The sequence below is a fragment of the Occultella aeris genome, assembly GCF_902703175.1.
In the GTDB taxonomy this organism is placed as follows: domain Bacteria; phylum Actinomycetota; class Actinomycetes; order Actinomycetales; family Beutenbergiaceae; genus Occultella; species Occultella aeris.
Genome location: NZ_CACRYJ010000022.1, coordinates 57,672 through 105,297, shown reverse-complemented (window position 1 = coordinate 105,297; position 47,626 = coordinate 57,672). Strand labels below are relative to the sequence as shown.

The window sequence follows — 47,626 nt, the reverse complement described above, 5'->3', positions numbered from 1 at the left end:
TTGTGGGCGTGGATGCCGAGGCGGCCGTCGGTGCGCTCGCGCACCCCGGAGACCGAGGCGCACACCCCGACCCGCAGCAGGGCCCCCCGAGTGTGGCAGGGGGCCCCGCCGGCCGCGCCCGCCGCGCACCCCCGCGGCGCCCCGGCCGACGGCGGACCAACAGATCTGCACACGAGTCTCACCACCCCTGCGCACGTCGGCGCGGTATCTGGCCGCAGGCCATGGTTACCGTGGAGGATGACTGCTGTGACCATGGCTCCGACCCCGGCGCCTCTCGACGCTCGCGGGAGGCGCGGGCTGACCGCCCCGCTGCTCGCGGCCCTCGCCTCGGCGGCGGTCCTGGTGGCCACGGCGTGGTTCTTCGTCACGACCCGGCTCGGGCAGCTGATCGACGACGCCGCCCTCTCCGGTGCGGACGCCGGCCCGCTCACCCTCACCCAGGCGATCCTGCCCGTCCTCGACCTGGTGTCCGTGCCGTTCGTCGCTGGGGCGGTGGTCGCCGCCGTGGTGATCGCGGTGGCGCAGCGCCGCTGGTCGATCGCCGGCGCCGCGGTGCTCCTGCTGGTCGGCGCGAACGTGACCACCCAGGTCGTCAAGGCGATCCTGCCCCGGCCGGACCTCGACGCCACGCTGGCCCTGGCCAACTCGCTCCCCTCCGGGCACACCACGGTGGCCGCATCGGTGGCCGCGACGGCGCTGCTGATCGCCCCGCAGCGGTGGCGCGGACCCGTCGCCATCGGCGGTGCCGTCTATGCGGTCGCGACCGGCCTGGCCACGATGGCCATCGAATGGCACCGCGCGTCCGACGTGGTCGCCGCGTTCGCCGTCGCCGCGTTCTGGTACTTCATCATCGAGGCGGCCCGCTCCGTGCGGCGCCGCTCGCTGCCCCGCGGCTACCGCGGTGCGCCAGGGGCGAACGCGGTCACGCTGCTCAGCGTCGTGGCCGTCGCGACGGGACTGCTCGGCGTCGTGATCGGTGTGTTCACGGCCCTCAACGTGCCGGTCTACGAGCGTTCCGGCGAAGTGATCGCCTACGTCGGCGCCTGCTCCTCAGTGATCGCGGCGTCAGCGGTGGCGACCCTCGCGATGCTCGCGATGCGCCCTCACCACCGGGCGTCGTCGTACTCCGCCGGCTCGTAGTCCCGCGACTCCTGGTTCTGCTCGCCCTCGGCGCGCTCCTGCGCGGCCCCGGCCTGCTGCTCCTCCAGCTGCTCCAGGGTGCTCTGGTCGGGCGCCGACTCGGGTTCGCCCTCGGTCTCGCCGTCCTCGCCCTCGTCCCCGTCGTCGCCCTCGCCCGGTTCCGGGTCCGAGTTCTCCTCGATGCGCTCCTGTGCCTCCATCAGCCGATCGCCCGCCTCGGACGCCTCGCTGCCGGCCTGCTCGGAGAAGCAGTACTCGGCCTCGTCGATCACGGCCAGGGCAGCGTCGTAGTGGGCCTGCGCGCCGGGGACGTCGCCGAGCGCGTCGCCCTGTGCCTCGATGCTGAGCACGAGATTCACCCGCACCTGACAGGCGCGGTCGGGGCCGGCCAGGCCGAGGGCCCGCTCGAACTGGGCCTGGGCGCCGGGCAGGTCCCCGAGCCGGAACAGCACGTCGCCCTGGTTGAACGGCGACACCTCGCGCTCGAACAGGTTCGCGAAGCCGGCGAGGGTGAACAGCCGCTGGCTGCGCTCGTACTCCATCGGGTCCGCGACGCCCGCCTCGTACGCCGACACCGCGGTGGCGTTCAGGATCGGGGTGCCGAGCAGCTTGCCGGCGATCAACAGTGCCACGGCCGCCGGTCCGACGGACCAGCGCAGGAGCCGGCGACGGCGGAGCCTGCGTTGGTCGTTGACGGCGGCGGTGTCGGTACTGCCGGGGTGCGCGGAGTCGGAGCGTGGTCGGGTTCCGGCGCCGGGCTGCGTGCCCTCGTGGTTCGGAGGGGTCGACGGCGGAGCAGCGGTCGGGATCGTCATCGGAGAGCTCCGTTCGTGGTGCGGTCCCGGTCGCCGCGGGTCACCGCGTTCTCCGGCTCGCCGTTCGTCGTGGTGCGGTCCCCGGCGGTGGCGCGGTCCAGTCCGGCTCCGGTCGCGCTGCGGCTCTGATCGCCGCTCGTCGCGCTCCGGTCCCGTCCGGCGCCGCGCCGCCGGGCCGGGCCGATCGCGAGCAGTTCGGGGACGAGCAGCGCGCCCTCCCAGAGCACCAGCGCGAGCAGCGGCAGCGCGAGCAGCCAGCCCAGGTCGGCGCGCCCGGCCAGCTCCTCATCGGTCACCTCGAGGCCACCGGTCTCGACGTCGACGAGGTCCGCCAGGCCGCCCGGCGCGGTCCGGTGCGCATAGTCCACGCCCAGCTCGCCGGCGATCGCCGTGAGTGCGGCCTCGTCGATCCGGGAGATCGCGTCCGTGCTCGGGGACTCACTGTTGTCCTGGATGTACCGCTCGTCGCTCTCGTAGCCGGTATTCTCCAGCATCCGCCCGCCCTCCGCCGTGCCGTACCCGAGCACCGCGCCGTCGTCGACCAGGTCCGCGAGCGAGGCGAACGAGGCGTCCGGCGGGGAGTCCGTGGTGGTCTCACCGTCGGTCATCAGGAACACCACGCGGTTCCGGTCCGGCTCCTGCTCCTGCGCGGCGGTGAGCCGCTCGGCCATCACCTCGACCGCCGTCAGCGGGGAACTGCCCGCCGAGTAGAACGCGATCTCCGGCCGGACCACCTCGACGGCCGTGCGCAGCGCCGTCGTGTCATCGGTCAGCGGCAGCTCGACCCGACCGATCTGGTCGAACGTGAGCAGCGTGAACCGGGCGCCCGGCAGGGCGTCGGCGATCGCGACCACATCCTCGGCGACCCCCTCCAGCCGGGGCCGGCCGCCGTCGTGATCCTCGGCGACGATCGAGCTCGTGGTGTCAACCACGAAGAACACGTCGACGTTGGTGTTGGCGGCCCGCGCGTCCGGGTCGGGGATGCCGGGCCGCAGCGCCATCACGGCGAGCAGCGCGGCGATCCCGGCCCGGCGCAGCCAGGCCCGGCGTCGGCGCGGATCCTGCCGGCCGGCCCAGACGGCGAAGCCGGCGGTCGCCGCGGCGAACACGGCGATCAGCCACCAAGGGGCCAACGGCAGGAACGTCATAGCCCGGCCTTCCAGGCGAGACCCATCAACGCGACCAGGCCGGCTCCGCCGAGCGCCAGGAACACCCCGGGAGCCGCGTACTCCAGCACCTGGGGTGCGCCGGTGAACGCGGCTGCCTCGGTGTCGGCGATCGTGTCCACGAGCGCCGCGATCTCCTCCGGCTCCTCGATCAGATAGCTCGACCCGCCGGTCAGCTCCGCGGTCTCGGCCAGTTCCACGCTCTCGTCGCTCTCGCCCCAGGACGTCACGTTCAGCGCGTACAACCGGATGTCGCGGTCGGCCACGAGCCGGGCCGCCTCCGGCAGGGTCACGAGCGGGTTGCCGGACACATAGTTGTCCGTGGCCATGATGATCGAGCGGGACCGGTGGGTGTCGACCGCGTCGAACCGGAGCGCGCAGGAGACCAGGCCGTCCCCGATCAGCGAGGAGCCGCCCTCGCCGTAGTAGGTGCCTTGGAGCTGGCTGTAGTCGTTCTCCGCGAACCCTTGCGAGAGCATCGTCAGCTGCTCGGTGACGTAGGCGTAGTCCGTCGTGAGCGGGAACACGGTCACGGCGGAGCTGTCCCAGATCGTCATGCCGATCCGCTCGCCCTCGAACTGCGGCACCAGCTCGGCGAACGTGGCCAGCAGCTCCTGGTTGAAGGAGTCCATCGACCCGGACACGTCGAGGCAGAGCATGATGTCGCGGGTGTGCAGTTCCGGCTCGGTCGCAGACGCCCCGATCGGGCGGGCCAGCAGCACCGTGCCCGCCACGGCGAGCCCCGCGACGGCGACCGTCATCGCGGTCAGCAGCTGCCGCCGTCGGGCAGCGAGCGCGCGGTAGCGCGGCAACGAGGTGAGCCGCTCCGAGTGCGCCACCCGGACGGCGTCGGTGGAGGTGCGGGCCGCCGTGCGGCGCCACCACCACCACGCGCCGGCCGCGATCGCGACCAGGAGCACCGGGATCAGCCAGCCCCACAGGATCGAGACGGTCATCGCCACCCTCCCACCACGCCGGTGGCAAGGGCGACCGCGCCCGGCACGTCGGCCGCGCTGCCGCGGCCGTCGGTCGCGTCCGCGCCGGCCCCGGGAGCGGAGAACTCGACCGGGTACAGCCGCTCGATCGCGGCCGGAAGCGCCCCGGGATGGTGCCGCTTCAGGTCCGCCAGGGACATCGTGTGTGCGGGCACCCCGGAGGCGGCGAACGCGAACGCGCGCACGATGGTGCTGAGGCGCTGGTAGGCGTCCCGTTCGGGCAGGCGGCCGGCGGCGTGTTCGGCCCCGACGGCGTGCAGCTGCGCCAGGTGCGCCTGCTTCAGTTCCGCGAGACTGCGGCCGTGCGTGGGCGCCGGCTGCGCCGTCGCCGGCACCGCCCGGGTGCTCCAGAACAGGTAGGCGAACCAGCCGAGCACGGCCGCCCCGAGCAGTGCGCCGAGCACCGGCCAGAGGGCGCCGTACTGCCACGGGCCGTAGAGGTCGTCAGCCACGGGCGGCCCGCTGCTTCTCGAGGAGCCGGAACACGGCGGGGATGACTTCGGCGTCGGAGCCGATCCGCTCCGCTGCGATCCCGACCCGGCGCAGCAGCGCGTCCCGGCCGCCGCGGGCGGCGGCGAGGGCGGCGGCGTGCTCGCGGCGCAGTTGCGGGTCGTCGCGCAGCGCGGCCGGCAGCCTCTGGAGTGCGTCGACGTCGAGCAGGTCCCGCCCGGCGAACCGGTCGTCGGTGAGCTCCGCGTCGGAGATGGTCAGCCAGAGCACCTCGTGCTGCACCCGGAGCCGGCGCAGCACCTCCTCGTGGGCCGGGCCGAGGTCCACCTCGTCGGTGACGATCAGGACGATCATCCGCCGGGTGATGGTCCGCCGGACGGAGTCCAGCAGAGCGAGCAGGTCCTGGGCGGCGCCGTCGGGGCGGATCCGCCCGTGGATGCGCTGGAGCAGGGTCTCCAGGTGCCCGGAGGTGCCGCGCAGTGGGAGGTAGGTGACGCCGTCGGCGTCCCCGCAGGCCAGGCCGACCAGGTCGCCGTGCTGGGTGGCGACGTGGCCCATCACACCGGTGCTGAGCACGGCCACGTCGCGCTTGCTGCCGCCGCCGGCGGCGGTGGCGGACATGGTCCGGCCGGTGTCCACGACGAGCAGCACGTTGTGCTTCTTGACCGCCACGTACCGCTTCAGCAGCACGTGCGCACTGCGGGCGGTGGCCTTCCAGTCGATGTCCTTGACGTCGTCGCCGCGCTGGTACTCGCGCAGGTCGTCGAAGTCCATGGAGCGGCCCTTGTGCACGGACGCGTACTCGCCGGCCAGCAGCCCACGCACCTTCTCGTGGGCGTGGATCGACATCTTGGTCCGGACCTCGACCAACAGGGAGGACATCGAGGCTCCGCTACGGCGTGGGAGTGGCCGCGAAGACCGCGTCCACCACCTGCTCGGTGCTGACCCGGTCCGAGACTGCCTCGAAGTTCAGGATGATCCGGTGCCGGAGCACCTGGTGCCGCAGCCGCTGCACGTCCTCGGGGATCACGTAGGTCCGCCCGGCCACGACCGCGAGGGCCCGGGCCACCTGCTGGAACGTGATCGACGCCCGAGGGCTCGCGCCGCAGGTGAGGTACCGGCCGAGGCGCTCACCGAGGGCCCGCGACGGCGGCCGCGTGGCCTGCACGAGGGCCACGATGTAGGACTTGATCGCCGGGTCGAGGTAGACGCCCTTGACCACGCCCTGCAGGTAACGCACCTCGTCCAGGCTCACCTGGGAGCCGGCCGGCAGCTCCTGGTCGAACACCTCGCGCTCGATCCGGTCGAGGATCTCGATCTCCTCGGCGTGGCTGGGGTAGGTGAGGATCTCCTTGAGCAGGAACCGGTCGAGCTGGGCCTCGGGCAGCTCGTAGGTGCCTTCCTGCTCGATCGGGTTCTGGGTGGCGAGCACCACGAACGGCTTCGGGAGCTCGTGGATGACGCCGCCGATCGACGTCTGCCGCTCCTGCATCGCCTCGAGCATCGCGGACTGCGTCTTCGCCGAGGACCGGTTGATCTCGTCGAGCAGCACGAAGTTCGCGTGCACCGGGCCGAGCTGGGTGCTGAACGCGCCGGTGGCCGGCTCGTACACCTGGGTGCCGACGATGTCGGCCGGGAGCAGGTCCGGGGTGCACTGGATCCGGGTGAACGAGCCGTGGACCGCGTCGGCGAGCGTCGCCGCCGCGGTCGTCTTGGCCAGGCCGGGCACCGACTCCAGGAGCACGTGCCCACCGGTCATCAGTGCCACCACGAGGCTCAGCTGGAGGTTGCCCTGCCCGACCACCCGGCTCCGGAACGAGGTGCCGATGCGCTCGACGATTGCCTGGGCGCGGGCGACGTCGGACGGCTCGAGTCGGCGGGCGGCTGCGGGCGCAGGGGCTTGCTGGGACATGGTGCTCCGGTGGGTGCGAGAGGCGGTGGAGGGTGGGACGCCGGTCGAGGCGACCCGGTCGGGACACGGTCGCGTGGGCGACCCGGAGTCCGATCCCGTGGCACCGACCCTAGCCGCGGTCGAGGGCCGGAACCGGCCAGGGGCCTGGGGAGAGGTACCCTCGTCCCAGCGGCGGTACCACGCTCGCCCCAGGGTGAGCAGCGCCGGAGGCTCGGGTGCGTGATGTGACGATCCGGCCGGCGCAACGGCCCCCAGCAGGCCCGACAGGGCCGGTGCCGGGACAGGATCCGCGACGATCCGCCGAAAGACGATGTACCGTCGAGCCGCAGTGTCCCCCTAAACGCGCCGCCGTGTCCGGTCGGCGCGAACTGAGAAGGAAGGTCCGCGTGACCACACCCCATCGCAGGCTGGTCATCGTCGAGTCCCCGGCGAAGGCTCGCACCATCGCCGGCTACCTGGGCTCCGACTTCGACGTCGAGGCGAGCGTGGGGCACATCCGGGACCTGGCGCAGCCCTCCGAGCTGCCCGCCGAGATGAAGAAGGGGCCCTACAAGAAGTTCGCGATCGACGTGGACAACGGGTTCGACCCCTACTACGTCGTGGACGCGGACAAGAAGAAGAAGGTCGCCGAGCTCAAGAAGCTCCTCAAGAACGCCGACGAGCTCTACCTCGCCACCGATGAGGACCGCGAGGGCGAGGCCATCGCGTGGCACCTGCTCGAGGTGCTCGAGCCCAAGGTGCCGGTCAAGCGGATGGTGTTCCACGAGATCACCCGGGAGGCCATCCAGCGGGCGCTGGAGAACACCCGGGACCTGGACACCCGCCTCGTCGACGCCCAGGAGACCCGCCGCCTCCTGGACCGGTTGTACGGCTACGAGGTCTCCCCGGTGCTGTGGCGCAAGGTCCGCCAGGGCCTGAGCGCGGGCCGGGTGCAGTCCGTCGCCACCCGCCTGGTGGTGGAGCGCGAGCGCGAGCGGATGGCGTTCCGCAGCGCGGAGTACTGGGACATCAAGGGCACGTTCGCGGGCGGCCGCGGGCAGACCGCCGGCACCTCGTTCGGGGCCCGGCTGGTGGCCGTCGACGGCGCCCGCGTGGCCACCGGCAAGGACTTCGGTGACGACGGGGTGCTTCGTACCCGCGCCGCCGTCCAGCTCACCGAGGCCGACGCGCGCGGCCTGGTCACCGCACTCGAGGGCTGCCAGGTCCAGGTGCGTTCCGTCGAGGAGAAGCCGTACACCCGCCGGCCCGCGGCCCCGTTCACGACCTCCACGCTGCAGCAGGAGGCCTCCCGCAAGCTCCGGATGAACTCCCGGCAGGCGATGCGCACCGCGCAGACCCTGTACGAGAACGGGTACATCACCTACATGCGTACCGACTCCTCGGCGCTGTCCGGTCAGGCCATCGCGGCCGCACGCAAGCAGGCCACCGAGTTGTACGGCGCCGACTACATCCCGGCCAAGCCCCGCATGTACGCCACGACGTCGAAGGGCGCGCAGGAGGCCCACGAGGCGATCCGCCCCGCCGGTGACTCGTTCCGGACCCCCGCCCAGGTGGCCCGCGAACTCGCCGGCGACCAGTTCCGCCTGTACGAGCTGATCTGGAAGCGCACCGTCGCCTCGCAGATGGCGGATGCCAAGGGATCGACGGCGTCCATCCGGCTGGGCACGACCGCAACCGATGGTCGCGACGCCGAGTTCGCGGCGTCCGGCACGGTCATCACCTTCCGCGGCTTCCTCGCCGCTTACGAGGAGGGTCGCGACGTCGAGCGCTACGAGGAGCGCGAGGCCAAGGACGCGCGGCTGCCGGACCTGCAGGTCGGCGACGATGTGACCACCGAGGAGCTGGTGGCCGACGGTCACGAGACGTCCCCGCCGCCCCGGTACACCGAGGCGAGCCTGGTCAAGGCCCTGGAGGAGCGGGGGATCGGCCGCCCGTCGACCTACGCGGCCACCATCGGCGTAATCACCGACCGTGGCTACGTGCTGCGACGGGGTCAGGCCCTGGTGCCGAGCTGGCTCGCGTTCTCCGTGGTGCGTCTGCTCGAGGAACACTTCCCGCGGCTGGTCGACTATGACTTCACCGCCGCGATGGAGTCCGACCTGGACCGGATCGCCGCGGGCGAGGCGGACCGGGTGGACTGGCTGGCCGGGTTCTACTTCGGGCGCGACGGCGTCGAAGGGCTGAAGCACCAGGTCGAGGACCTCGGCGAGATCGACGCCCGGGAGATCAACTCGATCAGCGTCGGCGAGGACATCGTGTTGCGGGTCGGCCGGTACGGTCCCTACATCGAAGCACCCCCGCTGGAGGAGGGTGGCGAGGCCCGGCGCGCGAGCGTCCCGGAGGACATCGCCCCGGACGAGCTCACGCTCGAGAAGGCGAAGGAACTCTTCGAGGCCGGTGGCGACGGCGACCGCGAACTCGGTGCCGACCCCGAGACCGGGCACCAGATCGTGGCCCGGTCCGGCCGGTACGGACCGTACGTGACCGAGATCCTGCCCGAGCCGGACGAGGCCGAGGCGCCGAAGAAGGGCGCGAAGAAGGCCGTCAAGCCGAAGCCGCGCACGTCCTCGCTGTTCAAGGACATGGACCTGAACACGGTGGACCTGGACTCCGCGCTGAAGCTGCTGTCCCTGCCGCGGGTGGTCGGTGAGGACCCGGAGTCCGGGGACGAGATCACCGCCCAGAACGGCCGGTACGGGCCGTACCTGAAGAAGGGGACCGACTCCCGTTCGCTGGCGTCGGAGGACCAGATCTTCGACGTCACCCTCGAGCAGGCGCTGGAGATCTACGCCCAGCCCAAGCGCGGTCGCGGGGCCACCTCGGCCCCGCCGCTCAAGGAGTTCGGCGAGGACCCGGTCTCGGGCAAGCCGGTGGTGGTCAAGGACGGCCGGTTCGGCGCGTACGTCACCGACGGCACCACGAACGCGACGCTGCGCAAGGACGACCCGGTCGAGAACCTGACCGCCGAGCGTGCCTACGAGCTGATCGCCGAGAAGCGTGCGAAGGGTCCGGCCAAGAAGCCGGCCCGGGCCACCGCCGCCCGCAAGCCGGCCGCGAAGAAGCCGGCCGCGAAGAAGGCGACGGCGAAGAAGTAGCCCCGCCACCGGCGAGGTCCCGGAACCGACCGGGCCCTCGCCGTCGGGCAGTCGTGTTCAGCCCGACGGCCTCGCTGCCGGCCGCGGCCGCGGCACCCTAAGGTGTCTGCGTGACCACCCTCGGCCCTGCCTTCGAAACTGCCCAAGACCCCGCTGCCGCCCCCGCCCTGCGCTGGGGCATCCTCGCCCCCGGGGGCATCGCCCGGAAGTTCGCCGCGGAGATCCCCGCGAACACCGCGTCGTCGGTGGTCGCGGTCGGCTCGCGGGACGCCGGGCGAGCTCGCGCGTTCGCCGGCGAGTACGGGATACCGACGGCGTACGGCAGCTATGCCGAGCTCGTCGCCGACGCGCAGGTCGAGGCGGTCTACATCGCTTCCCCGCACTCGGAGCACCTCGAGCACGCCCTGCTCGCGCTCGGGGCCGGCAAGCACGTGCTGGTGGAGAAGTCGATCACCCGAAGCGCCGGCGAGGCCCGGACCCTGTTCGCGGCCGCCGCCGACCGCGGCCTGTTCGCCATGGAGGCGATGTGGACCCGGTTCCTGCCGCACATGATCGCCGTGCACGGGGTGCTCGACTCCGGTGAGATCGGCGAGGTGGTCAGCGTGAGCGCCGAACACGGGCAGGACATGCGCGCCCTCGGTGACGAACACCGGATGCGCAACCCCGCGCTGGCCGGCGGTTCGATGCTCGACCTGACCGTCTACCCGATCTCATTCGCGCACGACATCCTCGGCCCCCCGGAGCAGGTCACCGCCGTCGGCACCCTGACCTCGACCGGCGTGGACGACACGGAGGCCATCACGCTGCGGACGGCCTCCGGGGCGGTGGCGCTGCTGCACGCGACGATGCGCTCGGCAACCGCGAACGCCGCGACCATCAACGGCACCGAGGGGAGGATCGAGCTTGCCGGGACGTTCTACGCACCCACGACCGTCACGGTCCGCCCACGGCACGGTGAGGCCCGCAGCTTCACGCCCGAGGTGAGTGCCGGGTTCGCCTACCAGGCCGCCGAGGTGGCCCGCCGGGTGCACGCCGGCGAGACGTTCTCCCCGCGGCACGACCCGGAGGGGACCATCGCGGTGATGGCCACCATGGACGAGGCCCGCCGCCAGCTCGGGGCGGTCCTTCCCGGTGAGTGAGGGCGGTCCGGCGCCCCTGCAGGTGCTCGTCGGCGCGGACATCGGCGGTACTTCGAGCAAGGTCGCCGTCGGGCTCGCCGGCGGGCCGGTGCTGAGTTACGCGACCGGGCCCGGCGGCAACATCCGCAGCTCGCCGGGATCGGTACGCGCGAACCTGGCGCAGACCCTGCGGGCGGCGCTTGCGGATGCCCGGGTTCTCGAGGCAGGGCTGGGGTCGGCTGGGTCGGCTGGCCCGATCGGAGTGCACGAGCCCGGCGCGGGCGACGGTGCCGCTGGCGCGGCCCTGGGAGCGGCGGCCGGCATCGAGGTCTCCGGCCTGATCGGCATGGCCGGCGCGGGCACGGGCGCCGCCCCGGTGCCGGAGGCGCTGGAGGCCGCGCGCGGCGCCTGGTCGGACGTGGGACTGCCCGGCGAACCGCGCCTGCGTGGAGACCTGGCGATCGCCTACGCGGCTGCGGCGCAGGTCCCCGACGGGCTGCTGCTGCTCTCCGGCACCGGCGCGGTGGCGGCCCGGGTGCGGGTGCCCGACGCGCGTCCGGGCGGGGACCCGTGGGCCGGGCTCGAGGTCACCGCCCGGTGTGACGGCATGGGCTGGATCCTCGGCGACGGTGGGTCCGCCGTGTGGATCGGGCTGGCCGGACTACGGGCCGCCGCCGCGCACCTGGACGGGCGCGGCCCGAGCACAGCCCTCACCGGCGCGGTACTGGACTGGGCCGGGGTTGCCGACGGCGTCGAGGCGCGCCAGGGACTGATCGTCGCCGTGCACTCTATGGCCGCGTCCCAGTACGGCGGCGTCGCGCCACTGGTGGCGAACGTGGCCGCGGCCGGGGACGAGGTGGCCGGCACCATCATCGAGGAGGCTGTCGCGGCGCTGGTAGGCACCGCGCAGATGGTCGCGGACCCCAGCCCCGCGGAGATCGTGCTCGCCGGCTCGCTGCTCACGACCGCCGGCCCGGTCCGGGACGGGGTCCGTGCCGCGTTGGCCACCATGTTCCCGGCGGCACCGCTGCGCACCGCCGAGGTGCCCGTCGTCGGGGCGCTCCGGCTCGCTGCCGCCGAGGCGGGCTGGCCGGTCGGAGGGCCGGCCGACCTCGCCGCGGGCGTTAGGGCCGTCGCGCAGTAGGGGTCGAGTGGTGGGTCGACGACTACTCACGCGTCCACGCGTCGGCGATCCGCTCGATCTCCGGCACGAGTGCGGCGGCCTCGGGCAGCGCCTCGATCGCGGCTGCCAGTTCCTGCGCGCGCGCCCCGTACCGGTCATCGGCCAACACCCGCGTCACTGCCTGCGCCAACTGGCCGACGCCCGCGGGGGGATCCGCGACCCGGATGCCGGCGCCCATCATTGCGACCCGATCGGCGTTCATGCGCTGGTCGATCGCGAACAACGGCATGAGCACCTGCGGAACGCCCGCGGCGAGCGCCGACATGGTCGTGCCGAAGCCGCCGTGTCCCACCACGGCCGCCGCGAACGGCATCACGTCGTCCTGCGGCCAGTACGTCTCGACCCGGGCATTCCTGGGCCAGGGCGGCGGGACGAGCGCCCCCGAGGCGAGACCCGTGGTCATCAACACCCGGACGGGTTGATCGGCCAACGCGGCCAGGGCCGCTTCGTGGAGTCCGGAGAGGTGGTCCAGACCGGCCGCGACGGTACCGAACGTCACATAGACCAGGGGATCCGTCGGCTCACCCCATGCCGCAGGCAGGCGTCCGGCGCCCCGCGTCGTGTCGGCTCGGTACCGGGTGAGCGGGCGGTTCAGGCCGGCCTCGTCAGGGATGGCTTCTGAGTCGTCGAGGATCGCAGGAACCGCGGAGAAGGCGGGCGCGGACCGCATCGCTGCCAGGAGTCGACCCTCGGGGAGGCCGACCAGTGCGTCCAGTTCGGCCAACGGCTGGGTGACCTGGCCGATCGCCCAGCTCGTCATCGAGCTGAGTCCGACCGAGACCTCGATGTGCGGGATGCCACTCGCCTCAGCGGCAGCGAGCGATCCCAGCTCCATCGGCTCGCGCAGGATCACGTCCGGCCGCCACTCCGCGACCGTGCGGCGCACGCCGGGCAGGGCATGCTGGGCGTCGAGACGGCCGAAGATCTCCCGCGTCACAGTTTCGTTGGCCCTATCGAAGCCCAGCCTGGGCAGGGTCGCCATCACGGGGCCGATCAGCTCCGGGGGCACGTCCGCGAACGGGGCGTGCGTCAGGCCGGCCCGGGCGACCGCTCGGGCGTAGGACGCCGGCGCGGCCACGAGTACGTCGTGCCCGGCATCGACGCAGGCGCGAGCCACCTGCGCGAGGGGACCGAAGTGGCCATCGCCGGCGGTCGTGGAGCACAACACGCGCATGCCGAATCGTCGCATCCGGTGGCCCGTGACACACGGTGAATGGCAGCGCAGGTGGTCGGTAGGTGCACGTGGTCCGCTCCGTCGGTGGGCGTCGTTAGGCTGCAGGACGTGACCGGACTCTTCATCTCCTTCGAGGGCGGCGACGGCGCTGGCAAATCGACCCAGCTGGGCCTGCTCGCCGACTCCCTGGCAGCCGGCGGTGTCCGGGAGGTGGTGCGTACCCGTGAGCCCGGCGGCACCGAGCTCGGGCGCACGCTGCGGGACCTGCTGTTGCACGGGTCGGACCTGGACCCGCGCACCGAGGCCCTGCTGTTCGCCGCGGACCGGGCCCACCACGTCGCGTCCCTGATCCGCCCGGCACTGGCGCGTGGGGCCGCCGTGCTCACCGACCGGTACCTGGACTCCTCCGTGGCGTACCAGGCGGGTGGCCGGACGCTGCCGGCGGACGACGTCGAACGGCTCTCCCTCTGGGCCACCCAGGAGTTGTTGCCGGACCTCACGGTGCTGCTCGACCTGGACCCGGCGCGGCTGGGCGAGCGGCTGACGGACGCCCCGGACCGGCTCGAGAGCGCAGGGTCGGAGTTCCACGCCCGGACCCGGCAGGCGTTCCTCGACCGGGCCGCTGCCGAGCCGGACCGTTGGCTGGTGTTGGACGCGACGCGCCCCCGGGCCGACCTCGCGGCGCAGATCCGCAGTCGCGTGGACGCCCTGCTCACCGCCGCGACCGCCACGCAGGAGAGCATGGACGACCCATCCGGATCCTCCGACGAGAGGTCGGTGCACAAGTGAGCGTCTGGGATGCCCTGGTCGGCCAGCCGGAGGCCGTCGCCGTGCTCAGCGAGGCCGTGCGCCGCCCGGAGGCGATGACGCACGCCTGGCTGATCACCGGCCCGCCCGGCTCCGGCCGGTCCGTGGCCGCCCGTGCCTTCGCGGCCGCGTTGCAGGACCCCGCCGACGTCGACGGCACCTCGCACGAGACCCAGACGGCGCTCGCCGGCACCCATGCGGACGTCACCGTGCTGGCCACCGAGAAGGTGGTCATCAGCATCGACGAGGCGCGGAACCTCATCGGCCTGGCGCAGCGTTCGCCGTCGCAGGGCCGATGGCGCGTGATCATCGTGGAGGACGCGGACCGGATGGTCGAGCGGACCTCGAACGTGCTGCTCAAGGCCATCGAGGAGCCGCCGCCACGGACGGTCTGGATCCTCTGCGCGCCGAGCCCGCAGGACGTGCTGGTCACGATCCGGTCCCGGTGCCGTCTGGTGAACCTGCGGGTTCCGCCGGCCCAGGACGTGGCGGACCTGCTCGTCGAGAAGGACGGCGTGGACCCGGATCTGGCGATGGAGTGCGCCCTCGCCGCGCAGAGCCACATCGGGATGGCCCGTCGGCTGGCCGCGAACCCGAATGCCCGCGAGTACCGGGCGAAGGTGCTGGCCATCCCGGCGACGATCCGCGGCGTCGGGGACGCGATCCTGGCTGCCGGCACCCTCGTGGACGAGGCCACCGAGGAGAGCAAGGTCGCGACCGCGGAGCGCGACGCCGCGGAGAAGACCGAACTGCTCCGCAACCTCGGGGCCGAGGAGGGTGGCACGATCCCACCCGCGCTGCGGGCCCAGGTCCGCCAGCTGGAGGAGGAGCAGAAGCGCAGGGCCCGCCGGGCGCTCATCGATGTCCTCGACCGGGCGATGGTGGACCTGCTCTCGTTCTACCGGGACGTCCTCGTGGTCCAGCTCGACAGCGACCAGGTCCTGATGAACCGCGCCGCCGAGTCGGCAGTCCGGGAGATGGCAGCCGGGTCCGCACCCGAGCAGTCACTGCAGCGGATGCAGTCCGTCGGGGTGGCGCGCACCCGGATCGCGGCCGGTGCCGCACCGCTGCTCGCGATCGAGGCGATGACGGTCGCGCTGCGACCACAGAACTGAACCGACCGCGACACCCCGCTCTGAACCGACCGCGAACGCGATGTCCCTGCCCGCGGAACCTCCGCCGTCGGGCAGTTCTGCCCCCGGCCCGGCGTCGAGACGTCAGTTTGCTTATATAGGCTGCCCTCGTGCGCATCCCATCCCGCCGATCGTCCGTCGTCGCTGCCGTGTTCGCCGGCATCGCCCTGCTCGCCGGGTGCGCCGCGCCGGCACCACTCGTTCAGCCGCCGGCCGCGGGTGGGGGTACGGCGCCCGAGGGACTCGAGGAGTTCTACTCCCAGCAGCCCGAGTGGAGCGAGTGCGACCCGAACTACCGATGCGCGGACGTCGAGATGCCCCTGGACTACGAGGACCCGGTCGGCGAACGGATCACGATCGCGGTGAAGGTGTTCGAGGCCGTCGGGGAGCCGATCGGCTCGCTGTTCGTCAACCCGGGCGGCCCCGGGGGCTCCGGGGTCGAGATGGCCGAGTCCGCCTCCGCCTACTTCAGCAGCGACATCCTGCGCAACTACGACGTGGTCGGCTTCGACCCGCGCGGGGTGGGGCAGTCTTCGGCGGTGCGCTGCTACGACTCGGCGCAGCTCGAGGAGTGGTACGGCACGGAGTTCGACGTCGAGACCGATGAGGGCTTCCAGGCCTATGTCGACGGCAATACGGCGTTCGGCGAGGCCTGCGCGGAAAACACCGGTCCGCTGATCGGGCACGTCGACACCGTCAGCGCCACCCGCGACCTGGACATCCTGCGCGCGGTCATGGGTGAGAGCCAGCTGACCTATCTTGGCTTCTCCTACGGAACGTTCCTCGGCGCCCACTACGCCGATATGTTCCCGGAGAACGTCGGCCGTCTCGTGCTCGACGGTGCGGTCGACCCCGCGCTCAGTTACGGCGAGATCATCCGCGGCCAGACCGGCGGATTCGACCTGGCCTATCGGTCCTACCTCGAGGACTGCCAGGCCGGCACCGACTGCCCGCTGACCGGTGACGTGGAGTCCGGGATCGACCAGACCATCGCCCTGCTAGATCAGCTCGCGGACACCCCGCTCGCGAGCGGCGACCCGGACCGGCCCGTCAACGACGCGGACCTGCTCAACTCGATCATCGTGGCGCTCTACAACCCGGGCTCGTGGCCCTCGCTCACCAGCGCGATCGCCGCGCTGCAGGCAGGTGACGGGTCCGAGATCCGGTTCCTGTCCGACTACGCGCTCGACCGAGACGAGGACGGCAACTACCCCGAGGACCAGGGCGCGTTCCGGGCGATCGACTGCCTCGACTACCCGGTCGAGATCGACCTGGCCGCGATGCGCGCAGAGGTCGACGAACTCACCGAGATCTCCCGTCTGTTCGGCCCGTACAACGGCTACGGCGAGGTCGGCTGCGGCACCATGCCAGTGCAGTCCACGGCCGTCCGCGAGCCGCTCACGGCGGAGGGCGCCGCGCCGATCCTCGTGATCGGCACCACCCGCGACCCGGCCACCCCGTACGAGTGGGCCGAGTCGATGGCTGACCAGCTCTCCTCGGGCGTGTTCCTGTCCCACGACGGCGACGGCCACACCGCTTACGGGGCGGGCAGCTGCATCGACGACGCCGTGGATGCGTTCCTCGTCGAGGGCACCGTCCCGGAGGACGGACTGTCCTGCTGAGGCCCGGATCACACCCCCACCGTTTTGGCGAACGCCGACGGCGGCGGGTACAGTGGGCGCGCCCCGCGGCTCCACCTGCGGGGCATCCGCCGCCTTAGCTCAGTCGGCAGAGCGTCTCACTCGTAATGAGAAGGTCCAGGGTTCGATTCCCTGAGGCGGCTCCGGTGGAATTCGGCCCCAGCACTGATGAAAGTCGGTGCCGGGGCCGTTCTGGGCCGTGCCCCGACCCTGCGCGAGCGGGGTGAGCGCCTTCTCTGCGGCGGGCAACCAGGCCCCGGCGCAGCTGACGCCACGGTTGTCACCTGGCGTGCCTGTGTGGGTCGATCAGGCGGACCCCGTCCGGGAGCGGAGCGCCTGCGGTGAGCGCACCATCGAGCCAGAGCTCGATCAGCCGGGCAAGTTCCTCGGGATGGCTGAAGTTCGCTGCGTGTGCTGCCTGCTTCAGGAGCGCGATGGTGATGTGCTCGCCGGCGAGTCGGCCGATCTCACGGACGCGGGCGGGTGGCGGCATGAGTGGATCGCGGCCGCCGAGGACCGCCAACGTCGGCACGGGTGCGCGCAGCAAGCGCTCCAGCGACGGGAAGATGGTCAACTTGTGGAACATACGAAGGCCGTTGATCGGTCCGTACTTCAGGTAGTCCGGAAGCGCTATCGGCGCCATTCTCGGGCTCTCACGAGCGACATCGGTCGCCAGCTGGCGGAGCCCGCGGCTGAGGGGCTGGTTCTGCACACCCCCCGCAGGAGCGACCAGCACGAGGCGTTCGACCCGCTGGGGTGCCCCGTGTGCCACCTCAAGCGCGATCGGGCAGCCCATCGAGTTCCCGATCAGCACTGCCCGGTCGATGTCCAGCGCGTCGAGAATTGCGAGTAGCGCCTCGGCGAGCGCGGGGATGTCCAGGACGTGGGCACGCCGCGTGCTGCGTCCGTAGCCCGGCAGGTCGGGTACCACGTTGATCCTGTGCCGGGCCAGTACGCGGGCGGCCGGCATGAGGTATGCGCCGGAGATGCCGAAGCCGTGGATGTGGACGAGGGGTGGGCCGGACCCGTGCGTGCTCCGCCGACAGTAGACGACTGCGCCCTCGACCTGCAGCAGCTCTGTCACCCATCCGGTGTCGTCGGTCGACATGGCAGGCTCTTTCCAGGAGCAGGGAGGTGGTCCCGCAGATGCGGGCTGAGCTGGAACGGCTTTCCGTTCACCGAATGGTCCTTCAGTGCAGCGCCACCTTGAGGAGTGCGACGAGCACCCCGATGCCGGCGCCCGCTACAGCGCTGGCAATCCTTCCCTTTGCATCGAGACCGCCCCGTGCGCCGGCCCGGTAACTGTAGAAGGCCAGCAACGCGATGGTCACGAGTAGCGCCGTCCATGCCGACGCGTCCAGGCTCGCCCCGGCGAGGCGCGTCAGGAGGAGGACGGCCAACGGCAGGATCGACGCGGCGGCGACCGGCGCGGCCTCAGTCAGGGCGTGTCTGAGTGCCTTGGCCGGATGATGGCCCTGGGTGAGCGCACTACTGATCGTTGCGGCATGCAGGTGCGCTATCCAGTAGACGCCGACGGTGACGATGATCATCAGGCTCAGTTGCGCCGTCGAGTCCGCGTGACCGACGCCGTACGCGATCACGGCGGCACAGACCACCGTCCCGATGATCGCGCCTTCACTGCCTGAGACGAGATCGAGCGGAACTGAGCGGCGGTCATCCGGCACCGAAGGTCTCCAGGAGCACGGCGCGCTCGGCAGCCGTGAGGTTGGTGTGGATCAACTTGCTGTCGCGGCCGCGGAACCGGTCACCGAGGGCGTCCAGGTCCGTGTTCTCCGTGACCAGGAACAGCGCAGACGTGCCAGGACCGACCTCGGTCCGGATCCGCTCCAGATCCTCCTTCGTGATGCCGGTTCCCTCCGTTGCCTTTGCAAGGGCACCGATCCCAGCACCGAGGACGACGCCCGCCACCGGGATCGTGAACAGTGCACCTACGAGGATTCCCCAGAGTGCCCCCCACGCGGCGCCGCGCTTCGGGCTGTCGTGGTCGTGGTGGAGTTCGGGCTTGTCGGCTCCCTCGGGCCAACTCATGACGGCGTGGTCGACTATCGTGACCACGCCATCGGCGGCCGCCGCCTTCAGCGCGCTCTCAGCGTGCGCGGCGCCGTCAGGGTCTTCGTACTTCCACACTGTGAATGTGGTCATCTCGCACCTCTTTGTGTTGTTGGGATCTTGCAGTTCGCGGGCCTCATGGGTGAGTCCGGTCCGGACGCTGGCCCGGGGCCGTGTTGGAACTTCCTGAGGAAACTGCGGTGACGAAGCTGAACGACATCGGACCATCCTCGTTTCAGGCCACGGCGGGTGTGAGGCCAACGGGTAGCGCCACCGGCTCCGTGGGCCCCGCACGCCACCTGAGGATCGCCTTGATCAGTTCCTCGACCACGACGATCGAGGAGGCGATCCCGATGCAGATGCACCATTGCTCGAAGGTGAGTCCGGTCGTCCCGAAGATCTCCTGGAGGAAGTTCAGTACCGTGATCAGCACGATCGCGAGCAGCGCGACGCCGTAGCGCCGCAACTGCACAGCGCCGGGAATCGAAGCGCGGTCGAACATGGTCCCGGTCTGGTCACGGCTCAGCAGTGCCCCGAAGAGGTGGAACAGCGCGAGTGTGGTCAGCAGCATCGTCGCGGCCACGACGGCACCGCCCTGGCCCGCACCGATCTGGTACGCGACCAGCGAGCCGACGGTCATCACCGCGCCCTGCACGCAGAGCCGGATCCAGTTGGTGCGGGAGAGTACCGGCGCGCTGATCGGCCGAGGGGCGCGCGACATCAGGCCGCGGGCGGGCTGGTCGAAGCCGAGCGCGATGGCGAGCGGGATGTCGATCACCATGTTGATCCAGAGGATCTGGAGGGGGTTCAGCGGCGCACCGTTGGCGATGCCGAAGATGCCGGCTCCGATGAAGATGGCTATGTAGGCGACCAGGGTGGACATCTGGAAGCGCAGGTACTTCAGGAGGTTGTCATAGAGGGAACGCCCGTATGACACTGCGCCGACGATCGTCGCGAAGTTGTCGTCGGTGAGGATCATGACGGCGGCTTCCTTCGAGACCTCCGTGCCGGTGATACCCATGGCGACGCCGATGTCGGCGGTCTTCAGGGCCGGGGCGTCGTTGACCCCGTCCCCGGTCATCGCCACGACGTCGCCCTTCTCCTTGAGCAGCCTGACCAGGCGAACCTTGTCCTCGGGTGCGACGCGAGCGACGACGCCGATGTCGTCGAGTTCCCGGAGGAGTTGCGCGTCGCTCATCGCGGCGAACTCCGCACCGGTGACGGCCCGGCCCTCGATGCCGAGCTCGCTCGCGATCGCGGCAGCGGTGCTGGCGTGGTCGCCGGTGATCATGCGGACCCGGATGCCGGCCTCGTGGCACTCGCCGATGGCGGCCTTCGCCTCGGGCCGTGGCGGGTCGACGATGCCGACCATCGCCAGCAGGGTCAACTCCTGGACGAGTCCGATGAGGTCGTCGTCGGCCCCCACCGTGCCCGGCTCGAGGTTGCGTTCAGCGACGACCATGACCCGCTCGCCGGCGTTCGCGATCCGGTCGTTCGCTTCGAGTGCGAGATGCCGGTTGGCCTCGGTGAGCGGCAGAACGGTGCCGTCGGGCTGCCGCACGGAGGTCGACCTTGCGATGAGCACGTCGGGTGCTCCCTTGACGTAGCAGCGAACCACCGGCCGTCCGTCATCCGAGGTCACGTTGTGGAATGTCGCCATGAACTTGTAGTCGGAGTCGAAGGGCACCTCGGCAACGCGAGGGTAGGCGGCCCGCGTCTCGGTGATGTCGAGTCCGCCCTTGGCTCCGAGCACGATGAGAGCACCCTCGGTAGGATCGCCGATCAGGGACTCGCCGTCGAGGACGGCGTCGGCGCAGAGCACCATCGGGAGCAGGTAGGGATCCAGGTCGTATCGCTCGCCCCCGACATGGCTGATGTCACCGACCGTGCTGTAGCCCTCCCCTGAGACGGTGTAGCGGTGGTGTCCGGGGATCACGATCTCGCGTGCCGTCATCTTGTTGAGGGTGAGCGTGCCGGTCTTGTCCGAGCAGATCGCCGACGTCGAGCCCAGTGTCTCCACCGCGGGCAGCCGTTTGATGATCGCGTTGCGACGTGCGATCTCGCGCGTGCCCATCGAGAGCAGGGCGGTCACCACCGCGGGCAGACCGGTGGGGATCGCGGCGACCGCCAGGGCGACGCCGGTGACGAACAGCGTGTCGAACGTCGCACCCTGAGCCAGTCCCAACAGGATCACCAGGACGAGGGCCACCGCCGCAATCGAAGCGATGATCTTCGACAGCGAGTCGAGTTGCCTCTGCAGGGGGGTCTTGCTCGTCTCGGTGTTGGCCAGCATGTGCGCGATGTGCCCGATCTCGGTGTCCATCCCGGTGGCCGTGACGATCACTTCTCCGCGGCCCCGCGTGACCGAGGTGTTCATGTAGGTCATGCACCGCCGGTCGCCCAGCGGGACGTCGGTGCCGGGCACCGGTTGGATGCTCTTGCCGACCGGGAGGCTCTCGCCGGTCAGGGCGGCCTCCTCGATCTCGAGGGTCGCGGCGAGTGACACGCGACCGTCGGCCGGGATCCGGTTGCCGGCCTCGACCAGCACCACATCGCCGGGCACCAGCTCCTCGGCGTCGAGTTCGGTCGGCTGACCGTCACGACGGACCCGCGCGATCGACTTCATCATCTGGGATAGCGCCTTGACGCTCTCCTCGGCCTTCGCCTCCTGGCGCAGGCCGATGACGGCGTTGAACACCGTCAGTCCGGCAAGGACCACGGTCGTGGCGGTGTCCTGGGTCACGAGCTGGTTGATCAGCGCAGCGCCGAGGAGCACCAATTGCATGAAGTCCTGGTACTGCCGCACGAAGGCTCGCCATGCGGGCTCCCGCTTCCCACTGGCGAGCCGGTTCGGCCCGTGGGAGGCAAGGCGCGATCGGGCCTCGTCGCTGGAGAGCCCAACCGCCGGATCGACACCGAGTTCGCGGGCGACGTCGTCCGCCTCCATCGCGACTGGGTCCCGAGGGCTCTCGGCGCCGGGAATGTCAGCGTTCACGGTCGCCATCGTTGACCTCCACGGATCAGTGCGGTTCTCACCGATGGTGCTGAGACGCTGGGTGGTTGCGCTCCACCCTCGGCGGGGTGGGTTCATCTGGTGCCCGGCCCCGCCTTGACGGCCGTGCCGACGAATCCTGCACTCTGGATGAAGCCAGGCCGGTGTGCCGGGGATACCGTGGCGTGCATCGGCCCACTCGGAGGGCTCAAACCATCGGGTACTCATGGCAGACGATCCACGTGGCTCCAGGCTGGTGCAGCGAGGGCGATACGACTCGCCGTTCTTCAGGTCCAAGTTCCGCGTTCCCACCACACCGGCGCACTTCATCCGCAGACCGCGCCTCGTGAGGCTGCTCGAGGATCTCAACGAGTGCCCGGTTCTGGCCCTCGTCGCGCCGGCAGGTGCCGGGAAGACGGCGCTCGCAGCCGACTGGATCACTCATACCGGGCGGCGAGCGATCTGGCTGGCACTCGACGACGCGGACCGTGACCCGCAGCAGCTCACGACGGCGCTCGCCGCCACCATCGACCAACTCGCCCCAGGCTGTGCCGATAGCACCATGTCCGTGCTCCGTCGCCCGCACAGACCCGAGGACGCGGTGCACGCGCTGGTCGATGTGCTCGAGGACATCGAAGCAGACCGGACAGTGCTGGTCATCGACGATGTTCACCTCGTGGACGACGACGCCTCGGCGTCGTCGTGCCTTGCGGCATTCATCGAGCACAAGCCCGCCTGGCTGGATCTGTTGGTGCTGACCCGGCGCCGGCTGAGGCTGCCCGTTGACAGGTTCCGGGCCAGCGGTCTGCTCGCCGATCTCTCCTTCGAGGCGCTGAGGTTCTCGGATGCCGAGGCGATGGCGATGCTCGTCGGGCTGTGTCCGGACGCGGCCCCTGACGAGCTGTCCGAGGTCGCCCAGTGGGCCGGCGGCTGGGCGGCTGCCCTCCAGCTCTCCGCTCTCGCAGTTCGGTCCCAAGGGGCGGACGGTATCCGACGTTCGGGCCACGAGAACGAAGCCACGACCGGGTCCGGTCGCCTCGTCGACGAGTACCTGTGGCACGAGGTGCTGCGAGCGGAGCGACCCGAGATGATCAGTCTGCTCCTGGGCGTGTCGGTGGCGGACCGAGTGAACTACTCGCTCGCCGAGGCGCTCACCGACAGCCCCGGGGCCGGCGAGATGCTCGCCGAGGCGGAGCGCCGTGGCCTGTTCGTCACGGCACTGGAGCCCGGCGGCTGGTTCGAGGTGCACGGACTTGTCAGGGACCTGCTGCGGGCCGAGCTCGGGCGTCGGCAGCCTGAGCGTCTTCGGGACCTTCATGCCCGGGCGGCCCGTTGGTTCGAGGCCACCGACGACAGCACGAGCGCTGTCGAGCACTGGCTGTCGGCGGGTATGCCGCGCGAGGCGCTCCGTCTGCTCGCCGAGCTGGCAGTCGACCTCTTCGATGGCGGCCGAGCGTCTGCCATGCGCCGCATGACGGAGGAGATCTCACCGAGCTCCTTCGCCTCGGACCCGGAGGCGATGATCGAGTATGCATGGTGCCAGATGCCGATCGACCGTCAGTCGTTCCAGATTGCCTTGGCCGCCGCGCAGTCATCGCAGCCGGTGAGTGGCCACAGTGCCGGCAGGCTGGAGATCCTCCGGGCCGCAGCGGCGATCATCTCCGGAGACTGGCACCGCTGCGAGGGCCAGGCCCGGGCCGCGCTGGACGCGTTCGACGGGCCGGCCTGGCTCGACTCCCTGGGAAGGTTCGGCTGGAGTCTGGTCGCCCGCGGCATCGCTCTCGACGAGCGATGGTTCGACGGCGGCCCGGAGGTCGAGGAGGTCGTCCGGGGGGTCAGCCACGACCCCGAGCGTGCTGTCGCCCTCGAGGGTACCCGTGCCGTCGCGCTAGCTCTGGGTGGCTACCCCCTCGACGCTGTGCGAACGGCGGCCAGGGTGCGGCCGATCGCAGAGGCCGGCGACATGGGCACGCTCCGGGTCGACCTTGCCTTGGCTGATGCCATCGGCATTCGAGAGCTCGGGGACCACGGACAGGCCAGGCAACTGCTGGAGGATCTGTCGTCGCGAACGTCGTACCCGAACGTGTACGTCCAGTTCCTGGCCCAACTCGAACTCGTAGAGCTGCACCTGTCGGAAGGCGCCCTCGATTGCGCCAGGTCCGCGTTCCGGTCGGCCGCCGAGATCTGCGAATACGACTTCGGAGGACGTGGCGCTACCGACTGCTTGGCGCGTCGCGGCGTTGTGCTCGGACTCGCGTGCCGTGAGCCCGGCGATGCCGCACACTGGGCCCGGCAGATCGAGGACCCGTTCTGGCGTCCCGTGAGTGACGCCCGCGTGTTACTGGCCGCGCAGCGGCGCACGGAGGCCGCCGGTTCGCTCGCGCTCGCTGTGCCTCGGTGTGCGCGGCACCAGGTGGTTCGCCACCTGCTGCTGGGCCGCAGCCTCCACGGCAGCGATCGCGGTTCTGCGGAGAAGGAGGTTGCGGCGGCTGCGGAGATCGCCGCCGAGCACGGCATGCTGGAGACGGTCGGGGACAGTGGGCGCGATGTGCTCGACCTGCTCGAGCTGGCCGCCTGGCGCGTGCCGGACGGATGGATGCGGCGGCTACGCCATGTCGTGTCGGGGGGTGAGGTTGTCCCCTCGCCGACCGGTGCTCTTGTGGCCGAGCTCACGGTTCGGGAACGTGGTGTGCTCCGGTTGCTGCCAACGCGCCTCACGCTCCATGAGATCGCCGATCAACTGTTCATCTCCCACAACACCGTGAAGTTCCACCTGCGTGTGATCTACCAGAAGCTCGGCGTCAACTCACGCGCGGAGGCAGTGGCGACCGCTCGCCGTCTGAGCCTGATGCGCTAGACCACTCTGGCGAGCAGAGCCGGAACATCTTCAACATCTGAAGTTCGAACTCCTCCTCGGACAGGAGGTCACGGTCGACGAGTGAGAGAAGCTGACGGACCTCGTCGACCCTCCACTTCATCACTGGACCGACGGTCGCGCCGACTGTCGTGTCCAGCATGGGGCTTGCGCGGAGCACCCCCACGCGGTCTCGTCGAGAACCAGCCACCCGTCTCATCTCATCGACCTCCGCCCGGCCGTCCTCGTCGAAACGCACGCTCGGCCTGCTCCAACCGGCTCCGTGGGATTCGCTCGCCACCGACGATCTGACCACCGCCGGACCGGGCCGCGTCCGCCAGCACCTTGGCCCAGAGGTCCTCGGCGACCAGGATCAGCGCGGACGTACGTGCGGGCAGCGCACGGCAGGCGACCACGATGTCGTCGTCACTGAGAAGTCGGCCCACCTCTCCATCCACGTCGCGCAGGTCCGCCAGCGCCGACACCAACTCGGGCTCGGTGACCGTGTACCTGCCTTCAGCGTCGATGGCGACCCCGACGAGGTCGAGGATCCTGATCCGTGACGACTCGACCAGGCTCCTCAGCGCCTGCGCGACGGTGAGGCTCGACGAGAGGTCGGGCAGGTTGATGACGACATACTCGACGAGGTCCGGGTCTGAAGCCGGCGGACCCTGGCCGCCCTGCTCGTTGCGTGGTGTCACCCGAATGCCATCCCTTCCGTGTCGCCCGTCGGCTTGGGCTCAGGAAGGCGAACCATCCGAAACGAGTTGGCCAGGCCGAGCAGAGCCGCGAGAGTGGGAACGGCCAACGCCACCTGCAACGCCAGCGGACGAGCTTCGGTGTTGATGCGTACGATCTCGTCCTGGATGACCTCCGGCTCGTCTGCCAACAGTTCCTCCAGATCGCTGTTGCTCATCAACTGGGCATCTCGATCGAGTGCCTCGGCGACCTGCACCTTGTCCTCGGGCGGCAGAACCGAACTCCCCTCGGCCTTGGCCGTGAACGTCAGCGACAGCGTCGCCAGCATGATGGCGCCGGCGAATGCCAGCCCGAAGGACAGGCCGAAGGATCCGGCGGCGGAGTTGATGCCCGCGGCTTCGCTGACGCGTTCCTCCGAGACCGGGCCCAGGGTGTAGTTGTTCAATTGCGACACGAGCAGACCGAGCCCGCTGCCGGCCACGACGAGTGGGCCGACCAGCGCCCACCCGGACTCGGCACGCGGGACGATCGGCAACAGCGCCGCTACTCCGACTGCGAGCAGCAAGAATCCCATGCGAACGATCCGGCTCGGGCGACGGTCGCCTGCCTTCCGGCCGGCCAGGAGCGCGACCGCGAACATACTCAGGGACAGCGGGGCCATGGACAGCCCTGCCCCCATCGCGTTGTACTCGAGGACCATCTGCAGGTAGATGGGGAGCGCGATCATGGCACCCCCGAGGGCGACCTGCTGCAGCATCTGCTGGGAGATACCGAGCCGGAACGTCGGGATCTTGAACAGGTCGGGGTCGACCAGGGTCGGGCGCTTCTTCTTCTTCCGACTGACCAACCAGCGGACGAGGGAGCCCAGGGCGACCACGCCGACCACGAGGAGCAGCAGGACGAACTCACCCCCTTCCTGCCACACGAGGACGCTGAGGACCAGCCCGCCCATCGCCAGGACCGAGAGCAGGGCACCGACCGGATCGACTGCACGCGACCCCGTGTACGGCGCGTCGTGCACCAGCCGGATCCCGGACAGCACGATCGCGATGATCACGACCTCCATACCGAACGCCACACGCCACGAGAGGTACGTGGTGATGAAGCCGCCGAGCAGGGGACCGACCGCCGCTGCGATGGCGGCAGCGGCACCCACCAGGGCGTACGCCTTGCGCTGGGCCGCACCCTCGAAGTTCCCGTGCACCAACGACTGCATCGCCGGCAGGAGCAAGGAAGCACCCAGGCCCCCGATCACGGCCCAGAACACGACGATCGCCCTCAGGTCCTGCGCCACCATCATGGCGATCGCACCCGTCGCATACCCGAGTAGGCCGAGTACGTAGGCACGCTTGCGGCCGATCAGGTCGCCAACCTTGCTGCCGATCAGAATGAACGCTGCAGAGACGAGTGCCTCGAGCGCGATCGCGGACTGCACCCCGCTGACGGTCGTGTCCAGGTCCCGGACCACCGCGGAGATCGAGACGTTCATCAGGGATGTGTCCACCACGAGGACGAACATGGCCATCGCGAGCAAGACCGCGAGCTTGTTCCCTGGCGAAGCCGCGGCTGCTCCTCCGTCTTGCTGGTTGCCCATGGTGCACCACCCCATGCCTGTGCCGGACGTGCCGTGCAGCCAAGGTAGTCCGGGACCGCCTGCCAGCAACCACCCGAACCGGGGTGGGCTGTGGCACCCTGCGCCCGCCCCATGCTCCGCGAACCACCCAGTCATAGTGGATGGGTACCGACTCTCGGGAGCGGATCTGGGTTTGAGGCTCGACCCTCCGCCGCGAGGCGATGCATGAGGTGGCGGATCCCCGTGACGCGGCCCGGAGGATCGGCAGGTGTCGAGGTGTGGCCCTCGGACCACCCTGGCGTGGGTAGTGCCTACCACCCCTGAGGAGAGGCATGGTGATGACGTGGACGAGAACCAGCACGCAGGCTCAGCGAAACTGCCCAGAGAGGCATACGAGCAGGAGCTCGCGCGTCTCCACGTCGAACTCGTCGCCTTGCAGGAGTGGGTGAAGTCCTCAGGTGCGAAGGTCTGCGTCGTCTTCGAGGGTCGTGACTCCGCCGGAAAGGGCGGCACCATCAAGGCGATCACCGCGAAGGTGAGCCCGCGGGTGTTCCGCGTGGTGGCGCTCCCTGCCCCGACGGAGCGTGAGCGATCGCAGATGTACATCCAGCGCTACATCCCGCACCTGCCCGCGGGCGGCGAGGTCGTGATCTTCGACCGCAGTTGGTACAACCGGGCCGGGGTCGAGCGAGTGATGGGATTCTGCACCGAGGAGCAGTCGCAGCGCTTCCTTTCGATGACGCCCGACGTCGAGCGCGCGATCGTCGATGCCGGGATCGTGCTGGTCAAGTACTGGCTCGAGGTGGGCGAGCAGGAGCAGACCAAGCGCCTCCAGTCGCGGATCGATGATCCGCGCAAGATCTGGAAGTTGTCCAAGATGGATCTCATGTCGTACACGAAGTGGTACGAGTTCGGCGCCGCCCGCGACGACATGCTGGCGAGGACGAGCAGCGAGTGGGCTCCGTGGCACGTCGTGCGTACCGACGACAAGAGGCGCGGTCGCCTCAACCTGATCACGCACTTCCTGGGCCAGGTTCCATACGCTCCACTGGAGACCCGCTCGATCGAACTTCCGAAGCGGCCCGAGGCCGATGGATACATCGAGCGGGACCTGACGCCGTACGAGATACCGGCGCTCTTCTGACGAGAGCCCGGTCGCCGTACGGTGCAGTGGCAGACACTTCAGCGCGCGCTCAAGACGTGCTCCGGGGTGCTCGCCGAAGCACGCGCGGCGAGCTGTCGCTACTCGACGATGCGCAGGTCGCGCTCGGTGTTGTTGAACCGCCGAGCGCCGGTGTCGGTGACCGTGACGATGTCCTCGATGCGGACGCCGAACCGGCCGGCGAGGTAGATGCCGGGCTCGACGGAGAAGCACATCCCTGGCACCAGAGGTTGTTCCTCGCCCTCGATCATGTACGGCGGTTCGTGGGTGGTGGTGCCGATGCCGTGGCCGGTGCGGTGGATGAACCTGTCGCCGTAGCCCGCGTCCGAGATCACTGCCCGGGCCGCGCGGTCGATCTCCTGGCAGGCGACACCCGGCTGGACCGCGTCGACCCCTGCCTGCTGCGCCAGCCGAACGATCTCGTGGACGTCACGGATCTCGGGCCTCGGCTCCCCGACGCACACGGTGCGGCTGGTGTCGGATCCGTAGCCGTGCATGAGCCCGCCGAAGTCGAGGACGACGGCGTCGCCGACCTCGATGGTGCGTTCGCCCGCCTCGTGGTGCGGGTTCGCGCCGTTCGGGCCGGATCCGACCACGGTGAAGTCGACCTGCTCGTGGCCGAACTCCCGAAGGAGCCGCGCCAGGTCGGCGGCGACCTCGGTCTCTCTTCGCCCGGCGAACCGGACCCCGAGGATCTGCTCGTACGTCGCGTCCGCGGCGGCACCGGCCGCTTCCAGCCGGGCGAGCTCGGCGGCATCCTTGACGGCCCGGAGCATCGGCAGGCTCTGCGTCAGCGACAGGTACGAGGTACCGGGTACCGCATCCTGCAGCCCGAGGAGGTGCATCGCCCAGGCGGAGTCGGAGATCCCCAAGGTGGCGTCCGCACGGATCAGGGCACCCGCCCTCGCGAACGGGTCCTCGCCGTCGGCCCAGTCCACGATCATGAGGCCGGGCGCCGCGGTGGCGCCCTCCGCATCGGGCCGTTCCAGGGCCGGCACCACCAGGGTCGGTTCGTGGTCGGCGGCGAGCACCAGCACGGTCAGTCGTTCGGTGATCGCCGTGGGCCGGTAGCCGGTGAGCCAGACCAGTTCGGGTCCGGGCATGACCAGCAGGCCGTCGAGCCCGGCGCGCGTCGCCTCGGCCACGGCGCGGCGCATCCGCGCCGCATAGTCGGCGCTGGTGAACGGCGCCGATGGCGTCGGGTCGGTCGTGTTCATGAGAGGCTCCCTGATCTGGCCGTCGCAGAGGTCGGCAACGTGTGGGTGTGGGCCGCCGCCGAGGCGGCGGCGTCGTTCAACGTGCCGGTGGGTGCACGGTGCCGGGCGATCACGAAGGCCATCAGGACGCCCAGGAAGCTGAAGATCGCCATCATCCACGAGGCCGCGGCCAGGCCGGCGGCCAGCGCGTCGGACGGCGACGCACCATCGGCCGTCTGGTTCCCGATCACGCTGCCGTAGATGGTGGCGGCCAGGGCCGTGGCCACCGCGGCGCCGACGTACCGGGCCATGTTGGACACACCGGACGCCCCGCCCACCTGGTTCTCCGGAACCGACGCCGTCGCCGCCGACGACGCGGGGCCGTTCGACAGGCCCATCCCGACGGCGATGGCGACCAATGGCAACAGGAACGCGGCGTACTGCCACGATGCGTCGACCAGACCAACGATGACGAAGCCGGCGGCGGTGACGGCGAACCCGACGCCGATCGTCTGTCGGCCGCCGAACCGAGCCGCCAACTTCGGCACCATGGGAGCCACGACCACCAGCCCGACCGTTGCCGGCAGGGTGGCCAGGCCGGCCTGGAGAGGACTGAAGCCCAGCGCGGCTGGGTCCTGGAAGTAGAGGCTCAGCAAGTACATCAGACCGTTGATCGTTCCCGCGCCGATGAGGATCGCGATCGTGGACCCGACGAGGACCCGGTTACGCAGCAGGGCCAGGTCGAGCAGCGGCACGGCCACCCGTCTCTCCACGGCGACGAACGCCATCCCGGCAGCGATCGCGATCGCGAGACAGCTCAGCGTGCCCACCGAGATCCAGCCCCATTCGCCGCTCATCGTGACGGCGAGGATCAGCGGCGTCAGCGTCAGCGCGATCAGCACCGTGCCGGCATAGTCGATCGTCCTCGGCCGGGTTGGGTCCCGCGACTCGGTGACAGTGACTGCGGTCAGCACCATGCAGAGCAGAGCTACGACGGCGTCGATCCAGAACAGCCCCTGCCAGCCGGTGATGCCGACGAGCACGCCGCCCAGCAACGGGCCGAGCGCCGCACCGACGGCGGCCGCGGCGCCCCACAGGGACACCGCCCGTAGCTGTTCGTCCCCCTTCTTGGCGACCGAAAGCAGGCTCAGCCCGCACGCCAGGATCGTCGCCCCCGCCGCGCCCTGGATGACGCGCCCGGCGATCACCATGGCGCCGGACTGCGCGAGGGCAATCAGGACACACGAGGCGACGAACAACAACAGGCCGAGCTGGAAGACCCGCTTGCGGCCGAAGACGTCGCCCAGCGAGCCCGAGGTGACGATCACCGCGGCACCAACCAGCGAGTAGCCGGTCACTGCCCACTGCAGCGTGGCGACCGACGTGCCGGTGTCCTCCGAGATGGCGGGCAGCAGGATACTGACGGCCGAGGTGTTTGCGTTCACCACCAGGGTCGAGATGCAGGTGGCCGCGAGCACCCCACCTGCCCGGGTGCTCATCCCTGTGTCGCCACTCATCCGGCGTCCTCCCGTCACCGGCCCGCAGGGCCGTTCCGGACCGACTGTATGGGCGGGAGCCGCGGGATGCCTCACCCGCTCTGGGGGATTCAATCGGCGCCGTTCCTGCAGGTCCGCACCGGTTCACCCAGTCAGGGTGACGTAGGTGATGCCGGAGCGTTCTAGCGTGGGTCCGGGCTGGAGCGCATTCAGTTCTGGACGACTGGGTCGCGCCGGCGCGACAGGTCAGATCGAGTCCTGGAGGCGGGCGATGGCCAGATCCGATGTCGGAGAACCCCAGCCGGGGCTGCGTGTTGGCCCGACCAGTGAGTTCAGTCTGTTCTTCCGCGTCAAGCCGGGCTCGGAGCAGTCGTTGAGGACTGCTCTGACCGACCTCCAGAACACGCCCGGGTACCGCCCCGGCGACTACGGGATGGCCATACAGACGATCCACGAAGCGCGATTCGTGATGTTCGACGACGACACGCGGCTCGCCTTCGTGACCAGCTTCGACGGGCCGTGGGATGCCTACATGGAGGACTTCTTCACCTCCGGACCGACGCTGGCGCTCTTCGACGTCATCTTCCGACACGTAGAGGGATACGGCGGGCTCCCGGACCTCTCGGCCCTGCGGGCGTTCGTCCTCGACGCGGAGCACGTGGCCGCCGCCTATGCGCGGAACTACCCCGGCACGGTGAAGGAGATCCGGAAGGCGCTACGTGTGAGCAGAGCCTTCCAGGAGGTTCTCGACCATCCCCAAGCCGCCGAGCTCCTTCAGCACCCGGCAATGCGGCCGCTGTGGGACGAGGCCGGAGACTGAAACAAACCCGCGACTACGAAAGGTTGTCGATGTCGGACCACATCTCGGGACCACGTGCCCTGGCGGACCCCATCGCGGACATCACGGACGTGTATGCGTTCCCCAGTCCCGAACGGTCGGGTTGCCTCGTCCTCGTCCTGAACACGCTCCCGATGGCCAAGCCCACCGACCTGTTCTCCGACGGCCTGCTCTATCGCTTCCGCCTGCGACCCGTCGCTGCCTCGAGTGGGGAGGGCGCGAGCTGGAGATTCGTCCCCGGCGAAGAGGAGCTCGTTATCGACTGCGTCTTCGCTGCCCCCGAGGAGGCAGCCGGCGACGGCGGGGAGCCGGTCCGCGTCCAGCAGGGCACCTGCGTCAGTCCGTCGGGCGAACGGATCCCGTTCGCTGTCAACGAGGAGCAAGGCGGCTCCGGCCGCGGCCTACGGGTCTTTGCCGGCGTGCGCTGGGACCCGTTCATCATGGATGCTCGGGCGGCACTGGCGACGATCGCGACCCGAAAGCTGGCCTTTACCGACCCGGGCTCGATCTTCCTTGACGGCAAGAACGTGCTGAGCATCGTCGTCGAGGTCGACACCGACCGTTTGACTGACTGGGGGCTCGTGGGAGTCGTCGCCGAGACGCTGACCCGTGGGACCGTCAACGTCCGGATCGAGCGTGTGGGTCGCCCCGAGGTCAAGAACATGATGCTGGCACCCAAGGACTTCGACCGCGTGAACCGGGACCTGGAGATCCGCGACCTCTACAACATGGAGAACGCGTTCCACCTCGGCGACTCCTACGGCGGGGCCTACCGGGCACGGCTGGACGCGAACCTCGCGTTCTGGGACGGTCTGGACGGAGAGGTCGACTGGCCCGTCGGCGAGGACGGCCGTCACCCGATGACCGAGCTGGTCCTGTCCGACTTCCTGGTCGTCGACGTCACCAAGCCTTACGTCGAGCAGGGCTCGTTCCTCGAGATCGAGCTGGCCGCCCGGCGGGGCGACCAGCACGTGACGTGTGGCGGCCGCACCCTGAACGACGACGTGATGGACATGATCTTCACCCAGCTGGTCAACGCCGGTCACGGGCCCACCATCCGCGACGGCGTCGACGCCGCCACCCGGCCGGCCACCGGCAGGTTCCCATACCTGGCGTCGCCGAACCCGAATCCGCCCGAGCCGCCCGAGCACCACTGACATGGAAGCGGGTGAACCAGTGCACGCCACGACGAGCCCGGCCTTGGATCTCGACGACATTCAGGCCGGTGCGCTCTACGGACGACCGTCCCCGTATGTCGGCACCTATCTGCTGCTCTGCATCCGCGATCGAGACGACGGCCGGGACCTGGTTCGGCGACTGCTTCGGGTCGTGAAACCGGCCGGGTTCCCTGGTAGCCCGGACGACACCTCGGTCACCGTGGCGTTCACCTACAGCGGACTGAAGGCGCTCGGGGTACCGCAGGGCTCGCTGGACAGCTTCGCGCCCGAGTTCCAGCAGGGGATGGCCTCCCGCGCTGCGACGTTGGGCGATGTCGGTGAGAGTGCACCCGAGCACTGGGAGTGGCCGCTGGGTACCTCCGATGTGCACGTCGCGATCTCGGTGCTCTCCTCCGACCGGGCGCAGCTCGAAGCGGTCGCCGAGAAGGCTCGGGAGGCCCATGCCGAGCTCGCCGGGATCGACCTGATCTGGCGCCAGGACTGCTACCAACTCGCCAGCGGACGAACGTCGTTCGGGTTCAAGGACGGGATCGGCCAACCGGGGGTCGAGGGGAGCGGACGCCCGGCCGCGAATCCCCGTGAACGTCCTCTCAAGGCCGGCGAGATCATCCTCGGGTACCCCGACGAGACCGGTGAGCTGCCGCCGATGCCGAGCCCCGAGATCCTGGGTCGCAACGGAACCTACGTCGTGTTCCGCAAGTTGCACACGCGGGTGGCGGCCTATCGGAGCTACCTGCGGGCACGGTCACGGAGCCGTCAGGAGGAGGCCCTTCTGGGCGCGAAGATGGTTGGCCGCTGGCAGAGCGGAGCCCCGCTCTCCATCGCCCCGGACCAGGACGACACGGAGCTCGGTGGCGACCCTCGGCGGAACAACGACTTCGGGTTCGCCGATGACCCGCGCGGCTTCAAGTGCCCGGTGGGCGCCCACGCGCGCAGGGCCAACCCGCGGGACGCACTGGACGGCGAAGGCAGCGTGGACGTACGTCTGCATCGCATGATCCGGCGAGGCACCAACTACGGACCGATGCTTCCCGAGGGCGTGATCGAGGACGATGGGATCGACCGCGGAATCATCTTCGTGTTCGCGGGCGCGCATCCGAAGCGTCAGTTCGAGTTCGTCAAGACCCAGTGGCTCAACGACGGCATCTTCATCGGCGCCCCGCTCGAGTCCGACCCGCTCGTCGGGCCGCACCCCGAATCCAGCACCTTCACCATCCCGCAACGCCCGATCCGGCGCAGGTTGCAGGACCTCCCGCCGTTCGTCGTGACCCGCGGCGGCGAGTACTGCTTCGCGCCCAGCCTGCGCGCTCTGCAATGGCTCGCCGGACTGGGCGTGCGTGACGAGACGCCACCGAGAGAGGACGCATGATGGGCTCACCAGGCACGGACCGCTGGGCAGCGCTCGACTTCGCCCCACCCGATCCCGGCATCGAGGAGACCGAGGCGCCGGTGCTCCTGGACTATCTCACCGACGGCCGGGCGGCCCTGATCACCCTCAACAGACCGCATGCCGACAATGCGATCAGCACCGAGATGGGTGCGTTGTTGACCGAGGTGGTGGAGGAGGTCGCCGTTCGCACCGCGGTCCGCGTCGTCATCCTGACCGGTGCTGGAGACCGTGCCTTCTCCGTCGGAAGCGACCTGCGGCAACGTAAGGCGATGACCAAGGAGGACTGGCTGCGTCAACGGCAGGCCTTCGACCGGACGCTCTACACGGTCCGACAGCTCCGCAAGCCGATCTTCGCCGTGGTCAACGGGATCGCGTACGGGGGCGGCTGTGAGCTCGCCCAGAGCACGGACTTCATCATCGCCTCGACCAACGCGACCTTCGGACAACCCGAGGCCATGCTCGGCCTCGCGGCCGGCGGCGGGTCGCCCGCGCTGCTTCCCCGACTTCTGCCGCGAGGCAAGGCCATGCAGATGCTCATGACCGGGGACCCGGTCTCGGCGCGGGAGGCGTACCGGCTCGGCTTGGTCAACGAGCTGCACGATCCCGGCCAATTGATGGGCGCGGCGCGTCAGATTGCGGCCAGGATCGCTGGTAACTCGCCGACCGCGGTCCAGGCCGTGAAGCGCGCGGTTCAGTTGGGCGAGGGACAGCCGATCGAACATGCGATCGCGATCATGATGGATGCCCACTGGCGCTCCGCGGTCCATCCCGACCGCGTCGAGGGCATCGGCGCCTTCAACGAGGACCGCGAGCCGACCTTCTCCGAGTCCGACTTCTGACGATCCCGGCATCACCCTGACCCAAGGAGACTGAGACGCATATGACGGTCACTGGCGACCTCGAGGCGGCACGCGCCGCACTGGTGATGATCAACCCCGCGCCCTACAACGCCGAGGCGCCACCGGCCGCGCTGCACGGCGACATCACTCCCACGGAACTCCACTACGTCCGCAGCAACTTCGCGGTCCCCGACCACGACGGCGTCCTGGAGATCGGCGGCGCGGTCGGCCGACCCACCACCCTCACGCTCGACGACCTTCGCGCGATGCCGGCCCACGAGCACACCGTCACGCTCGAGTGTGCGGGCAACGGGAGACTGGAGATGAAACCCCTGCCGACCGGCGAACCCTGGGGTGACCTCGCCGTGTCCACGGCCCGATGGCGCGGTGCGCTGCTCCACGAGGTGCTGGCGAGGACCGAACCATCGGCGCACGGTGTCGAGGTTCTGGCGCAGGGGGCCGATCACGGGCCATACCACCTCCGAGCGATCCTTCCCGAGACCGAGCAGGACAACCTCTCCTTCATCCGGTCGCTCCCACTCACGTACGCCACGGACCCGACCTCGGGGATTCTCATCGCCTACGAGATGAACGGGAAACCGCTCGGGCGCGATCACGGCGCCCCGTTCCGGCTGATCGTGCCGCACTGGTACGCGGTCGCCTCGGTGAAGTGGCTGAAACGTCTCGAGGTCCTCACCGAGCCATACACCGGTGAGTTCCAGACCGGCCACTACATGTACCAGTGGCCGGACCGACCCCAGGAACCAGTCTCGCTGATGCGGGTGCGCGCCCGGATCACGGACCCTGCGCCGGGCGCGACCATCGGCCGCGGGTCCTACCTGGTCCGGGGGAAGGCATGGTCGGGGACCGGCCCCATCGCCCGGGTCGACCTCAGCCTCACCGGTGAGGGTGACTGGCAGCCGGCACGACTCGAACCGTCCCGCAGTGGCTTCCATTGGCAGGACTGGTCCTTCAACTGGGACGCCGACGACGTCGGCAGACACACCCTGAGAGCCCGCGCGGCCGACGCCGCCGGCAACGTGCAACCCGACGTGCCGCCGTGGAACCGCCTCGGCTACGGGAACAACGCCATCGAAGTCATCTACGTCGATCGCCGGTGACGCGCCGGGGAGAGACCAGTTGTCTCGGCGACGTCGGGGCGGAGCGGCCGGTCGCGAGGCCAGCGGTTGCCGACTTCCTTCGCGGCGCGCTCGAGATGGTCGGCGTCGAGGAGTTCGTCCTTGCGGTTTCACCAGATCGTAGTCGGCCTGGGCGGGCTCGAGGGGGGGCGTAGCCGTTCGGCTCGTTCGTTCCGGAGCCCTGCATCCACCGGGGCGCCGTCTTCGATGACCTGGGTGAATCGGCACCAGCCCCAGGCGACGTACGGGCTCCGCGTTTCACGCACATGAGGTGATTCAGCGCCGCGCACGTCTTCCTAGCCTTGGGGCAGCAACCACTGGCTCTCTCAGTAGGAGTGATGATGGTGACCACAACTCGGAGGCCTCGCACCTGTCTGGGATGGTTCGGATGAGTGCCGGAGACGCAGTCGCCCAGGTGGCAACACGAGCGAAGGTCCCGCCGACCGCCTGGATCTCGTGGGTGGCCCTGGCGATGATGACCACCAGTTCGGTCGCCAGCCTTCGGGCGGCGCCCACCATGGCCGTCTACGGTCTGGCCTGCGTGTTCCTGTACCTGCTCCCGGCCGTGGTGTTCCTGCTGCCGACGTCCCTGGTCTCCGCCGAACTCGCGTCCGGCTGGGAAGGCGGCATCTACAAGTGGGTCTCGGAGGGCATCTCCAAGCCGATGGGCTTCCTGGCCGTCTGGTGCCAGTTCGCGATGACGGTCTTCTACTACCCGAGTCTGCTGGGCTTCGTGGCGAGCACACTCGCGTACGTCTTCAACCCAGAGCTGGCCAGCAGTGGCGTGTGGACCGCCATTGTCATCATCGTCGTGTACTGGTCCGGTGTCTGGGTCTCCTCGCGTGGGACCAAGGGTGTGGCAGGCCTCGCCAGCGGCGGCCTGATCATCGGCACCTTGATTCCCGGCGTGGTCCTGGTTGTGCTCGGCATGGTCTTCCTCGGGCAGGGCAACCCGTCCGCAGCGCCCATGACGTCCGAGAACATCTTCCCGGTGTGGGCCGGACTCTCGAGCCTGGTGCTCATCGTCAACAACTTCCTCTCCTACTCCGGCATGGAGATGAACGCCGTTCACGTCTCCTCCCTGAAGAACCCGGGCAAGGAGTTCCCGAAGTCGATGTTCCTGGCGATGGGCATGGTCCTGGCGATCTTCATCCTCCCGGCGCTGGCGATCGCATGGATCGTGCCGGCCGAGACGCTGTCCCTCACGGCCGGCGTGATGCAGGCGTTCGACGCGGTCTTCGCGAACTTCGGCTGGCAGTGGCTGACACCGATCGTCGGCATCATGCTGGTGACCGCCTCCCTCGGCGGCATGCTGACCTGGCTGGCCGGGCCCTCGAAGGGCCTGCTGCTGATCTCCCGCCAGGAGGGCTACCTCCCGCCGTTCCTGCAGAAGCTCAACAAGAACGGCGTCCAGCAGAACATCCTGGTCGTCCAGGGGCTCGTCACCACCGTGATCGGCCTCGCCTACGCGTTGATCCCCGACGTCTCCAGCGCCTACTGGATCTTCTCGGTGATCACGACCCAGGTCTACCTGATCATGTACCTCCTGATGTTCGTAGCCGCGATCCAGTTGCGCCGCAAGCATCCCGACCACCCCCGTGGCTACCGAGCACCTCTGCTGGTCGGGATGTGTGGCGTCGGGTTCACGGCCTCGCTCGCCGCACTGCTGGTGGGGTTCATTCCGCCCTCGCAGTTCGCGAGCGGCAACTCCGGGCTCTACTTCCTGATCGTGGGCGGCGGCGCACTCGGACTCGGGTTGTTCGTGCCGTTCCTCTTCTACAAGCTCCGCAAGCCCTCCTGGAAGCAACCTGAACCGCGGGAGGTGGCTCCGTCATGAGCATTCCGGTCGAGACGCAGAGCAAACGCGAACGCAACTGGATCTACATCACCGCCTGGATCATCCTCGCCGCCCTCATCGTCGGAGCGTTGCTCGCGTTCAGCTCGGGCCGGGAGACCCGCCAGGCGCAGGAGAAGGCCGACCAGCTGATCGCGGCGCTCGAGGAGGCGGGCGCGTCGGCGCCGTCGCAGGACCAGATCGTGCGTGTCCTCGGCGATGACGGCGGGGCCACCTGCGAGAACCCGAACGATGCACTGAACCGGTCCATCCTGCTGTCGCAGCTCTCGAACGGGGCGAGCGGTCCGGGGGCACGCCCAGTGATCGCGGACAGCAAGGTCTTCCAGGGCCAGCTGCTGATCATCGAGGTCTACTGCCCCGACGAACTGGACGACTTCCGGGAGTTCGTCGAGAGCCTCGAGACCGCGAATGTGGCGGGGGAGTGAGCCGTGGACCTGAAGACCCGCGTCACCGAGCTCATGCCCTGGGCCCGCGAGGAGCTCGCCGAGCTGGTCGCGATCAAGTCGGTCGCCGACTCGCGCCAGTTCCCACCCGAGGAGTGCCACCGCGCCGCACAGTGGGTCCTCGAGCGCTTCTCGGTGCTCGGGTTCACCGACACCCGGCTGGCCGCGACGTCGGACGGCAGCAACGCCGTCGTCGGCTCTCGGCCGTGCGCGCACGCCGACGCACCCACGGTGCTGCTCTACGCGCACTACGACGTGCAGCCACCCCTCGACGACGCCGCGTGGCGCACACAGCCCTTCCAGCTCACCGAGAGGGACGGACGCTGGTACGGGCGCGGGACCGCCGACTGCAAGGGCAACATCATCATGCACCTGATCGCGCTGCGGGCCCTGGGACAGGACGTGCCGGTGAACCTGAAGCTCGTGGTCGAGGGCTCGGAGGAGCAGGGTACCGGGGGTCTGGAGTCGTTCGTCGTCGACAACCCGGACCTGCTCCGCGCGGACGCGATCCTGGTCTGCGACACCGGGAACGCGGCCGTCGGTCAGCCGGCCGCGACCGTGAGCCTACGCGGCATGGTGAATGTCGTGGTCACCGTCGAAGCACTCGCGTCGGAGGTGCACTCCGGCATGTTCGGCGGCGCGGCCCCGGACGCGTTGGCGGCTCTTGTAGCGATCCTGGCGACCCTGCGCGACCACCGCGGCAACACGACGATCCGGGGGCTGGACAACACGCAGACCTGGTCTGGCGAGCCCTACCCTCCCGACCAGTTCCGGGCCGACACCACGGCGATCAGTGGTGTGTCGCTGTTGGGTGACGGCAGTGTCTCGGACATGCTGTGGGCCCGCCCGGCGGTGACGATCCTGGGTATCGACTGCCCGCCGGTCGTCGGTTCGGCCTCGGCCATCGTGCCGCGCGCGTCGGCGCGGCTCAACCTGAGGATACCGCCGGGGATGAGCCCTGAGAGCGCCAAGGTCGCCCTCGACGAGCACCTGCGTGCCGCCGCTCCGTGGGGAGTGCGCGTGAGTGTGCAGACCGAGGCGACCGGAGCACCGTTCAAGGCAGAGACCGACGGCCCTGCCTACACGGCGATGGCCGCTGCCATGCAGGAGGTCTTCGACCGGCCGATGGCGGTCCTCGGGCAGGGCGGGTCGATCCCGCTCTGCAACGTGTTCGCCGACACCTATCCCGGCGCCGAACTGATCCTGATCGGTGTCGAGGAGCCCCAGGCCATGATCCACGCACCGAACGAGAGCGTGGACCCGCGAGAGATCTCCGGCATGGCACTGACCGAGGCGCTGTTCCTGCAGCGCTACGCGGCGGCAGTCCGCTGATCGGCGAGCGGACCGCCGAGGTCGTGAGGCCCAGACGAAAGCACCAACTACTGACCCGCAAGGAGGGCGACAATGTGCCGCTGGCTCGCGTACTCCGGTTCCCCGGTACTGCTGGAGGACCTGCTCTTCAAGCCTCGGAACTCTCTTGTGGTGCAGAGCAAGCACTCGAAGCTCGGCGCGACGACGACCAATGGGGACGGGTTCGGTGTCGGTTGGTATGGCGCGCGGGACATCCCTGGGGTGTTCCGCAGCACCGAGCCCGCCTGGAACGACCGCAACCTGCAGGAGCTGTCGGCGCTCGCGAGCTCACGCCGGGTCTTCGCGCATATCCGGGCCTCGACAGGGTCCGCGGTACAGCAGACCAACTGTCACCCGTTCCGCCACGATCGCTGGCTGTGGATGCACAACGGGATGCTCTCCGGCTACCCGGCGATGAAGCGTGACCTCGCCATGGCGGTGGAGCCGGCGCTCTTCAATCAGATCGAGGGATCGACCGACTCGGAGATGATGTTCTTCCTCGCCCTGACGTTCGGGTTGCTGGACGACCCGCCGGCGGCGGTGGCACGGGCGGTCGGATTCGTCGAGGCGACCGGTCGTCACCATGGCGTCGAGCAGCCGGTCCAGATGACCGTGGCGACAACCGACGGCGACACCACGTGGGCGTTCCGCTACTCGTCGGTGGGCGCGTCCCGTTCGCTCTTCCACAGCACCGACGTCTCGACGTTGCGTGCCCAGTATCCGGACAACCCGGTCCTGCACGACCTGTCCGACGATGCCCGGCTCGTCGTGTCCGAGCCGCTGGGCGATCTGCGTGGGGCCTGGCGTGAGGTGCCCGAGGCATCCTGTCTGATCGTGCACGGCGGCCAGGAGGAACTCCGACCGTTCACGCCGGTCCAACCCTGATCCGAGTGGCGCGAGCGGCGAACTGAAAGTGCCGGAGCCTAGTCGGACGGCAACCGCCGTCGACTACGCCGCACACCGGTGGGTCGCGGAACATCGCTATCGGCATGTCGATGTCTCAACATCGGGGAACCTCGACGTCGAGCCAGCAACGGCGCTACAGGCGGGCAAATCGACGACGACCGATCTCCCGGGTCGCGGATGGAGTGGGCCATGCGATCCTGTCCGGGTGAGGTCCCTAGGTTGGCTCTACGAGTTCAGGCCGCGCCCATGGGCAGCGATCGAAGCCGAGTTCGCCGCCACCGCCGAGCAGAGTCCCAGCTTCCGGTACCTCCTCGACATCGCCTCAAGCGTCATCGAATCCGGCAGGACCAACGAGTTGGCGGCTTGCACGTCGATGCACGACTTGGTGGTCGCCCGAAGACCCGTGGCGGCACCACCTCTGGATGTCGTCCGAGTTGTCGCACCGAGCTCCGTTCGTCACGCACCTCCCGCCGGACATGTCGGAATCGAGCATCAGGCACACTCGGGCCGAAACGACGAGCTGGAGCGCCCCGACCACGAGGCGGTCGCACTGTTCTGGCGGTTCATGATCGAGAAGTTCGCAGTCACGCCCGAACCGCGGAGCTGACGGGTGATGGACCGCTGCCGTTCTTCACCCCGGGTCGCGATGAGTTGGTGTATGTCCCACCCGCGGCGTGGTTTCATGTCCCGATGAGCGAGCCCGAGACGCAGTCGAACGAGTTGAAGGTCCCGAACCCCGGTCCGGTGGGGTCCGCGGTCGTCCTCACCTTCGGGGTGGCGCTACTGGTGATCGGCTGGGCCGCGATGGATCAGGCCCGGCAGATGAGCCTGGTCTGGGAGCTCACCGGCGAGTCCCTGGGCGACCCCGGCCGTGCCTGGCTGACCACCGGGTTCATCATCGCGGTCGTTGGCCTGCTCGCCACCCTCGTCGGGGTGTACCGGCTGGCCGTCGGCGTCGACTATGCGGCACGCCGGTGGGCAGCGCAGGGCACGCGGAAGTAGGCCCAGGCTCACTGGGACGAGGCGGCGAGGACGTACCAGAACCACAGGAGCAGTACCGCGTCATCCACCGGAATGCTCGGTTCGCAGTCCAGCCGGACGTAGTTCGGGAACCCACCCGTGTAGCCCGTGTGTCCCACCTGGGCACCGGCCCGCCACAGCGTGAGCCCGACCGAGAGCGTGCCCTCCTTGCGTAGTCCGTACCAGCCCGAGCCGGAGCCCGCGTGCCAGGACGTGCTGCTCCCGCGCTCGCGCTGCACCGAGAAGGTCGGCTCGGCGGCGCCGTCCGGGGTCGCCTGGTAGTCGTTGCCCCGGCGAAGCTTCCAGGGTCTGCCACCGATGCTTGCCTTGCTCGTCCTGCTCCAGGGCGAGATCGGGATCTGGGCGACCTCGACGCCGTCGAGCCGGATCACGTTGCCCCGTCCCCAGTCAAGCCGCATCGTCGCATTGTGCCACCGCCGGTCACGGCTCACCCAGGCAGGTCCCACATGGCGGCAGTGCAGTGCGCGCCCCGCCGCTCCAGATGCGGGGCACCCGCCGCATTGGATCAGTCGGCACAGCGTCTCACTCGTCATGAGAGGGACCAGGGTTCGATTCCCTGAGGCGGCTCCGGTAGGAACTCGGCCCCAGCACTGATGAAAGTCGGCGTCGAGGCCCTGCTGCGTCCGATCCGGGGCGCCGACGCGCTGCGACCGTCTTGACATCGCGAGGCGATGGTGGGACTTTCCTCAAAGCGGGCCGCCGCGGTGCGCTCGTTTCGGTGTGACGGACGGGAAGACTGATGGCCGGAAACCCCGAGAGGGCGAGTTATCGTCACCGCGCTCGACTGCATCCGAGACGGCCCGCGTCCAGCCTGACGGACACGTGGACCATGGTCGACGGGGTGGACGTGTTCTATCGCGCGTCTCTGGCTTCGCCGGGTGCGCCGGTCATGACGCACCTGCACGGCTTCGGGCTTTCCGGTCGGTACCTGCTGCCGACCGCCGAGTTGCTCGCGGACGAGTTCCTCACGTATGTGCCCGATCTTCCCGGCTTCGGGCGCAGCGGACGACCTCGCGATGTGCTCGACGTGCCCGACCTCGCTCACGCGGCGGCCAGATTCCTGGACGACCGCGGGGTGAGGTCGACCACGCTGGTGGGCAACTCGATGGGATGTCCGGTCATCTGCGAGTTCGCGCACCGGTACCCCGAGCGTCTGGATCGCGCCGTTCTGGTCTCGCCGGCCGGGGGGATCCAGAACCAGCCGCTCCGACGCGCGATCGGTCAGCTCACGAAGGACGGCAGACGGGAGCCGGCCAAGATGCTCAGCGTGGCGACGCCGGACTATCTGCGGTTCGGCGTACCGAGCACGGTGCGGTTGTTCCGCGCGCTCACCCGGTACCCGACGCTCGAGCGACTGCTCGAACTGTCGTTGCCGACACTGGTCGTGCTCGGCGACCGCGACCCGCTGCTGCCAGGTGCCGAACGGATCCGGGAGGTCGCCGGGCAGACCGACAACCATGTGCTCGTCGTCATCATCGAGGGCGCTGCGCACGCGATCAACTTCAGCCACCCGGGTGAACTCGCCCACGCCATCAGGCTCTTCATGCGGGACGAGCCCATCGTCGATGACCCGGACTCGCCCGGAACCGCATCGGTCTACGAGATCCATCGGGGCACGCTGCACCCGCAGGCGAAGCCGAAGCCAGACGGCGGAGGAGCACCAGGCGGGTGATGAGCGCGGTCGGACGGGGCAGTCGGTGATGCTGCGGGACGGAGGCGACGACGACCGGTCAGGCAGTCACCGGGCGAGTTCCGCGCGATAGTGCGCCGCGAGCGCCGGGTAGTACTGGTCGAAGTCGATCGCGGCGAGGTCGGCGCCCGTCTCGGCGGCGACCATCCGGTCCAGGTAGTAGTCCCACCCCGGCCCCACGCTCTCCGCCAGGACGTCCGAGCCGACCTCCTGGGCGAACTTCAGCGTCGTGACGCCGTCGGCCTCGGCGAGGTCGATCTGCCAGGTCCACTCGAGGGCGCTGTCATCGGGTCGCGCCGACCGCATCACGAGGCGTCGGGGCGCGTCGCACACGTCGATGCGGATCGTCTCCTCCGGTGCGTCCGCAGCCTCGGCGGTCATCCAGAACGACACCGAACCACTGGAGGGGACTCCCGCCCAGTGGCCGATCCAGCGCACCAGCCGGTCCGACTCGGTCGTGGCCGCCCAGACGTCCGCGATCGGCGCCCGGAAGGTCCGTTCGAAGACGAGGTAGGCAGTCCCGGCCCGTTCCTCTCGTCGTCCCGTGGCCCGGGGCGTGTGTGTACTCCTCATGCTGACTCCTCCGTTGTGGTTCGGTTCCTGTCCGAGTGGGGCGTGGCATGGTCGCGGACGGTACGTCGCACCTCGAGCTCGAGTCCGTCGAGGGCGCTCTCGTCGAAGCGCGGTGCCGGCGCAAGGGTTGCGAGGTAGTCGGCCACCGGCCTCAGTCGGCTGCGTTCCAACCGGTAGTGCCGCTCGCGGCCGATGTCGTCGGCGGTCACCAGGCCGGCCTCGCCGAGCACCCGCAGGTGCCGGCTGATCGCCGGCCTGCTGATGGCGTGCTCGCCCGCGAGGTCGACGACCCGCGCCGACCCACGGGCCAGCCGGCTCACGAGGTCCCGGCGGACCGGGTCCGCGAGGGCGGCGAAGACATCCATTCCTTGTTGGTAACCGATTGGTTACCAATCTGTCAAGAGCCCGACCGGGCCCGGCCCCGTCGGCCCCACCGTGCCCGGGTCCGGCCGCGCCAGCGTGACACGATGGCGCCACCGACCGAGGAGGAGTGACGATGCCGGACTCCGCAGACCCGTTGGGCTGGATGGGCGCGAGCGACCTGGCCGCCGGTGCCACGATCACCGTGCTGCGCGGAGTCGACGGCGCCACCGTGCTCAGGGCGTTCGGCGCCCGCGGCACGCCCGTGCTGCCGGCGACGCGGATGCAGGAGGCCGGCTCGGAGGCCCTGCCGCGGCCCTGGGCCGTGGTCGCGGCCATCGGTGAACGGGTGGTGGTGGTCGAGCCGAACGGGTACGTCGGGGTCAACCCGGTGGTGCTGCGGCATGCGTCGCGGGGTGGGCTCGCCGTCTGCGTCTACTGGAACGTCAACATGCTCACGGACGTCGAGATCGCCGAGAACGGTGCGGTCATCGGCGGGATCAACGACATGCAGCCACACGGCGCGAAGCGGTTCCGTGAACTCGCCGGGCCGCTCGGGCTGCCGGGCCCCGATCTGGATCCGCTCGACGCGATCGCCTGGGGCCTGAGGGCACAGGCCAGGCTCGCCGGGCTGTCGCTGACGGCAGAACTGTGGCAGCACCTCCAGAACCAGCCCTGCGCCTACCACCTGCTGCCGCCGCTGCCCGAGCAGCATCCGACCCGGCGCACCTGGCACCAGGAGGTGGCGCCGCTCGCCGGCGCGGTGGTCGCCGCGGACCGGAGCATCGTGACCGAGCTGACCTGGCAGGCCATGTCCCAGGTGGCGGGCGCGGTCGGCGCGGAGCAGCGCGCGGAGGTGGCCTCGGCCCTCGCGAACCGAGCCTTCGACGGTGCCGCCGACCTGGCCGCGCGGCGCGCCTTTCTCGGCGCGGGCAACGACCTCGTGCTGTGGCGGATGCTCTACGCCGCGACGAATCCCGACGCTCCGTCCGCTCTTCTGGACGTGCTCGCGGACGCGTCGTTCCTGCTCGACCCCGGTGCGTTCGCCAGCCTGCTCGCTCGCGTCCGCACGCACCTCTCAGCCTGAGGTCGCCCGGGTCCGCCAACGCCTCAGGCACCGCCGGGCCGACGACCGAACACGGCGGCGATCGTGTGAAACGATCGTGGTGATGGGGACATAGGCATCTTGAGAGCACCGTGGCACCCGCCCGTGCCCCCAGCGCATTCGGGAGTGACGATGACGGACCACGACGGCCCCGCCACTGTGGCTGGTGCCGCCGCGCGCTCGGACGCCTGGTTCGAGGAACTCTTCGCGGCTCATGCCGGCGCCGTCCACCGGTACTTCCTGCGTCGAGCCCCACGCGATGACGTGGACGACCTGACGGCGGACGTCCTCGCGACCGCTTGGCGCCGCCGTGCCGACGTCCCCGACGGGCACGAGCTCCCGTGGCTGTACCGGACGGCCGGGTTCGTGCTCGCCAACCACCGGCGCAAGGGCCGTCCGATCCCGGTCGAGGCACTGCCGGACGACGTCGACGGCGAGTACGCCGCGGACCCGGCGGACCTCGTGGTCGCGGACACCCAGGTGACCGAGGCGCTCGCGGCCCTCAGTGTCCGGGACCGGCACGTCCTGATGCTGCACGCCTGGGAGGGCCTCGACGGCGAGGAGCTGGCCGCCGCACTCGGTATCGGCCGCGGTGGAGCAGCCGCGGCCCTGTCCCGCGCCCGGGCGCGGTTGCGCACCGCCTGGGACGAGCGCGTCAGCGCCTGACGCACGGCCCACACCGGTGCGCCGAACGCCCGACGCAACATCCGCCGTCGACGGCACACAGGCAGGGCAGAGGGGACGCAGGGTTGCCCGCCGGGACGAAGCGGCACCCGCCCCCAGGTGAGAGGACAGCAGATGAGCACCGACGGCCCCGAGGGTACCGACGAGGCATTGCGACGCCTGCGCGCCGCTGACCCGGCGGCCGGGTCCAGCCCGGATCTCGACGCGCTCCGGCTCGCGGTGACCGCACGCGTCGGCGAGCTGGGCGACGGTCACGAGGGCGGCAACGGCAACCACGAGGACACCGAGCACGACGACGAACTCCTCGGCGCACGGACGCGCCGCACGGCCGCCGGACGGGGCCGACGGGGGCTGCTCGTCGCGGCGTCGGTCGCCGCGCTCGCGGTGTTCGGTGGTGGCGGATATGCGCTCGGTGCCGCGGGCGGACCACAGGACGACGGCGGCACGACCGTTGCGGGGGGCGGCACGGCAGGTGATTCCTCAGGTGAGGCTGCCGATCCGTCGGTGGCGTCGGAGGCGTTCGGCGCCGACATGACGCAGGCGGACCGGATGTTCGCCGGGTACGGGCGGACCGAGTTCACCGCGGCCGGGCTCTCGACGGACGGTTCGGCGGCCGAGGCCTATGGTCTGGACCCGACCGCGGCACTGACGACCGAGCGGGTCGCGCAGTTCGCCCAGGCGCTCGGGCTCGAGGGGGAGCCGGTCCTCGCCGACGGAGTCTGGGCGGTCGGATCCTGGGAGGCGGGCGGGCCGGTGCTGTCGGTGTACGTCGATGGCACGGCGTCCACCAGCTACACCGACCCGAGCGTGGATCCATGGCTGTGTGCTGAGATCGAGCAGATCGAACCGGACGCAGACTCCGACTCGATCGACTGCGGCAACGAGCAGGTCGCGGCCGGGCAGGACGAGGCGATCGCCGCCGCACAGGAGGTCCTGACCGCGGCAGGCGTCGATGTCGACGACTTCAACTGGAGCACCACGGAGCCGGGGGAGCACGCGACGAACGTGGTTGCCACCCCCTCGATCGGCGCGGGCTCGCTGGACGGTGTGGTCGGGTGGCAGTTCACCGTCACGACCGGCGGCATCGCGTCCATCTGGGGATCGCTGGCGGACGTCTACTCGCTCGGCACCTACGACGTGGTCTCGCCGACCGAGGCCGTGGCCCGGCTCACCGACCCGAGGTTCGGTGCCTTCGGCGGCGGGATGATGCCGTTCGCCGCGGCCCAGGATGGACCCGCCATCGCCCGGGACGGCTCGGCGGACGCGGCGGAGGGCTCGGCCGCGGAGGAATCCGGCGGCGAGACCGCGCCCGACGCCGCCGCTCAGGAGCCGGCGCAGGCACCGGGCGTCGGTCCCGCGGACGAACCGGTCGATTCCGGCGAGCCGCCGACCGCGGCCCCGGTCCCAGCTGAGCCCGGCGCCCCGATCGACTGGCCGGTGCAGCAGGTGACGGTCAACGGATCGGAGCTCGTCCTGATGTCGGTCCACCAGAACGACGGCTCGGTGGTCCTGGTGCCGGCCTGGCGCCTGTACGACACCGACGGCGGGACCTGGACCGTCAACGC

General features: G+C 70.0%; 41 protein-coding genes and 2 tRNA genes (1 of these 43 running past the window's edge). 25 read left to right on the top strand and 18 right to left on the bottom strand.

Annotated features, from left to right (window positions below):
- Nucleotides 1-237 precede the first annotated feature (237 nt).
- Nucleotides 238-1,140 carry a phosphatase PAP2 family protein gene (locus HALOF300_RS08385; RefSeq protein ID WP_156740502.1) on the top strand — a complete coding sequence of 301 codons (903 nt, stop codon included), beginning with the start codon at nt 238-240 and terminating at the stop codon, nt 1,138-1,140.
- Here HALOF300_RS08385 and HALOF300_RS08380 read toward each other — a convergent pair.
- From HALOF300_RS08380 to HALOF300_RS08355, 6 genes are read right to left on the bottom strand one after another with little or no spacing between them, the layout of a single operon-like run.
- Nucleotides 1,104-1,955, bottom strand: a complete 852-nt coding sequence (locus tag HALOF300_RS08380) for a hypothetical protein (RefSeq protein ID WP_156740501.1) — start codon at nt 1,953-1,955, stop codon at nt 1,104-1,106. The two genes, HALOF300_RS08385 and HALOF300_RS08380, sit on opposite strands and share 37 nt — an antisense overlap.
- The gene (locus HALOF300_RS08375) at nt 1,952-3,103 is read right to left on the bottom strand and encodes a vWA domain-containing protein (RefSeq protein WP_156740500.1); all 1,152 of its coding nucleotides are present in this window, start codon (nt 3,101-3,103) and stop codon (nt 1,952-1,954) included. The genes HALOF300_RS08380 and HALOF300_RS08375 overlap by 4 nt, the downstream gene beginning before the upstream one ends.
- A complete protein-coding gene (locus tag HALOF300_RS08370) occupies nt 3,100-4,077 on the bottom strand; it encodes a vWA domain-containing protein (RefSeq protein WP_156740499.1) in 978 nt (325 codons plus the stop codon). Before HALOF300_RS08370 ends, HALOF300_RS08375 begins: the two co-directional genes overlap by 4 nt.
- Entirely contained in the window at nt 4,074-4,568 is a 495-nt protein-coding gene (locus HALOF300_RS08365; protein ID WP_156740498.1) for a hypothetical protein, read from the bottom strand. The genes HALOF300_RS08370 and HALOF300_RS08365 overlap by 4 nt, the downstream gene beginning before the upstream one ends.
- Complete coding sequence (locus HALOF300_RS08360) at nt 4,561-5,448, bottom strand: DUF58 domain-containing protein (protein WP_156740497.1); 888 nt, start codon at nt 5,446-5,448, stop codon at nt 4,561-4,563. Before HALOF300_RS08360 ends, HALOF300_RS08365 begins: the two co-directional genes overlap by 8 nt.
- A 10-nt stretch (nt 5,449-5,458) precedes the next feature.
- Nucleotides 5,459-6,478, bottom strand: coding sequence for an AAA family ATPase (locus HALOF300_RS08355; protein ID WP_156740496.1), 1,020 nt, complete (start codon nt 6,476-6,478; stop codon nt 5,459-5,461).
- A gap of 386 nt (nt 6,479-6,864) precedes the next feature.
- Here HALOF300_RS08355 and topA point away from each other — a divergent pair, with 386 nt between their 5' ends.
- The 3 genes from topA to HALOF300_RS08340 all read left to right on the top strand — a co-directional run bounded on the left by topA (nt 6,865) and on the right by HALOF300_RS08340 (nt 11,835).
- Nucleotides 6,865-9,573 (top strand): type I DNA topoisomerase, encoded by a 2,709-nt coding sequence (gene topA / locus HALOF300_RS08350; RefSeq protein WP_156740495.1) that lies wholly within the window; start codon nt 6,865-6,867, stop codon nt 9,571-9,573.
- 110 nt (nt 9,574-9,683) lie between these two features.
- Nucleotides 9,684-10,712, top strand: coding sequence for a Gfo/Idh/MocA family protein (locus HALOF300_RS08345; RefSeq protein WP_156740494.1), 1,029 nt, complete (start codon nt 9,684-9,686; stop codon nt 10,710-10,712).
- Nucleotides 10,705-11,835, top strand: coding sequence for a BadF/BadG/BcrA/BcrD ATPase family protein (locus HALOF300_RS08340; protein ID WP_156740493.1), 1,131 nt, complete (start codon nt 10,705-10,707; stop codon nt 11,833-11,835). Before HALOF300_RS08345 ends, HALOF300_RS08340 begins: the two co-directional genes overlap by 8 nt.
- Nucleotides 11,836-11,857: 22 nt before the next feature.
- On the opposite strand, the gene HALOF300_RS08335 is transcribed toward HALOF300_RS08340, so the two are convergent.
- Nucleotides 11,858-13,048 carry a glycosyltransferase gene (locus HALOF300_RS08335; protein WP_197522397.1) on the bottom strand — a complete coding sequence of 397 codons (1,191 nt, stop codon included), beginning with the start codon at nt 13,046-13,048 and terminating at the stop codon, nt 11,858-11,860.
- A gap of 108 nt (nt 13,049-13,156) precedes the next feature.
- Here HALOF300_RS08335 and tmk point away from each other — a divergent pair, with 108 nt between their 5' ends.
- The 4 genes from tmk (at nt 13,157) to HALOF300_RS08315 (ending at nt 16,771) form a co-directional block, all read left to right on the top strand.
- Nucleotides 13,157-13,837, top strand: coding sequence for a dTMP kinase (tmk, locus tag HALOF300_RS08330; protein ID WP_231955142.1), 681 nt, complete (start codon nt 13,157-13,159; stop codon nt 13,835-13,837).
- Entirely contained in the window at nt 13,834-14,970 is a 1,137-nt protein-coding gene (locus tag HALOF300_RS08325; RefSeq protein WP_156740490.1) for a DNA polymerase III subunit delta', read from the top strand. Before tmk ends, HALOF300_RS08325 begins: the two co-directional genes overlap by 4 nt.
- Before the next feature lie 128 nt (nt 14,971-15,098).
- Nucleotides 15,099-16,610 (top strand): alpha/beta hydrolase, encoded by a 1,512-nt coding sequence (locus tag HALOF300_RS08320; RefSeq protein ID WP_156740489.1) that lies wholly within the window; start codon nt 15,099-15,101, stop codon nt 16,608-16,610.
- 88 nt (nt 16,611-16,698) lie between these two features.
- A tRNA-Thr gene (locus HALOF300_RS08315) sits at nt 16,699-16,771 on the top strand.
- A gap of 137 nt (nt 16,772-16,908) precedes the next feature.
- On the opposite strand, the gene HALOF300_RS08310 is transcribed toward HALOF300_RS08315, so the two are convergent.
- The 4 genes from HALOF300_RS08310 to HALOF300_RS08295 form a co-directional block, all read right to left on the bottom strand.
- On the bottom strand, nt 16,909-17,736 hold the full coding sequence (locus HALOF300_RS08310; protein ID WP_156740488.1) for an alpha/beta fold hydrolase: 828 nt from the start codon (nt 17,734-17,736) through the stop codon (nt 16,909-16,911).
- 82 nt (nt 17,737-17,818) lie between these two features.
- Nucleotides 17,819-18,313 (bottom strand): hypothetical protein, encoded by a 495-nt coding sequence (locus tag HALOF300_RS08305; RefSeq protein ID WP_156740487.1) that lies wholly within the window; start codon nt 18,311-18,313, stop codon nt 17,819-17,821.
- Nucleotides 18,303-18,791, bottom strand: a complete 489-nt coding sequence (locus HALOF300_RS08300; protein ID WP_154795691.1) for a DUF1269 domain-containing protein — start codon at nt 18,789-18,791, stop codon at nt 18,303-18,305. Before HALOF300_RS08300 ends, HALOF300_RS08305 begins: the two co-directional genes overlap by 11 nt.
- A 142-nt stretch (nt 18,792-18,933) precedes the next feature.
- On the bottom strand, nt 18,934-21,702 hold the full coding sequence (locus HALOF300_RS08295; protein ID WP_156740486.1) for a cation-translocating P-type ATPase: 2,769 nt from the start codon (nt 21,700-21,702) through the stop codon (nt 18,934-18,936).
- A 334-nt stretch (nt 21,703-22,036) separates the two neighbouring features.
- On the opposite strand from HALOF300_RS08295, the gene HALOF300_RS08290 reads away from it, so the two are divergent.
- On the top strand, nt 22,037-24,547 hold the full coding sequence (locus tag HALOF300_RS08290) for a LuxR C-terminal-related transcriptional regulator (protein WP_156740485.1): 2,511 nt from the start codon (nt 22,037-22,039) through the stop codon (nt 24,545-24,547).
- Nucleotides 24,548-24,765: 218 nt separating this feature from the next.
- On the opposite strand, the gene HALOF300_RS08285 is transcribed toward HALOF300_RS08290, so the two are convergent.
- Together HALOF300_RS08285 and HALOF300_RS08280 are read right to left on the bottom strand one after the other, a co-directional pair.
- The gene (locus tag HALOF300_RS08285; RefSeq protein ID WP_156740484.1) at nt 24,766-25,245 is read right to left on the bottom strand and encodes a DUF6325 family protein; all 480 of its coding nucleotides are present in this window, start codon (nt 25,243-25,245) and stop codon (nt 24,766-24,768) included.
- Nucleotides 25,242-26,837 (bottom strand): MFS transporter, encoded by a 1,596-nt coding sequence (locus HALOF300_RS08280; protein WP_156740483.1) that lies wholly within the window; start codon nt 26,835-26,837, stop codon nt 25,242-25,244. The genes HALOF300_RS08285 and HALOF300_RS08280 overlap by 4 nt, the downstream gene beginning before the upstream one ends.
- A gap of 322 nt (nt 26,838-27,159) precedes the next feature.
- Between HALOF300_RS08280 and ppk2 the strand changes: the two genes are divergently transcribed.
- Entirely contained in the window at nt 27,160-27,960 is an 801-nt protein-coding gene (gene ppk2 / locus HALOF300_RS08275) for a polyphosphate kinase 2 (protein ID WP_156740482.1), read from the top strand.
- A gap of 98 nt (nt 27,961-28,058) precedes the next feature.
- Here ppk2 and HALOF300_RS08270 read toward each other — a convergent pair whose 3' ends face one another.
- Both HALOF300_RS08270 and HALOF300_RS08265 read right to left on the bottom strand, forming a co-directional pair.
- Nucleotides 28,059-29,195, bottom strand: a complete 1,137-nt coding sequence (locus HALOF300_RS08270; protein WP_156740481.1) for an aminopeptidase P family protein — start codon at nt 29,193-29,195, stop codon at nt 28,059-28,061.
- A complete protein-coding gene (locus HALOF300_RS08265) occupies nt 29,192-30,691 on the bottom strand; it encodes an MFS transporter (RefSeq protein WP_231955141.1) in 1,500 nt (499 codons plus the stop codon). Before HALOF300_RS08265 ends, HALOF300_RS08270 begins: the two co-directional genes overlap by 4 nt.
- A 250-nt stretch (nt 30,692-30,941) precedes the next feature.
- On the opposite strand from HALOF300_RS08265, the gene HALOF300_RS08260 reads away from it, so the two are divergent.
- From HALOF300_RS08260 to HALOF300_RS08215, 10 genes are all read left to right on the top strand, one after another.
- Nucleotides 30,942-31,490, top strand: coding sequence for a hypothetical protein (locus HALOF300_RS08260; protein ID WP_156740480.1), 549 nt, complete (start codon nt 30,942-30,944; stop codon nt 31,488-31,490).
- A gap of 29 nt (nt 31,491-31,519) precedes the next feature.
- On the top strand, nt 31,520-32,665 hold the full coding sequence (locus HALOF300_RS08255; RefSeq protein WP_156740479.1) for a DUF4331 family protein: 1,146 nt from the start codon (nt 31,520-31,522) through the stop codon (nt 32,663-32,665).
- A 43-nt stretch (nt 32,666-32,708) separates the two neighbouring features.
- Nucleotides 32,709-34,055 carry a Dyp-type peroxidase gene (locus tag HALOF300_RS08250; protein ID WP_197522395.1) on the top strand — a complete coding sequence of 449 codons (1,347 nt, stop codon included), beginning with the start codon at nt 32,709-32,711 and terminating at the stop codon, nt 34,053-34,055.
- Nucleotides 34,052-34,915 carry an enoyl-CoA hydratase/isomerase family protein gene (locus HALOF300_RS08245; RefSeq protein ID WP_156740477.1) on the top strand — a complete coding sequence of 288 codons (864 nt, stop codon included), beginning with the start codon at nt 34,052-34,054 and terminating at the stop codon, nt 34,913-34,915. The genes HALOF300_RS08250 and HALOF300_RS08245 overlap by 4 nt, the downstream gene beginning before the upstream one ends.
- Before the next feature lie 41 nt (nt 34,916-34,956).
- Nucleotides 34,957-36,036: a sulfite oxidase gene (locus HALOF300_RS08240; RefSeq protein WP_156740476.1), complete on the top strand. Its 1,080-nt coding sequence runs from the start codon at nt 34,957-34,959 to the stop codon at nt 36,034-36,036.
- 406 nt (nt 36,037-36,442) lie between these two features.
- Nucleotides 36,443-37,891 (top strand): APC family permease, encoded by a 1,449-nt coding sequence (locus HALOF300_RS08235; protein WP_197522394.1) that lies wholly within the window; start codon nt 36,443-36,445, stop codon nt 37,889-37,891.
- On the top strand, nt 37,888-38,334 hold the full coding sequence (locus HALOF300_RS08230) for a hypothetical protein (RefSeq protein ID WP_156740474.1): 447 nt from the start codon (nt 37,888-37,890) through the stop codon (nt 38,332-38,334). The genes HALOF300_RS08235 and HALOF300_RS08230 overlap by 4 nt, the downstream gene beginning before the upstream one ends.
- 3 nt (nt 38,335-38,337) lie before the next feature.
- Complete coding sequence (locus tag HALOF300_RS08225; protein WP_156740473.1) at nt 38,338-39,684, top strand: dipeptidase; 1,347 nt, start codon at nt 38,338-38,340, stop codon at nt 39,682-39,684.
- A gap of 72 nt (nt 39,685-39,756) precedes the next feature.
- Nucleotides 39,757-40,587, top strand: coding sequence for a class II glutamine amidotransferase (locus HALOF300_RS08220; protein ID WP_156740472.1), 831 nt, complete (start codon nt 39,757-39,759; stop codon nt 40,585-40,587).
- Between the two features lie 711 nt (nt 40,588-41,298).
- Nucleotides 41,299-41,610 carry a hypothetical protein gene (locus HALOF300_RS08215; RefSeq protein WP_156740471.1) on the top strand — a complete coding sequence of 104 codons (312 nt, stop codon included), beginning with the start codon at nt 41,299-41,301 and terminating at the stop codon, nt 41,608-41,610.
- Between the two features lie 8 nt (nt 41,611-41,618).
- On the opposite strand, the gene HALOF300_RS08210 is transcribed toward HALOF300_RS08215, so the two are convergent.
- The gene (locus HALOF300_RS08210; RefSeq protein WP_156740470.1) at nt 41,619-42,047 is read right to left on the bottom strand and encodes a hypothetical protein; all 429 of its coding nucleotides are present in this window, start codon (nt 42,045-42,047) and stop codon (nt 41,619-41,621) included.
- Nucleotides 42,048-42,143: 96 nt separating this feature from the next.
- Between HALOF300_RS08210 and HALOF300_RS08205 the strand changes: the two genes are divergently transcribed.
- Together HALOF300_RS08205 and HALOF300_RS08200 are read left to right on the top strand one after the other, a co-directional pair.
- Nucleotides 42,144-42,216, top strand: a tRNA-Thr gene (locus HALOF300_RS08205).
- A gap of 322 nt (nt 42,217-42,538) precedes the next feature.
- A complete protein-coding gene (locus HALOF300_RS08200) occupies nt 42,539-43,321 on the top strand; it encodes an alpha/beta fold hydrolase (protein ID WP_231955140.1) in 783 nt (260 codons plus the stop codon).
- Nucleotides 43,322-43,387: 66 nt separating this feature from the next.
- Here HALOF300_RS08200 and HALOF300_RS08195 read toward each other — a convergent pair whose 3' ends face one another.
- Nucleotides 43,388-43,912 carry an SRPBCC domain-containing protein gene (locus HALOF300_RS08195; protein WP_156740468.1) on the bottom strand — a complete coding sequence of 175 codons (525 nt, stop codon included), beginning with the start codon at nt 43,910-43,912 and terminating at the stop codon, nt 43,388-43,390.
- Entirely contained in the window at nt 43,909-44,277 is a 369-nt protein-coding gene (locus HALOF300_RS08190) for an ArsR/SmtB family transcription factor (RefSeq protein ID WP_156740467.1), read from the bottom strand. The genes HALOF300_RS08195 and HALOF300_RS08190 overlap by 4 nt, the downstream gene beginning before the upstream one ends.
- A 131-nt stretch (nt 44,278-44,408) precedes the next feature.
- Here HALOF300_RS08190 and HALOF300_RS08185 point away from each other — a divergent pair, with 131 nt between their 5' ends.
- The 3 genes from HALOF300_RS08185 to HALOF300_RS08175 all read left to right on the top strand — a co-directional run.
- The gene (locus tag HALOF300_RS08185; protein ID WP_156740466.1) at nt 44,409-45,359 is read left to right on the top strand and encodes a DUF6461 domain-containing protein; all 951 of its coding nucleotides are present in this window, start codon (nt 44,409-44,411) and stop codon (nt 45,357-45,359) included.
- Between the two features lie 150 nt (nt 45,360-45,509).
- Nucleotides 45,510-46,043, top strand: coding sequence for an RNA polymerase sigma factor (locus HALOF300_RS08180; protein ID WP_156740465.1), 534 nt, complete (start codon nt 45,510-45,512; stop codon nt 46,041-46,043).
- Nucleotides 46,044-46,175: 132 nt separating this feature from the next.
- Nucleotides 46,176-47,626, top strand: partial view of a hypothetical protein gene (locus tag HALOF300_RS08175; protein ID WP_156740464.1) — the 5' portion only. 37 nt of this gene lie beyond the right edge of the window; the window shows 1,451 of its 1,488 coding nt (coding positions 1-1,451); it begins with the start codon at nt 46,176-46,178; its stop codon lies beyond the right edge, outside the window.

Bases quoted from the DNA above. Each gene is read 5' to 3' on its own strand.
- HALOF300_RS08200 (WP_231955140.1), top strand. From the start codon at position 42,539: ATGACGCACCTGCACGGCTTCGGGCTTTCCGGTCGGTACCTGCTGCCG.
- HALOF300_RS08235 (WP_197522394.1), top strand. From the start codon at position 36,443: ATGAGTGCCGGAGACGCAGTCGCCCAGGTGGCAACACGAGCGAAGGTC.
- HALOF300_RS08380 (WP_156740501.1), bottom strand. From the start codon at position 1,955: ATGACGATCCCGACCGCTGCTCCGCCGTCGACCCCTCCGAACCACGAG.
- HALOF300_RS08215 (WP_156740471.1), top strand. From the start codon at position 41,299: ATGAGCGAGCCCGAGACGCAGTCGAACGAGTTGAAGGTCCCGAACCCC.
- HALOF300_RS08355 (WP_156740496.1), bottom strand. From the start codon at position 6,478: ATGTCCCAGCAAGCCCCTGCGCCCGCAGCCGCCCGCCGACTCGAGCCG.
- HALOF300_RS08240 (WP_156740476.1), top strand. From the start codon at position 34,957: ATGACGGTCACTGGCGACCTCGAGGCGGCACGCGCCGCACTGGTGATG.
- HALOF300_RS08300 (WP_154795691.1), bottom strand. From the start codon at position 18,791: ATGACCACATTCACAGTGTGGAAGTACGAAGACCCTGACGGCGCCGCG.
- HALOF300_RS08370 (WP_156740499.1), bottom strand. From the start codon at position 4,077: ATGACCGTCTCGATCCTGTGGGGCTGGCTGATCCCGGTGCTCCTGGTC.
- HALOF300_RS08360 (WP_156740497.1), bottom strand. From the start codon at position 5,448: ATGTCCTCCCTGTTGGTCGAGGTCCGGACCAAGATGTCGATCCACGCC.
- HALOF300_RS08210 (WP_156740470.1), bottom strand. From the start codon at position 42,047: ATGCGGCTTGACTGGGGACGGGGCAACGTGATCCGGCTCGACGGCGTC.
- HALOF300_RS08385 (WP_156740502.1), top strand. From the start codon at position 238: ATGACTGCTGTGACCATGGCTCCGACCCCGGCGCCTCTCGACGCTCGC.
- HALOF300_RS08185 (WP_156740466.1), top strand. From the start codon at position 44,409: ATGCCGGACTCCGCAGACCCGTTGGGCTGGATGGGCGCGAGCGACCTG.
- HALOF300_RS08310 (WP_156740488.1), bottom strand. From the start codon at position 17,736: ATGTCGACCGACGACACCGGATGGGTGACAGAGCTGCTGCAGGTCGAG.
- HALOF300_RS08335 (WP_197522397.1), bottom strand. From the start codon at position 13,048: ATGCGCGTGTTGTGCTCCACGACCGCCGGCGATGGCCACTTCGGTCCC.
- HALOF300_RS08190 (WP_156740467.1), bottom strand. From the start codon at position 44,277: ATGGATGTCTTCGCCGCCCTCGCGGACCCGGTCCGCCGGGACCTCGTG.
- HALOF300_RS08375 (WP_156740500.1), bottom strand. From the start codon at position 3,103: ATGACGTTCCTGCCGTTGGCCCCTTGGTGGCTGATCGCCGTGTTCGCC.
- HALOF300_RS08295 (WP_156740486.1), bottom strand. From the start codon at position 21,702: ATGGCGACCGTGAACGCTGACATTCCCGGCGCCGAGAGCCCTCGGGAC.
- HALOF300_RS08280 (WP_156740483.1), bottom strand. From the start codon at position 26,837: ATGGGCAACCAGCAAGACGGAGGAGCAGCCGCGGCTTCGCCAGGGAAC.
- HALOF300_RS08270 (WP_156740481.1), bottom strand. From the start codon at position 29,195: ATGAACACGACCGACCCGACGCCATCGGCGCCGTTCACCAGCGCCGAC.
- HALOF300_RS08220 (WP_156740472.1), top strand. From the start codon at position 39,757: ATGTGCCGCTGGCTCGCGTACTCCGGTTCCCCGGTACTGCTGGAGGAC.
- HALOF300_RS08245 (WP_156740477.1), top strand. From the start codon at position 34,052: ATGATGGGCTCACCAGGCACGGACCGCTGGGCAGCGCTCGACTTCGCC.
- HALOF300_RS08230 (WP_156740474.1), top strand. From the start codon at position 37,888: ATGAGCATTCCGGTCGAGACGCAGAGCAAACGCGAACGCAACTGGATC.
- HALOF300_RS08260 (WP_156740480.1), top strand. From the start codon at position 30,942: ATGGCCAGATCCGATGTCGGAGAACCCCAGCCGGGGCTGCGTGTTGGC.
- HALOF300_RS08180 (WP_156740465.1), top strand. From the start codon at position 45,510: ATGACGGACCACGACGGCCCCGCCACTGTGGCTGGTGCCGCCGCGCGC.
- HALOF300_RS08195 (WP_156740468.1), bottom strand. From the start codon at position 43,912: ATGAGGAGTACACACACGCCCCGGGCCACGGGACGACGAGAGGAACGG.
- HALOF300_RS08255 (WP_156740479.1), top strand. From the start codon at position 31,520: ATGTCGGACCACATCTCGGGACCACGTGCCCTGGCGGACCCCATCGCG.
- HALOF300_RS08265 (WP_231955141.1), bottom strand. From the start codon at position 30,691: ATGAGTGGCGACACAGGGATGAGCACCCGGGCAGGTGGGGTGCTCGCG.